The sequence below is a fragment of the Pararhodobacter aggregans genome, from assembly GCF_003075525.1.
Taxonomy (GTDB): Bacteria; Pseudomonadota; Alphaproteobacteria; order Rhodobacterales; family Rhodobacteraceae; genus Pararhodobacter; species Pararhodobacter aggregans.
The window spans coordinates 1-55,085 of record NZ_QDDR01000011.1 but is presented as its reverse complement, the minus strand read 5'-3'; the positions used below and the strand labels follow the sequence as shown (position 1 = coordinate 55,085).

Here is a 55,085-nt window from a genome sequence, read left to right as displayed (position 1 = left end):
GCCTCCCGCCGCGGAGAGGACGGCGCTTGGGGTTGGCCCCGGGGGCCTTCTGCCCCCGGACCCCCGAGGATATTTGCAGAACGAAGATGAGGGGCAAGCGCCCTCTGTTCTCCATCTTTGTTCTGCAAATATCCTCGGGAGGATTTTCAAGGAGGGTGGAAAACCCTCCTTGAAGCAGGGGGCGCGGGGGGCGGGCTCCCGGCCGCGCCACGGGCGCGGCGTTCGCGGCTGAAACGCGCCACTGGCGCGTTTCCAAGACGCCGCTCACCCCCCCGCCTCCGGTCGCCTGAGGCAGCCGCGGCAGCGGCGGGCGAGGGTGAAACCCCTCAGCCCTTCAGCGCGGCGATATCGGCGGGCGTGCCGATTGCCTTGCATTCGGCCTCGCGGTCGATGCGGCGGATCATGCCGGAGAGCGCCTTGCCCGCGCCGATCTCCCAGAATTCGCGCACGCCCTGCTCGCCCATCCAGGCCACCGACTCGCGCCAGCGGACCGAGCCCGTGACCTGCTCGACCAGCAACTGGCGGATCGCCTCCGGGTCGCTGACCGCCTGGGCGCGGACATTGGCCACCACCGGCACCGTCGGGGTGGCGATGCTGACGCCGGCCAGCGCCTCGGCCATGGCCTCGGCCGCGGGCTGCATCAGCGCGCAATGGAAGGGGGCGGAGACCGGCAGCATCAGCGCCCGTTTGGCGCCGCGGGCCTTGGCCAGTTCCACCGCCCGCTCGACCGCCGCCTTGTGGCCCGAGACCACCACCTGCGCCGGGTCGTTGTCGTTGGCGGCCTGGCAGACCTCGCCCTGGGCCGCTTCGGCCGCGACCTCGGCGGCGGTGGCGAAATCGAGGCCCAGAAGCGCGGCCATGGCGCCCACACCCACCGGCACCGCCGATTGCATGGCCTCGCCGCGGATCCGCAGGAGACGCGCGGTATCGGCCACGCTGAGCGAGCCCGCCGCGGCGAGGGCCGAGTATTCGCCCAGCGAATGCCCGGCGACGAAGGCCGCGTCGGTCAGGGCGAAGCCCTCGGCCTCGAGCGCGCGCAGTGCGGCGAGCGAGGTGGCCATCAGCGCCGGCTGGGCATTGGCGGTCAGCGTCAGCTCGGCGATATCGCCCTCCCAGATCAGCGAGGACAGGGTCTGGCCCAGCGCCGCGTCGACCTCGTCGAAGACGGCTTTCGCGGCCGGATAGGCCTGGGCCAGATCGCGCCCCATGCCGATGGTTTGCGCCCCTTGTCCGGGGAAGACGAATGCGCGGCTCATGCCAATCTCCTCGTAACCTCTCCTTGCCATACAAGTCCCGGCCGGCGCGTGCAATCGCCGGGGCGGGGCCGGAGGGGCGGGGCCGGAGGGGCGGCCGGGGCGCCGGCTGGCCGGGGGCACTCCCCCGAATTGGGGAATGGTGCAGGCGCCCGCGCGATGCGATTGGGAAGCAGTCGGCGAAATTTATGCGTGGCCCGAGTGACAATTGAGGTCGACGACGTCTGGTGCGCTGTCCCGATGGGATGCGGCCGCCAGCCCTGCGCCGGTTCCAACCGCCGGCGCAGGCGCTGGCGTCCGAGGGCCGATCGGTCCGGCGCATCGCCCTTCGGTCGTGAAGGACCACCGTTTTGACAGGGGGCGGTTAACCGCTTAACCTTTTTGTCCGAGGGATGGAGTCTCCGATTGATGCCGACGCTGCGCCCCGACACGATGTCTCGTCGTGGCTTGCTGACGACCGCTGTTGCGGCGGCGGCCTTGCCGCGCCCGGCGCGGGCCCGGGACCGTCCGCTTCTGACCGTGGTGTCGCCGAACGGGTCCCGCCAGCGGTATGACGAAGAGGATCTTGCCGCCCTGACCTGGCACGACATCGTGACCCACACGGTCTGGACCGACGGGCTCCAGACCTTCCGCGGCCCGTATTTGCGCGATATCCTCGTGCTGACCGGTGTCACGGCCGATGATCTGGCGCTCCGCCGGCTGACGCTGACCGCGCTGAACGATTTCCGCGTCGACGTCCCGGCCAGAGATGCCTTCGCCTTCGATCCGATCCTCGCCCGCAACGCCAATGGTCAGCCGATGCTGGTGCGCGACAAGGGCCCGCTCTGGCTGATCTATCCCCGCGACACCACCCCGGCCCTGCAGACGCCCGAGTTCGACGAGCGCTGGGTCTGGCAACTGACCCTGATCGAGATCACATGACCGTCACGCGGGGCACGTTCCTGTCGGCGGTGACCATTCTGGCCTTCCTGATCCTCGCGGCGATTTCGATGGTCTGGCTGGTCGCCGTCCAGCGCGCCCTGCAACAGGAACTTGCGGAATCGAACCTCTGGGCGGCCTCCCAGGCCGAGCGGGAAAGCCTGCGCTTCTCGCTCTTGCTGCGCTCGGCCGAGGCCGCGGCCGAGGATCGGGCACTGCAATTCGAGATCCTTTTCAGCCGCATCGACCTGCTGGCGACCAACCCCCAGCGCGCCTATTTCGCCACCATCGGGCAGGGCGCCGCGGTGGATCGCGCGATGGCCCTGCTGCGCTCCCTTGACGCGGCCCCGGTGACGGAGCCGGACCCGGACAGCGCCCGACTGGCGGCCGAGCTGGCCGAGGTGTCGCGGGGCATCGCGATTGCGACCTATCTTGCCGAGCGGCGGACCCGCTTCATGCTGCATGACCGCGAGCATCGGGCCACCAACCTGCTCACCGCCTCGGTGATCGGCGCGGTCCTGGCCGGGCTGGCGATGGCCACGCTGCTGATCCGGCGAACGCGCGGCCTCTTGCGGGTCCGAACCGAGCTTGAGGCGCATCAGCGGCAGCTGGAGCGGACGATCGCCGACCGCACCGTGAAGCTGCGCGAGGCGCTGGGGGCAGAGCGGCGCGCGAAAGAGGTCTATCGCAGTTTCGTGGTCACCGTGGCGCATCAGTTCCGCACCTCGCTGTCGATCATTCACATGACCGCCCAGCGTCAGGTCCGCCGGCCCGAGGGGCAGATCGACGCCGAAATGCGCCTGCGGTTTTCCAAGATCGTCGATGCGGCCGAGCGGCTCGAGCGGCTGATCGGCGGCTTTCTGGAAACCGCCGCCTTTCAGAAACGCGATATCGAGGGCAAGCGCAGCCGGGTCGATTTCAACGCGATCGCCTCCGTCGCGGTGGCGCAGACCCGAGCGACGCAACCCGACCGCAAGATCGACTGCGATTTCGCCGCCGATCCCCTGCTTCTGGACGGGGACGCCGTCCTTCTGGAACAGGTCGTGCTCATCCTTCTGTCGAACGCCCTGAAATACTCGGCCCCGACCGGCCCGGTGCAGGTGACGACCTGGAAGGACGGCACATTGGTCCGCTGCTCGATCACCGATGTCGGCTGCGGCATCCCCGAGGAGGCGATGGGCGCGATCTTCGAACCCTATTACCGGGCCCCGAATGCGCACCGCTTTCCCGGTGTCGGCGTCGGGCTGAGCCTGGCCGCGCAATTCGTGGACCTGCACGGGGGCCGTATCGACGTCACGTCGACGCTGGGCGAAGGGACCACCTTCTCGGTCTGCCTGCAAGGATGGGGGAGCAACCCGGCATGACGGCTTCGGACAAAGGTGCAACCATCCTGTGCGTCGAGGACGAGGCGGCGCTGCTCGAGGAACTGCGCGACGAACTGGCAGGGGCGGGACATTGCGTGCTGACGGCTGCCAGCGGCGACGAGGCCGAAGCGATCCTCGCCACCGTGACCCCTGACATCGTGCTCTGCGACGTGATCCTGCCCGGCCGGTCGGGGTTCGTGCTGCTGCAGGACCTGCGCCGGGCGGGCAAGGTCAATGCGGCGACGGCCTTCCTGTTCGTGACCGCGCTGTCGGACCGCGAGTCGCATCTGGAGGGGCTGCGCGCGGGGGCCACGGATTACATCACCAAGCCCATCGACCTCGACCAGCTGCATCTCAAGATCGCCAATCTGCTGGCGCATGCCCGCTGTCTTCGGGCCCAGACCGAGCCGAGGATCGAGCTGCCCCCGGCGCATCTGTCGCGCCGCGAACAACAGGTGCTGGGTCTGCTGGGGCGCGGCATCCGCACCGTCGAGATCGCTTTCGAGTTGCAGATATCCGAGCATACGGTGAACCAGTACATCAAGGACATCTACCGCAAGCTGGGCCTCGGCAACCGTGCCGATGCCGCCCGCGCGGCGATCGCGCTGGGCCTGCTGGACTGAGCGCCGCGCGGGGTCGGCCGGGGCAGGGCGGCCTCCCCTGAAATGGGGAATGGCCCCGGCGTGACGCAGGCGGCAATCTGCTCCTGGTTGTCCTGCCCCAGTTCGAGTGCGATCCCGTGACACAGATTGAGGAATACCGCCGTTGGCTGACAACGCAGCGCAGCTACCTGCAGGCGCTGCTGTCGGACTACCGCAACGGCACCCGCGCCGCCATCTACACCCTGCCCGACGGCAAGCGCGTCGACGAGACCGCCCAGGTGATCGCCCAGCTGGAGACCGACATCCAGCGCCTGACCCTGCCCTCTCCACCCGACGACTGACCGCCGCCGGGCGCCATCGGCAGCCCCAGCCCGGCTGGCGCCAAGCGACCCGGGCCGCGCGGCGGGCCGACTGTTGCAGCTTTCGATGTCAAACACTGCAAGTGTAGCGCGACAACAGGTCTTGCAGTGTTTGACAGGAAGAGTTGCAGCGCTCGACCAGCAGTCTTGAGGAGACGCGTCCTCGAGCATTCGGTCGACCTATGCATCGCCAACGCCTTCATCAACTATTCTGTCCAGTGACCTGGCGTAGGTCCTCTCGAGATAGCGACGAAGCCCCTGCTTTGCGACAACGCATGCGGCAGCTCGCTTGAGATGTGCGAGCACGTTAGCCTTCGAGCAGAGGATGCGCCCGTTCTAGCCCGATCTGCTGGCGCAGAGTCCGGCTGAAGGGCGGATCGGCCTTATCACCGCCAGCGGATTCCATGACACCAAAGGTTGCCGCACGCCCAGCGCTGCGCGAGTGGCCGTTGCCACCGTGCCACCATAGCACCAAGGCGAGTTGCCAGGGGCTGGAAGGGCCGCAAACTCAGCCTGCAGGCGCGAGACAATGCGTTACGTGCCAGCAAAGGCTTCACTCGCGCCCGCTGGCAGAAATGGTCCAGCTATCACCGAAGAAGTCACGGTGAGGCCAAGATGAGATGCATCAAGCTCCGCGGCGAGCGCATCATGGTCAGAGACTTCGACAGTCTGGATGCAGAGGTTCAGATCGGCATCGCATTCATGAACCGCTTCAGATCACTCGGAGCGCCCGGGACCGGCTGCATGCGTTGAAGATATCTCGGAACGAGACGAATCAAACCTCATTCCGAATAGAGCAGCAGAGCCAGTCGCATCCAAAGATCGACCGTGGAAGGGACATTGGCGCGCCGAAACATACCTCGCTGGATCACCTCAAGTTTCTAGTGTAAGCCTTAAGAAGCTCTTGCGACTTTGGGGCACCGCATAGGTTTTCGACAAGGGCAAATATGGAGGCGACCGATCCGCGCACCATAGATGAATTGAGCTGGTTGACCACCGCGCGAAGTGTTTTGGGGGCGACTGCTTCGTGAAGTTGTACGGAAATTGAAAGTCTATTGGTGCGCAAGGGGGCAGCACTGGCTCTTCTCTCCGATCCGCGATTGCTCCTTATGTCTCAACTTGGAGCTTGGTAACGAAAAGTATTCGCATGAACCTAAAGAATATTCCCCGCAATCCGGCTTCTCAAGGGGCGGAAGGTGCATTTTCGATTTCAGGGACTTGCAGGGGCGCCGCACTTAGTGTGATGACATTAATTGTACTCGCACCTGATGCCAGCGTTGCCCAGATGCTGCTTAGCGAAAATGATTGTGCATTTATTCGAAGATATGACTCCGAGAACGATTATTCCCTTGTGTCTGATTTTTCTTACATGGCTCATCACGTGGATTCTGGGCCGGATTGCAATGATTGCTTTCTGTCGCTCCTGAGGAGAGGGATGGATGTGCGCATTACGCTACATGGGATTAGCATTCTCCAGGAATTGGATTCCATGGCAGGCGCCTTGGCAATGTACTCCTATTTGATGATGAAAGAGGCTATGCTCTCCGTGGAGTTTGAGACTGCGAGTCTCGGTGAGCCATTGCTCGGTGGCTGGATCGCTATTTTCTTTATAGACAGGAGTAACGTCCATGATGCCATCGACCTCTTCGACGGTCGGCCCGGTTTCCAACGTGAACTCTCAAGGTTTGTTCGACCAGAAAACACCTGTTTCACCTCCATGCCAGAGTGGACCCGGCATCGAGAGATTTCGTTTGTTTTTATCAATACAGAGTTCAACCGTTCTCCAGACTATATCTCCTCCTGCGTCCGGCAGGAGCTCTACAATGCAAGTGGGCTGCGTGGCGATCCTCAGGGAGATATTGGCTTGTTCTCCAATGTCCGTTGGCGCGGACAAGCACTTCCCCCACCGCTCTACTACAATTACGGACTGCGCGACCAAATTATGATGCGCTTGCTCTATGATGAGGCCTTTTCAAATGGCCAAACATACCAGGAGACTTTCGTCGATGCCCAGCAAATAGTAAGCCAATGCTACGCTGACTAGGCTTTGTCGCCCTATCCATCCGACCGACAGATTCATGTTTGTAGTTCTGGGGTTTAGAAGGCCGCTGAAAAAGCCTGCAGGGAGGAGCGGTTTCCCTCTGCGCGGATGCCGGGGTGAGCTGGCTCATGGGACGGAAGCCCCGGCGGCGCTTTCCCTCGTCAGCCCGCAAGCAGTTTCGGCAGCCGCACCCGATTGCAGGCCGTCATTGTCGGAGTGAACCGGGCCCGCACGCGCTCGATGCCGCGATACATGGTCTGTGCCATGCCGCCGACGGTTTTGACCCAGTCGAAAGGTTTCTCGATTTTTCTTCCAGCATTGTTGAGATTTGGCATGGCTGAGGTGCCGGGCGGTTCTGCCGTCGATGGCGGAGTGCCGGGACTTCTGGGCGACATGCGGCGTCACAACCATATGGCGTGACTTGCCACTGGTCTTTCATCCAGCCGCGACCGGAGCCGGTCGTTGATCTACGCCTTTTGGCGCGGGGTGGGCAATCGCCCGACGCGCGGAGCATTCATCGCGTGCAGCGGGTCGGGCGATTACGGTGGTCAGGTGCAGTGCGAAGCCTGCGGGCGACTGGTAGTCGAGAGCCGAGTGGGGCCTTTCGGTGTTGTAGTCGGTAACCCAGGTGGCGATCAGGTCGCGGGCATGCCCTGTAGTTGACCGGCCTGCGGCAGCTGTTGCAGCGCATGTCGATAATCATGCTGTGCCGGGGACAATCTCGGATCGATCGGTTGCTGAAGCGGTTGCTGGCTGGGACTGCTGGCATGGGCGATTCTCCGTCGCGCCATGAGAACACATGGGGAACGAATGTTCAAACTGCGCCGCGGTGTGGATCACGCCTGGCAGCGGGGCCGTGAGTAGCTTTGAGCCCAAAACGGACCCAAGGCCCCAGATGCGGAGTTGTGCTAGCAGACCTTCACCACGAAGGTCGCGAACTCACACAATGCGAGACAAAACTATCATTTGGATCGGTGACGCCAATGGCTGCTTCCCGTGAGATCACCAGCCAGCGGTCGCCATCCGAGAATTTAAGGAAAAGAGTGTCACATTACGGACGTCCGGGTCGAAAATCGCCAGAACACGGCGTCAACAACTTTTCCGGTATTGCTCCAAAACTACTCCGCTCGCTTCAAATGCTAGCTCATTAGAAACCGGTACAGCGTGATGCAAGTTTGCGGACAACATGTGTTCACCAGCCAAGGAGTCTTTCAGCTAAACCGGCCAAGTCTGACTCCCTTGTCGATCTAAGTTCATCAACAGCGTCTCCTACAAATGAAAAATCATCTAATATTTCGCCCGTTACAAAGGCACGGTTAATACTGAGTAGGGGGCCAGAAAGATTCTCTTGGATGGAACTCTGGACTTCTTCGAGTGCTTTAAATAAATCTATCGATGATAGTACCGCTTGACCGCCCGCGACGCCAGTCTTCTCTGAGCCTTGGTTTATATCCGCCGCATAGTAGAAGCTGCATTGGCGAATGTATGCCTTTCTAGCCTGATGGACTGCATAGTCTCTGCTCAACATACTATCAAAATTTCCTTCACCGTCGACAATGCCCTCGGAAAATTTCGCCAAATCCTGATCAATAAATGTAAGCATCCTAGTGAACAGATGTGCTGTATAACAAGATGTCAGGACTCGCTGCAAAACACTCTGACCGAACAAGTGCGGAACTGTAGTTGCGCAGAAATTCAACGCAAGCCTGTCGCAGCACAGTTCGCGAATTAGCTCCTCATCAATATCCAATTCAAAGCCTAACGCAACACTCATAACGGCATGAAAGTCGCGATCAACTTGGCTGCTCATACTTGATAAATTTTCTTCATTGGGTGTCCGTAGTCTACCTTCCAAGAACTCCTTTGCATGATCTCTTGAATCTCTACTCAAGCCATTGCTCCGCTTGAGGAGAGAGTGATATATTTCATGAGCCATCAGATAAAGCTCTTGAACGAAAATCGACAGACCGCGCTCCTCTGTCGGACTTGCGTTCGAGAAATATGTGGAGTTCCTTTTTAGATTGCTATGGATAATTGCCAAGATGAGAGCGTTGCGCTCGTCGCCAAGCTGCAACAGCCGCTCTGCCGCATACTTCATAAAGTATATCACGCGCGCTTCGGTATTACCGTCATCAAATGCCAGTCTGTTAAAGACGTTAAATGTTTGCCCCATGTATTGGTCATAAATCAGATATTCCTGACCTTCGAACTCAACGCATTCGACGCGACGTGAGTACGAATAAGTGACAATCGGGATAAGGGGGCAAAATTTCAGACCGGACGCTGCCGAAGGAATATCTAACAGCGGGAAAATTTCGTCTCTATAAACTGAGTTGGTTGCTCGTTTCGGGAAATTTTTCCGCGTGGCATGGATATAACTGTCAATACTCATATCAAGAGCTAATTATCCAGCTTCTCTGCGCGCTCCAGTATCTTCAAGAGGGCGGCTTCCGATACACCTTTAATTTCGATTCCACGATGCTTCAATTTTATATGTTTTTCCGATCTCTTTCTAATGCCATACAAAGTGGCAACTAGGCCGGCAGTGACTGGAGAAAGCTCTACAATCAATGTAACAATTGAAGAGGCATCGAATCCATTCGATCGAACTACATCGACCTTTATATTTCTATTATTGAATTCGCTCCTCAATTCGTCAATATCCCGCTCGGTCACTTCTATTGCTATGTGTTGCATTTTTCCTTCCTGAGAAGCGAGAGTCTTGTGTGAAAGCTATCTGAAAGCGACTACTACGGTTTGTATTGTGGGTCTATAATTCTCACGATGCAAGTGGTAATTCAGAGACTACCTTGAAATGCGAAAGGAGCCATTCGTCCACGCTGCAGCATCTATCAAAGAAGGCTATCTGTCGTCGGTCGCCGAAGTCTGCACGAAGGTCCGCTGTCGGGAAGCGCGCCAAACTTTGCAAGGTTCACTATCTGCGCACTTCTGCCACTCGTGACTTTCGCAGCAGATGGCAGCTCCCTGCCCATTCCTGCCGCTTTTACGAGAGCTTTTGGGCAACTGTGCCTCGCTCAGAGGGTTGGTGCATGTGGTGTCCAGGTGTGCTGCGCGCTTCGCAGCAGATCGCATGTTGCCGGGCCTTCTGTCTCGGCCGCTCCAGATCCGGCGAAAATCAGTTGAAGGTTCGGTTGGATCAATCTTGAAGCAGGTCTCTTCCTTTTCCTCGTTTTTTCATAAACTTAACCGGAACTTTCTACTGAAGGCGCGAACTTTCCGCCCAGTTGAAGGTTCCGAGCGTGCCAGGTCAGTCCACGCGCCCTTGAAAACCCTTTAAAAACAGCCTTCAAGGCAACATCTTAGGCCTTCTCGGTCAGCCCCTGTCGAGGCGCCGGGTGCCCATTTTCGCGCGGTTTCTGCAACTTTGCCGGAGGCCCCGCGGGCTCGCCCAGCCGCCTGCCAAAGCTCTGTAATCCCTAGTGTTTCCTGCCTGCTAGCGGCCCTTCCCATGTGGCGCGCCAGCAATTCTTGCAGAGTCTGACACGGTTTGTTGCACCAGGCTAAGCCCGCAGTGGGGGCGCCCGGCGGTCTTTGTGCCGCAAGTCATCGCCTATCAAACGGTTTGGCCGGGCGGCAAGCGATCAATACAATTGCTGCGCCACCCTCATTGCGTACAGCTGTGGATAGCATTCGATGCTGATACCGAAAAGTGTGTCTGTCGCGTTGATGCATGTCTTGGGAGCCCTTCTATCTCATTAGATTCCGGCAGCAACGGCGCGAGGTCGCGTGGAAGCATAGCGTTGGCCGCTAGGCGGGTGTTCTTCGGACTGGCGACCCAAAGGCGGTTCTGGGGCGGCAGCGCCACCCCAGATGGTTTGTCAACGGTGCTTAGCAGCGGCGACGAAAGGTCACGCAACGGATAGGGTCGCGAATGATGTTGGCAATGGTGCCGTTACCGTTGCCAAGAATCTGCTCGCGAAAGCGCGGGATCAGGGCATCGGGGCCGCCGAGTGGGTAGCCGCCCATTATCTCCGATATATCGACGTACGCCATGTTGTTTGGGAAGAGCGCCGACAGGCCGCCGGAGATAACCAACACAGATGCGTCGATGATGTCCTGAGGCGCTGCAGTGCTGTTGGTGCAATCGTCGCGGGCTGCGGCTGCTTCAGCCAGTGCATTTGCGCGAGTTGCTTCGATGACCTCCAGCATCGCAACCGTGAGGTTGCGGGGCAGGCCGGCATCTTCGATGCCCGCGGCCCATTGGTTCATATGCTGGTTGGTCTGTGCCACAGCATTGCTGTGCGCTCGGTTGCACACTCCGGAGGACGCGGCCTGCGCCGCGCCAGTCACCGAAATGACGAGAGCAAGTGCCGAGGTTGCGGACGCAACTCTGCTGCTGAAGTTCATTTCCATACTCCATGTTATGGGTTTGCGCTGCCGGCTTCTTCGTTCCCGACACGAGAAGTTTGACGCATCTGCGCAAACCCAGCGCTCACGGACTTATGGTTGGGAATAAAGTCTTTACTATCCGTTGGTTGTGCGCGATCCGTGCATCCGTCGGATTGAAGCGTCTTGCGACCGATAACTTATGTAACAGTATGTTTTTGCTTGCTTTGATCTCTTGCGCGGCTGAAGCGATCATTCTTGCCTCGTCTCTGGCGGAAGATGGTAGCGACGGGACGATTCGAACGTCCGACCTTAGCCTGGGCCACACGGCTGATCAGGGCTGCGCTCTAACCAACTGAGCTACGCCGCCAGCTTCCAGCATGAATGCTCAGCGTTCGAAATGCAAGCGGCTCGTCACCGTGGATAAGACGTGCCTTGTTACCCTCAACGAAGTACCTTGAGGCGAAGATTTTGTCGTCTAAAAATTTGATAATTTCTATAAGATTCTTAGATTCTCCTTGGAGCTCCAAAATGGGGCGCCCTATTTCCTTAAAAAGTCGAGCTCTAGCAAGTTCCTCGGTAATCTCCTCCCCCTCTATTTGCTTTCCAATACTAGGGTCTGGCCCGTAGATGACAATCGCATTGGGGAGGTGGCCGGCGATATTCGCTGGCTCGAGCAAGACCATTTTGTGCCCTTTTTGCTCGCGTCCTGGAATGTCGACCATCTCCATCATGATCCCAGATACTTTGCCAATTTTTATGTATCCGTCGTGGTCCTTTCGAAATAGGCTCAGCTTATTAGATATAATCTGTCTAGATATATTTGTAATCTCCGACAGATTTCCGACACTTTGAATTGGAAGGGCGTTGCGATAAAAAAACCTTGCGGTCCTCCATATCGCAGGAATTGTCACAATCATCGCTTGCGCAAGCGCTGCGTCGTCTGGCCGTGTGTCGCGGTTGTAGGTTCGCAAGATCCCTTCTTGGTGATGTATCAGCGTCCTGTTGACCGCTTGCCGAAGTTTTCGTGCTGCCATGAGTTTTTTCTGTTTGTCCAGTACCTTCCGGGTCTCAAACTTCTCGCGTTCATTGAAGCGATAAATTAGATCCGAAAAAGCATATCTGAGTGACAGCGAGCAGAGATCCACTCGATTCAGGTGCTTGATTTGCAATGGTTCTGGATCGTTCTGCGTCATTCCCACAACTTCGTCTTCAAACGGCAAACGATTTGGTTCGGTAGCCGTTTCGTTCCCACGCGGACTTAGCTCTTTATTTTTTGCATGTTTTTATAAGTCTGCCAAGCAGAGTCGTAGTGCGAAAATGATCGCTGTGAACCGCGCCGAGTTTGCCAGAGGCTCCAACTTCTGAGCAGAATGGACGAGACGCAGCCCGTGGGGGCACGGTTACTCTTTTCCTCAGCTACAGCTACAGCTACAGCTACAGCTACCGCTACAGCTTCAGCCGCGCCAGCGACGAATGTCCCAAGCACTAGCCCTGATCGTGGTTGGCGACCGTGCAGTTGTCTTGGTCGCGCGCTTCTTTGTCGGTCGAGTTCGAGCGCGGCCAGATCCGGCGCGCGGGGAAGGGATCTACGCCGCCTCAAACGTAGCGGTGCCAGGACTAGAGTTGGTGCATCAACATCCGCCACGCCCTCGCCGCAGCCATTGGGACCACCCCGTTACCGGCCGCAGCGGGTCGGTCCAGCCCGAAGGCCATCCCATCATCCAGTCGGTGAAGGCAGGGTTGAAGATAAGGGCGCGTTCGGAGTGTTTTTCCCCACTGAGCAAGATCACCCGGCATCGGGGGGAAGAGACCGGGTTCTGGGGTGTTCAGCCCGCGGCCATCAGCAAGGTCCACATCAGCGTCCAGGAGCTCGCCGCGTTTTTCAGTCCGACCTGGCTCCCGGTCTGGTTCATGTCGGTCTGAAACACCACCCCCCGCTCCGGCGTCAACATGATGCAGGCCCGATTGCCTGCGCTCTTGAAGGTCGGCGTGGGCCAGAATGAACATCCGCTCGCGGATGTGCGACGCACCGACTTCCGCCGCTGATACGACGCACGCAGCAGCCCGGTAGCCCATGTCCTGAAGGTCTGCGGCGACACGGTCGAAACCAAGGGACAGACCCGCGCGTCCAGATAGCGGCGCATGGTCCGCTCGGGGGCAGGCGTCCAGCCCTTGTCCTTCGCCACCCGTTCGGCGCGGCGATAGCAGGATGAGAAGCTTGGCCCGGCAAGGCGCAGGTAATCAGCCTTCAGCCAGTCGAAGAACTCCTCGTCGAACTCGGCCCGCTGCATCTTGCGCACCACCGCACGGTGCTTCGGGGCCAGATGCGGAAGCCGGTCGTCAGGGCGCACGCCCTCGACCAGAGCCAGCCAGTTCCACAGGGTGCGCGGGCTCACGCCGCGCATCGCCGCCACCTCGCGCGCGGCCAGATCGCGGCCCAGCCGTCCCTCCAGCGCTTCGACCGATTGCACGGCGGCCAGGCGCTCGCGCGCCTTTGCCTGGACGTCCTCGGGCAGACCCTCGAACCAGTCCCAGGCTTGGCCCCGCGTCACGGCATTGGCCCGCACTGGTTCCGCCGCGCCCGCCAGCAGCATGCGCCGGGCGGCGAGGGGCAGGGCACTCCAATGATACTCCCAGCCGCCCCCGCGGCCCGTGCGACGGCGCGCGAGGCCGGGATTGGCCCGAAGGTTCACGCGGGCGATCCAGCGCTCAACATTCTGGCGCGTCGTCGGCAGATCGGGCAGGGCCGCATCTGCGAGCTCCTGCGCCGTCCACCAATGCTTTGCGGGGGCGAGTTCGGTCATTCCGGCGACCCCTCGAAGAGAAGGGCAGAGATCTCGTCGCCATGGTCGCGGCAGAACCGGCGACGGGCCTCTTTCGGGGCGCGGGACCAGGCGGTCTTGAGGGCCTTCAAACCCGCTTCAACAGGGTCTTCAACGGGGGCAGCACTGCCCTCGCTCGCGGCGATTGCCCGGCGCGCCTCGGCGGCGGATTTTGCGCGCCCCTCGGCCAGCGCCTCGACCACCTCATAACGGTCGGTCGGCTGGCTGATCTTGGCGATCTCGGCCAGGTCCTTGAGCGTGATGGGCCGCGGCGCCTTGCGCAGCAGGGCCACATCGCGGGCATCAAGGCGGGTTCCGGCGGCGATCAGGCGGAAGATATGGCGCTGCGAAAGGCCGAACTTCTCAGCCGTCGCGTCGGCGAAAGATGCAACTGACATCGTGTCAGTTGCATCCCAACGTGCTGCCGCGCCCGCGACCCCCCGCTTTGCTTCCGGGTGCAGCTTCTCATAGACCCGCTTGCGCTCGGCCAGGAACAGCGCGGTGTCGAGCGGGTTCAGCTCGGCCCCGGCGATATTGTCGTCGATCTCCATCAGCCGCGACCAGTCGTCGGTCACGTCCGTCCAGACCTTGGCCTCGATCTCGGCCCAGCCCAGCCGCTTCGCCGCCTCCAGCCGGTGCCCGCCCGCGATCAGCGCCAGCGTGCCGTTCTTCTTCTGGCGGACATGGATCGCGTCCTTCATCACGCCGGTCTCGTCGATCGAGGCCATGAGCGCCGCAACGCCTGCCTCGGACACCGGGCGCAGCCGCCCCTTGGTGTCGATCTCCTCGACCTTCACCCGGTCGATTGTCATCAGCCTCGGTGTCATGTCAGAACCCCGAGCCCCGGCGCGCCTTGCGGCCGCCTTCGCCACCCGCATAGCCGTAACGGTCGAGCGGATCCGCCCGGCCGCGGCAGGGATTGCACATCCGGTTGTGGATGCCGTCGCTGAGGAATTCCCGCCCGCAGCACAGGCAGGGGCGGGGGCCGCGCTTGGCGGCGGTGTCCGCCTCCTTCTGCAGGGCTTCGGCGCGGTTCAGGGCGATGGCGCGGTTCTGTTCGCGGCCGACCACCCGCCCGGTCGGATCGATGATCTCGAAACCGCGGCCGGTCGCGTACTCGGCGCGAAACCGGGCGTGCACGGGTTTGGGCTGGTTGTGCATCCTGGTCGAGACGGTCATTGCATCACCGCCCCGGCCATCAGGCCCAGCCAGAGCGCGGCGAAGAGGCATAGCGCCCCGATCAGGTCGCCCAGCCAATGATCCTCGAGCGCACGCAGCGCCCGGATGAAGCGCATCATGCTGCCTTCTCCTTCTTGCTTTTGGGGGGACGGGGAATGTCGCGCGGCCATTCCAGGTCGGCGGGCCAGAGCTCCGAAAAGGACCTCAGGGCCGTGTTGTAGGTGTCCACACGGCAGCCTTTCCCCTCGCTCAACCGGGCGAACAGACGCTTGTGGACGCCGCACCAGCCAGCGACGGTCGTTTCCGACCGGCCCTTATGGGCGGCGAGGATGGCGGCGAGGGTGATGAGGTGGTTCGTTTCCATAAGGCCATTATGGAAATTTTATACCGATGGTCAATGGAAATTTTGCACCGCTTAGAAACGGACTATTTCCATAGGGGCGGACTTGTGCAAAATGCGCATTGGTGTAATTTTCCACCATGCTCAGTGCCGCCGCCATCTATGATCTGATTGAGTCGAGGCGGCGCGAGCTGGGCCTCAGCCAGACTGATGTTGGCATGAGGGCGTTCGGAAAGGCCGACAACACAGCGATCCAGAGTATCAAGAAGGGTTCAGCGCCCTCTGTTGAGAGGATGGCGGCTATCGCTGAGGCGCTCGATCTTGAGCTCTATCTCGGGAAGCGGCGTGACAATCCGGGAGCGCAGCCAGCGCTCGAAGTTGATGGCGACGATTTCGCGCCGATCCTCCGCCTCGCCGTCGAGGCCAGCGCCGGAACCGGCGCGCTGAACCACGATACGCCCGAAGTGGCAGGCAGGCTCGCCTTTCGCCGAGACTGGTTGCGGAAGATTGGGGTGAAGCCGGATCGAGCGACGCTGATCACCGTCACCGGCGACAGCATGGCGCCAGAGCTGCGCCCTGGCGATCTGGCTCTGATCGATCAGGACCGCGCGACCTGGGAACACAACAAGGTCTTCGCCCTTGTCGATCTAGATGGAGGGGTGAGGATCAAGCGCATCCTCCTGGACAAGGGCCGTGCGCTCGTCCTCATGTCGGACAATCCGGCGCATCTGCCAGAAGCCCGCACGGGGTCAGACGCTGCACGCGTGCGCTGCCTGGGGAGAGTCGTTTGGAGCGGGCATAGTTGGGAATGAGTTAATGAGAGTAGCGATGCGATCTGCTTTGGTGTGTGCCATGACGTTTGCCCTGGGTGCTTCGACCAGCGCTCTAGCGCAGGAGCTCGTCGCGCTTTCTGGGGATCAGGACGCGGCGATCCATTCGGTGGTGTCCAGCCGTCTGCGGGAGCCTGAAAGCGCTCAGTTTCGCGACGTCATCGCAGCAACAGATCCGTCGCTTGAGGGGATGATCTGGGTTTGCGGTATGGTTGCAGGCCGGAATGGCTTTGGCGGGATCTCAGATTTCGCGCCCTTCATGGGGTCCCTGGTGACAGAGAATTCGGGCCAGGAGCAGTTTGTCCTGATCTCACTGGCGGGTCAGCAACCTGACGAGCAGGAACGTGTTCTGAACACCTGCTTGGCCAGAATGCCGCGCCGCTGACTACTGGATTTGGCACCCGGTCGCCCTGGTGAGGCGCCTCGGCGCGGATCAAGTCGCGCCATCACCCAACGCAAGTGACCCGTCCGGCAGTGGCCGCTGGAACTCGGCCGCGGGGGCGCCCTGCAGCCACGCCTGCCAGTCGTCTGGCTCAATCAGGATAACCGGCATTGCCTTGGGATGGATCGGGGCCACCTCGGCATTGGGCTCGCAGGTGAGGAATGCGAAGAGGTCGTCAGTCGTCTCGCCATCTTTCACCTTGCGCAGGCTGGTCCAGCCCCTGACCTCGATCCCGGCAAACATCATCGGCCGACCGTCAGTGGAGGCGAACCACTGGTTGCCCTTCCCCTTGCCGCGAGGCTCGGCGAAGCTGGTCAGCGGCACCAGGCAACGATGCTCGGCACCCAGCCAGCGACGCCAGTGCGGCGAAGACAGGTTGCGAACGTTGGTCACGCCCGGGTCGCGTTCGGTCTTCAAAGCGAACTGGGGCGACGGCATGCCCCACCGCGCCTTGACCAGTTCCAGGCCATCGCTGGAATGGCGGATGATCGCGCCGAGCTGGTCGGGATAGACCTCGCCAGGCGTGAGGTTGCCAGCCCTGTCGGTCATCCCTTCGACCAGTCGGAGCATGGCCTCTTGCGTGGTGGTGTTGCTGTAGAGATTGCACATCAGATCCGCTCGTCCTTCCAGATCCACTTTGTGACCTTGCGGACCGGCCTGCGCACCGTCAATCCCTTGGACAACTCCAGGGCCGAGGGCACGCGCCAGCGCATGACCATGTATTCGCTGGTGCGGCATTTGGCGCAGCCCCAGGGCGGGATGTGCGCTTCGTGGAAGGGATCCTCGATGACCTGGGCAAGGTCGGATGCCCAGTAGTTGACCTGCCTACGGCAGTGGTTGCAGCGCATGACGATGATCATGCCGTCGCGAGCGCAGTCTCGGATCGATCGGTTGCTGAAACGGTTGCTGGCTGGGACTGCTGGCATGGGCGATTCTCCGTCGCGCCATGAGAACACATGGGGAACGAATGTTCAAACCGAGCCGTTCCGTCGGTCTTGGCCTAAGGGCGGTTTGCGGCCCATTGCGGACGTTCGCAACAGGCGCAGCATGCCGCCGCTGCCAGCCCACGCGGACGTTCGCCGTCGAAAATGCGTCACCAAAAGGGAAATAGCATCACTCGAACGTGGAAGCGCAGAAGTCCTTGCGTTGCACCTCGGGCTGTAGAACATTGCGCTTGAATAGCTATCATTGCAGAGGGGCTGCGGGTATGCCTGGATTGACTTTGGCGGAGCAATTAACTCTCACTACGACACGCATTTCGGCATTTCGAGGCGGTGCTCAAGTGGGATTCGGAACTGGATTCTTCTTTAACTTTAAGGTTTCAGATGATCTATTCATCCCGGCCGTCATCACAAATAAGCATGTCGTTGCGGGGTGCGATCAAGTCACTATAGTTTGCCACACCGCAGAAGGGCCCAAACCTTCAGGGAGTTTCATACCTTGCCACTTAGATGCACGTCCTGGCGCTATAATTTCTCATCCGGATCCGGACGTTGACCTCTGCGCAGTGCCATTTGGACCCATCTTGAATCAAGCTGAGGCCAATGGAACCCCTCTGTTCTATACTGGCCTAGATTTCGGACTCGTGCCGGAAGATGACGATTGGCAATACTTTGATGCCTTTGAAGAGGTCATCATGATAGGATGCCCCAGAGGCATATTTGACGACTTTAACAACCTACCGATAACGCGGCGAGGAAACACAGCTTCATCACTGACTAAGCTATATGGCGGAAAACAAGAATTCATGGTGGATATGGCCTGCTTTCCAGGGTCGTCTGGCTCGCCAATCTTTGTATATGACCGCAACGGATATCTCGACCGAAAGACCAATAGTTTTAAAATTGGCGTAAGCAGAGTCAGGTTCGTCGGAGTACTTTACAGCGGCCCATTAATTACCAACGATGGGAAAATTGTATTGCAACAGCAGCCGAAAGTTGAAGTCTCTGCCATGATGCACTTAGGAAATGCCATTCGATCATCGCAATTGCACGGCATTGAGGAACTGATTAAGGCTCGCTTTTCCGCTGAAATTCCCAAGAATGCGGATGTGGGTGATGTCAGGTTCGATACCTGACTAATAAGTCCCACGGCTTGTCCAAGCTCCTCGGCGACGAACTTCGCAATGTCCGATCCTTGCTGCACCGTAGGTTCGCTTCCTGCGCCAATGCGGTCGTTCGCGAGATGCACAGCGAAGGTCGGCTTTCCGCCCAGACTTGTCGAACACACTCCTGCTTGGCCACCAAGCAGCGTGGAGCGATCGAATCGAGTTATGCTGAGCGCGGCGGTCGGCTGCGCAGCATGCGGTCAGCGTGTCGTAGACTGCGGGTCGGGGCGCAACGCCCACGTGACGAAAGGAAATCGCGTGTAGGTTCGTAGGACTGGTCGGGAGGATCGTATGGTCGGGATATCCCATAATTTCAGCATGTTATGGCGAACTTACACGCCAGAGCCGGAACTTACCGCCCACGTGTAGGTTCCAATTCCGCTCAGAGGTCACTGTGCGTCCGAAAAAGCCTTTAGAAACAGCCTTCAAGGCCCTGTTCAACGGCCTTGTCGCGAGCTCCTGGCACCGTCCCGAACACGCCTTTTCGCGCGGTTTCTGCAACTTTGTCGGAGGCCCCGCGGGTTCGCTCAGGCTCGTGCCAAAGCCCTGTAATCCCTAGTGTTTCCCGCCTGCTACCGGCTCTTCCCACGTGATCCCGCCTTACTGCAGGAATATCTGTCAACGCACACACAACCAAAAAAATCTCCACCTCTCTCTTGAACCCCGGCTTGCCATCCCCACCTATGTGAATGTAAATAACATTTACACCGCAACCGAAGGAGACCTCACAATGACCGCCATCGCCGCCTGGCCGCGCAGTGCCGAAACGTGGCTCGACGAACGGGGCAAGGGGGCGTGGATCGCCGCCATGGTGCTCGGCTTCATCGTCTTCTGGCCCATCGGGCTGGCCATTCTTGCCTATATGATCTGGGGAAAGCGCATGTTCAACAAATCCTGCAACCGCTCGCACCGCCACAACCAAAGCCATGCCTGGGCGATGCACCGCCCCTCGGGCAACGCCGCCTTCGACGCCTACAAGACCGAAACGCTGAAGCGGCTCGAAGAAGAGCAGGAGGCCTTCTCGGACTTCCTGCGCCGGCTGCGCGAGGCCAAGGACAAGGCCGAGTTCGACCAGTTCATGGATGACCGCGCCCGCCGCCGTGCCGACGAGGCCCGCAGCGTCCAGCCGGTCGACAACTGATCCGGGCTTCCTGCCCGAGACGATCCCGAAACGAACCCAAGACCGACACCGGAAGGGGCCCACGGGCCCCTTCTTCCTATTCCCACCAACGGTCTATCGTGGCGATGTCCTCGTCCGACCAGCCCAGGTGATGGGCCAGTTCGTGGACATAGACATGGGTGACCAGCGCATCCAGCGCCACATCCCCGCGCGCGCACCATTCGTCCAGGATCGCGGCGCGAAAGAGCCAGATCATGTCGGGCTGCTGCGCCACATCCATCAGGGATTTCTGGGTCAGCGGCACCCCGTCATAAAGCCCCGTCAGTTCAAGCGGATCGTCGATGCCCAATTCGTCCAGGATGTCGTCGGGCGCTATTTCCTCGACCTGCACGGCCACGCCCCGGGCGGCGGTGGCGAAGGGCTCGGGCAGGGCGGCAACCGCGGCCTCGGCCAGCGCCAGCACCTCGTCCAGCGAGGGCGCGAAACGTCCTTCCCAGCTCATGCGCCGCGCCTCCAGCCGCCGGGCGCCACGCCATAGGCGGCCCGGAAGGCGCGCGAAAAGGGCGCCGGGTCGCCATAGCCCACGGCGAGCGCGATCTCGGCCACCGGGCGATGCGCCTCGGCCGGGTCGCGCAGCATCCGCGCCGCCAGCGCCAGCCGCTCGCGGCTGAGCGCCGCGGTGAAACCATCGTCTTCGCCCGCGAGCAGTCGCTGCACCTGCCGGGGGGACAGCCCAAGCTCGGCGGCGCAATCGCCCAGGCTCCAGCCGGGCCGGGCGGCATTGGCGCGGATCAGCGCGCGGAGCCGCAGGAGCGGCCCGGCCTCGCCCGCCTCCGCCCCCGCCGCCAGCCCGACCAGCGTGCGCAGCACGTCATGCAGCCCGGCAACCGGCGCCCCGCGTGCGGCCCCGGCGACAAGCGCCTCGGCGGCCTCGGTCAGCAGGCGCCCATAGAGCGGGTGATCGGACAGCCGGTGCGGCCCCGGGGCGAAGTCGGCCGCGACCAGCCGCTTGGGCAGCAGCAGCGAGGCGACCCTGAGGCCCGGGCGCCGCGAATGATCCAGCGTGAAGATCCGGTCGCTGTCGAACAGCCCGACCTCGCCCGGATGCAGATCCAGCCGCCGCCCGGCCTGTTCGATACCGCAGATGCCGTCGAATTGCAGGTTCACGTACCAGCAGGGTTCGGGCGAGGCGGCGATCCCGGCCGGGGTGCGCCGCACCTCATGGGCGCGGGCCGAGACATGGTTCAGCGCCCCCTCCGGCATGGGATGGGAGCGCACGACAGAGCGGAACCCGGCCCGCGCCGCCGGCGGCAGCTCGGGGGCGAGCGGGGTGAAGGCGGCGCAGATCCCCTCGCGGTAGAAATCGAACGCCTCTTCGGCGCGGACGTCGCGTGTGTCCCAGATGCGGGGCGGGGCGGCGGTTTGGGTCATCGCGGCGGCGGGTTGGGTCATGGCCGGATGATGGACCCTCTGCCAGCATGGCGTCCAGTCAAAGCTGAGGGAGGAGCCGATGACCACCTATGTACTCGTCCATGGTGCCTGGCACACGGGCGCCGAATTCGAACCCGTCGCCGCGGCGATCCGCGCCGAAGGTCACACCGTCCATTGCCCGACCGTCGCCGGCAACCGCCCGGGCGACAGCAAGCGGGTCGGGCTTGAGGAGGCCATCGCCTCGATCGTCGACTACCTGGCCGGGAACGGGCTGGAGGATGTCGTGCTGCTGGGTCATTCCTATGGCGGCATGGTCATCACCGGCGTGGCCGACCGGGTGCCCGAACGGATCCGGCGCCTGGTCTACTGGAACGCTTTCGTGCCGAACGACGGCGAGGCGCTGAACGATCTGGTGCCGCCCCATTACGTCGCGCTCTTCGATGCGGTGTCGCAGGCGAGCCCGGACAATTCCGTGGTGCTGCCCTTCCCGATCTGGCGCGAGGCTTTCATCAACGATGCCGATCTGGCGACAGCGCAGGCCGCCTATGACGTGCTGAACCCGCATCCCTATGCCACCTTCACCGACAAGATCCGCCTGTCGAAGAACCCGGCCGAGATGGAGCTGCCGAAGTCCTACCTCTATTGCACCGAGGATTGCGCGCTGCCGCAGAGCCTTGGCTGGCACCCTCGGCTGTCGGAAAAGCTGGGGCTCTTCCGGCTGATCGCCATCCCGGGCAGTCACGAGCTGTGCTTCACCGACCCCGGGGCGCTCGCCGGGGGCATCATGAAGGCCGGGCGCGACTGAAGCCCCAAGGCTGAGTGAACCCAAGGGGCGGGACGGGCGACGATATGGACAAATCGCGGCCGCTGGTTCAAGACAGCGGCCAACAGGAGTTCGCCATGACCGTCACCCGTTTCGCCCCGTCCCCCACCGGCTACCTGCATATCGGCAACCTGCGCACGGCGCTGTTCAACTACCTGATCGCGAAAAAGACCGGGGGGCAGTTCATCCTGCGCCTCGACGATACCGATCAGGAGCGGTCGAAACAGGAATATGTGGACGGCATCCTGACCGACCTTGACTGGCTGGGCCTGCATTGGGACCGGATCGAGCGGCAGTCGGAACGGCTGGACCGCTACGCCGAGGTGGCCGGGCAGCTGCGCGCCGCGGGCAAGTTCTACGAATGCTTCGAAAGCCCGACCGAGCTGGACCTCAAGCGCAAGAAGCAGCTGAACATGGGCAAGCCCCCGGTCTATGACCGCGCGGCGCTGGCCCTGAGCGAGGCCGACAAGGCCAAGTACCGGGCCGAGGGGCGCGAGGGGTATTGGCGCTTCGAGCTGGTGCAGGAACGCATCGAATGGACCGACGGCATCCTCGGCCCGATTTCCATCGACGCGGCCTCGGTTTCCGACCCGGTGCTGATCCGGGCGGACGGGCAGGTGCTCTATACCTTCGCCTCCTCGGTCGATGACACCGACATGGGGGTCACGCATATCGTGCGCGGCGCCGACCACGTGACCAATACCGCGACGCAGATCCAGATCATCGAGGCCATCGGCGGCACGCCGCCCTCGTTTGCCCACCATTCGCTGCTGACCGGCGCGCAAGGCGAGGCTCTGTCCAAGCGCCTTGGCACCCTCTCGCTGCGCGACCTGCGCGCGCAGGGGGTGGAGCGGATGGCGCTGCTGAGCCTGATGGCCCGCCTCGGCTCGTCGCAGCCGGTCGAGCTGCGCGCCAATCTCGACGAGATCGCCGAGGGTTTCGACCTGTCGCAATTCGGCGCCGCGCCCACCAAGTTCGACGCCGAGGATCTGTGGCCCCTGACCCGCGCCCATGTGCAGGCGCTGCCCTATGAGGCGGTGGCCGAGCGGCTGGCCGCCCTTGGCGTTCCGGCTGAAATCGCGCCCGATTTCTGGGCCGTGGCGAAAGAGAACGTGACCAGGTTGGCCGATGTGGACGGCTGGTGGACCCTCTGCCGCGATGGCGCCGAGCCGCTGGTCGCGCCCGAGGATGCCGAGTTCATCGCCGAGGCCATGAAGCTGCTGCCGCCGCCGCCCTACAGCGCGACCAGCTGGTCGGACTGGACCAATGCGGTGAAGGCCGCGACCGGCCGCAAGGGCAAGGGCCTGTTCATGCCGCTGCGCAAGGCCGTCACCGGGATGGAGCACGGGCCGGACATGGCCTCGCTCATGCCGCTTCTGCAAAAGGTGCCGGGCCGGGGCTGACCCCGCCTTGCAGGCCAGACCGACGCCGCCCCGCAACGGGTGGCGTTTTTCTTGAGGAAAGCCAATGCCCGACGCCCTCTGCCACGCGCTGGCCCGCGCCCTGATCGGCGATCCGTTCTATCGCGCGGTGACCGACCGGGCGGGGGACGAGGGCGCGCGGCTGGATTTGCTGGCCCGCTACCTCGACGCCTCGCGCACCGAGGCGCGGGTGATCGGCATGGTCGAGGAGGAGGGCGCGCAGGCGGGGGCCTTCTGGCATCTGCCGGGCATCGCGGCCGAGGTCGCCGACGCCGCGACCAAGGCCAAGAAGGCCGCGTTCCTTGGGTCCATCGGGGCCGAGGGGCTGGCCGCCTATGAAACCCTCTGCGCGGCGATGGCGGCGCAGACGCCCCGGGCGCTGACCTCGGCCTGGTATCTCTCGATCCTTGGCACCGATCCCGCCGCGCAGGGGCAGGGGCTGGCCTCGCGTCTGCTGTCCCGGACCCTGACCAGGGCCGACGCGGCGCGGGCGGTGAGTTATCTGGAGACGTTCAATCGGGCGAGCCTGCCATTCTACGCCCGCCACGGCTTCACCGAGGCAAAGGCGCTGGACGATCCGGGGACCGGCCAGCCCTATTGGCTGCTGGTCCGGCCCGCGCGGTAAGGGCCGCCCGGCCCGGGCAGCCCCCCCGGGCCTCAGCCCGCGCGCCAGAAGCGGTGCAGCCCCTCGACATCGCCGCTGGTCAGAAGCGGCATCGCGGCTTTCAGCCGCTCCTCCGGCCAGTCCCACCAGCGCATCGCCTGCAAGAGGGCGATCCGCTCGGGCGTGAACCGCGCCCGGATCGGCCGGGCCGGATTGCCGCCGACGATGCTGTAGGGCGCCACGTCCTTCGTCACCAGCGCCCGCGTGCCGATCACCGCCCCGTCGCCCACCGTGACGCCCGGCAGGATCACCGCCTCGGCCCCGATCCAGACATCGTTGCCGATCACCGTGTCGCCCGCGGGCAGGTAGCCGTTCGCCGCGCCCGCGAAGGCCGCGACCTCGGGCATCCAGAAGAAGGGGAAGGTGCTGATCCACTCGGCCCGATGGCCCTGATTGCCGGCCATGATGAAGGCCGCCCCCGTGCCGATCGAGCAGAAGCTGCCGATCACCAGCCGGTCGGCGCCCGGTTCGGGCGACAGATAGCGCGCGCAATCGTCGAAGCCATGGCCGTGATACCAGCCTGAATAATAGCTGTAGCGGCCGACCTCGATGTTGGGATTGGTGACCAGACGGTCAAGGGTGATCCCCCGGAAGGGGCTGTCGAATACCTGGGTCATGAGAGACTCCGTTCTGAAGAGCCTGCGCAGCGCAAGCGAAAACCCGGCACGGACCCAAGGGTCCGGCCGCCTCGCCCCACCCGCAGGCGGGGCCGTCTTCAGTGGGTTCGTCGGGTCGCTTTCATGATCCCTTCCGCCCATCGGGGCGGTCCTGTCCCCCTAATCTGGGGCAGGGCAGGGGCGGCGTCAATCCGGGGACAGACGCCGCCCGCGCGCTCACTTGCCGGGCGCCGCCGGAGCCGCGGAGGCCGGGGGCGGCACGATCCCCGGCACCACGGTGATCGCCCGCCGCGCCAGAATCTGGCGGTTGCCGCGCATGTCCTCGGCCACGAAGCGCAGCTCGTAATCGCCATTCTCGGCCGGAGCCCAGAGCATCACCCGCGACGAGCCCGGCGCGAGGTAATCATAGGTCAGCTCGCCCGAGAATTCCGCATTGCCGACCGGGCTGAGGTCGATCCAGCTGCGGCCATTGGCGGGGCCGGTGAAGTCGATGGCGAATTCGGTGCCCGGGCCGACCCGCTCGGGCGCGCTGAGCGTCGCCTGCGGCGCGGTCACCGTCAGCGGCCGGGTCAGCGCCACGACGCGGCCCTCGGACCCTTCGACGATATAGCGGATGTCATAGAGACCGGGCGCCAGCGGCAGGATCAGGGGCAGGGGATTGCCCTCGTTCACATAGGCATCCGAGGCCGCGGCATTGGTGCGCTCGGCGCCCGCCTCGATGATGTCGATGTAGTCGCGCTCACCGGCGGGGCCGACCCAATCAACGCTGAGCATGCCGCCGCCCTGGGCGCTGTCCGGCGCCATGAGCGCATAGGTCAGCTCTGTCACCTCCAGCGGCTGCGAGGCCAGGATCCGGGGCGGCTGGCCCTCGACCTCCTCGACATAGCGCAGGGTATAGCGGCCGGGCGTGGCGGGCACGGCGATCCGCACCGGCACGCCGTCACGCAGATAGGCATAGCTCGGCACGGCGTTGAGGCGGTTGCCACCCTCCTCGATGATATCGAGGTAATCGAGCGGGTTGAGCGGGCCGCCCACCTCGACGGTGAGCGTGCTGAGGGCGGGCGCGCTCAGCGGTGCCGAGAGGCTCGCATCCGGCAGCGGCCGCTCGAAGGGCCGGGTCAGCTGCGGCACCTCGGGGTTGGTCCCGGCGGCAAAGCCCGCGTCGAAGGAATAATCGAGTTCGGCATCGGCGCCGTAGAGGTGGCAGCGCGCCTCGGCGACGAACAGCGACCCGGGCGGCTCGTATTGCCAGGCGGTGCAGAGGGCGTCCGAGGCGCAGGCGGTCTGGCACATCTCGGCCGTACCCTCGGCGGGGAAGCTGATCTCGGCCGGCATCGGCGCGCCGGTCTCGCGGCTGCGGCCGGTCGGCTGCAATTGCAGCCCGTTGGTGAAGCCGGGGCCTTGATACCAGGGGCCGGGCTGGACGGCGGGTTCGACCGGCAGCGGCTCGGGCCGGGGTTCGGGGGTGGGCTCCGGGGCGGGGGCGGCCAGCGTCTGGGTCAGCGCCTCGGTCAGCGCCGCCGCGTCATCGGCCTGGAAATAGCGCCCGCCAGTTTCCTCGGCCAGACAGGCCACCTGCGCGCCTTCCTCGGCGCTGAGGCCGAAGCCCACCACATGCGCGGTGAAATTCACGCCCGAGGCTTCGAGTTCGCGCCCCAGGGCGCAGGGATCGGCCTCGCAGGTCTCGATCCCGTCGGTGACCAGCACCACCGTCGCCGGATCCTCGGACGAGCGCAGCACCTCGGCCGCGCGGCGCACCGCCTCGGTCAGCGGCGTCCGCCCCTGAAACCGCATCGTGTTGACCCGCTCGGCAATGGCCGAGGCGCTGCCCGGCGCGGGCTCGACCATCACCTCGATATCCGAGCAATCGCCCCGGCGGCGGTGGCCATAGGCGATCAGGCCCAGCGTGGCGCTGGGTTCCATCCCGGCCAGCACATCGGCCACCACGTTGCGGGCGATCTCCAGCTTCGGCACGCCGTCGATCTGGCCCCACATGGAGCCCGATCCGTCCATGACGATCATCGTGCGGGGGGTGACGGGGGTGGTCTGCGCCAGAACGGGCAGGGCGGTCGGTACGGCAAGGGCCAAAAGCAGCGGCCGGAAGGATGAAGGCATTGGGTCAATCCCGGTAGTTGAAAACCGGGAAGTATTCTCGCGCCTTGGCCCTCAAGGCAAGAGGGCGTCACGGGCTTGTCAGCCGCTCGCCGCGCGGATCAGGCGATCCGGCGGAACATCGATTCGGGGCCCGAATTGTCGAAGAAGGGCACGGAGTCCTGCGGCCCCTCGCGCAGCACCGCCTCGGCCTCGGCCAGCACCACTTCGGTGATGAAGGGCAGATCCAGCGCCCGGGCCTCGGCCAGGCCGATCCAGTGCAGGTGGCTCAGCTCATCCGTCGCGCGCGAGAAATCGTCGGGATCATTCGCCAGATCCTCGGCCCGGGCCAGGAAGAAGCGCGCATCGAAGCGGCGCGGGCGGCCGGTGGGCGTCACGGCGCGGAACACGAAGCGCAGGCAATCGCCCGCGGGCAGCATCCCGGCGCTGGCGAAATCGGCCCAGTCGGCGGGCGCCTCGCCCGGCCAGGGGCCGGGACGGCCCAGCATCAGACCGGCCTCTTCCCACAGCTCGCGCACGGCGGCGGCGGCCATGGCCTCGGGCGAGGGGGCGGTCTTGGTCACCGGCAATTGCACCAGCCGCCGACGCTCGGCCTCGGGCAGCGGCGCGGCGGGAGTGACGCTGCGGTCGCCCGGATCGACGGCGCCGCCCGGAAAGACGTATTTCGACGGCATGAAGACCGCACCGGCCCCGCGCTGGCCCATCAGCACGCGGGCACGGTCGGTGCCGCCGTCACGCACGAGGACAATCGTCGCGGCATCGCGGATCGGCGGCGGGGCGGGGGCCTCGTCCTTCATCGCGCGCTCAATCCTCGCCGCCGAAGCCGTGCATCCGGCGCGACCATTGCAGGGCGACAAGCGCCCCCTTGAAGCGCGGCAGCAGCCACAGCGCCATGACCAGCGCCAGCGTCCAGCACAGCGTGATCATCACCCAGGGCTCGGGGCGGAAGGCGAGGAAGACGGCCAGATACAGCGCCATGATGGATTTGCCGACCACCAGGATGGTCAGATAGGCCGGGCCGTCATCGGCGCGGTGATGATGCAGGTCCTCGCCGCAATCGGGGCAGGCATCGGCCACCTTCAGATAGCCCGTCATCATCCGCCCGGTGCCGCAATTCGGACAGCGGCGCGCCCAGCCGCGGCGCAGGGCCGGGCCCAGCGGGCGGTCGTCGACGGGTTCGGTCGAGGTGACGGTCAGGGTCATGAGGTGCCTTTCGTCGCGGACCGGCCAAGCGGGGTGCCGGGTTTCAGTGGCGCGCCGGCCTGTCGGGTTGGCATGTCGGGGTCGGCCAGAAGATGGTCCAAGCAAAGGGACAGGTCAAGTTCGCCTTTTGCCGAAACCCTGCGACGGAATGACCGGCGTGGCCCGTTAGACAGGCATCAACGCGCCGGCACAGGCTTCGGCGCCGGATAGGAGAGAGAGAGAATGAACGCCAAGACCCTGACCGCCGTCGCCCTGCTGATGGCTGCCCTGCCGGCCGCGTCCTTCGCCCAGAGCGCCCCGGTCCGTCCGGCTCCGCCGACGCTGGATTTCGCGGCGGCCGATACCGACGGCTCGGGCGGTATCTCGGCCGAGGAATGGACCGCCTATTCGGCGACGCTGCACAGCGAGATGCGGGCCCAGCGGATCGCCACCCGCGCCGATGCGCTGATCGCGGCGGGCGATGCAAATGGCGATACCGCGCTGGACCGTGACGAGTTGATCGCGGCGATGACCGCCCAGGCCGACGAGCGCCGTGAGGCACGCGGCGAGGGTCGCGGCCGCATGCGGGCGATGATGGCCCGTCACCACGGCGGCGACGATCACGGCCGCTGGGGCCGGGACGGCGAGCGCCGTGAAATGCGCGGTGAGCGTGGCGGTGAGCGCGGCGGGATGCATGGCGACCGCGGTGGCGACCGCGGCGGGGACCGCGCCGGAATGCGCGACGGCATGCGCGGCGGGCCTGGCGGCCACGGCTTCGCCCGGATCGACGCCAATGGCGACGGTCAGATCGACGCCGAGGAACTGGCCCACGCGCAGGAGATGATCAACTGGATGGCGCAGCGTCCGGTCCGCAACTGACCCGGGCGACCGCGTAACGGTTGCACGATGACCTCCCGGGCGCTAGGCCGAAGCCTCGGCGCCCGGGTTCCCGAACCCCGGCGACCTACCGGAAAGTCATGCCAAGGGATACCACCGACCGAATGACCGCCCCCGAGAGCGAGAGCCTCAGCGACGACGCGCTGCTCGGTCGCTATGCGGCGGGCGATGCCTCGGCCGCGCGGGTGCTGGTCGACCGGCTGGCCCCCCGCATCCTGCGGCTGGCCACAAGGCTGTTGCAGGACCGGGCCGAGGCCGAGGACGTGACGCAGGAGGCGCTGCTCCGGCTCTGGCAGATCGCGCCGCGCTGGGAAGCGGGCGGCGCCCAGCCCTCGACCTGGCTGCACCGGGTGGCGGTGAATCTGGCGACCGACCGGCTCCGGCGGCGGCGGGGCGTGGATTTCGACAGTATCGACGAGCCGGACGATCCCGCCCCGGCGGCGGTCGAGACGATGATCGAGGACGACCGCCGCCGGGCGCTGGATCAGGCGCTGGCGGCGCTGCCCGAACGGCAGCGCGTGGCGGTGGTGCTGCGCCATCTGGAGGGATTGACCAATCCCGAGATCGGTGCGGCGATGGGGATCGGGGTCGAGGCGGTGGAAAGCCTGACCGCGCGGGGAAAACGGCGTCTGGCCCAGCTGCTTGAGGGCCGGCGCGATGAACTGGGGTATGACCGATGACGACGGATCGCAGGACGGATGACGCGGGCGGCTTCGACGAGAGCCTGCTCGACGCGCTCTTCGCCGAGGCCCGGGACGAGGCCCCGGCGCCGCTTGCGCAGGCATTCGAGGCAAGGCTGGTGGCGGCGGCGCTGGCCGCCCGGCCGGGGGCCATGGCCCCGCGGCCCGGCTGGCTGGCGCGGTTCCGGGCGATGCTGGCCGATGTCGGCGGCGCGCCCTCGCTCGCCGGGATGGGCGTGGCCGGGCTGGCGGGCGTCTGGATCGGCTTTGCCGCGCCGGGCTCGACCTCGGATCTGGTGACGACTTTCTGGCAGGGGGCGGCCAGTGTCTCGCCCTCGGTCTCCGACTGGGCGCCCGCCACCTCCGGCGAGACGCTGGCGCTGGGCGACCTCTTGACCCTGATCGGCGACGAGACGCAATGAGGCGGATATGACCGAGCCTGTGACCCCTTCCCCCGCTTCCCCCCCCGCGCCCGGGGCCCGCAAGCCCGGCCGCGGCCTGCGCGTGGCGCTGGTGCTGTCGGTGATGCTGAACCTTCTCGTGGTCGGCGTTCTGGCGGGCGGCGCCCTGCGCGGTCCGCATTTCGCGCCGCCCGGCATGCCCGGCCAGCCCGATATCCGCGCCCTCTGGCGGGCACTGCCCGCCGAGGCGCGCGCCGATCTGCGGGCCATGGGCCGCGAGCGGGGCCTGCCGGGCGAGCCAGGTCCGCGCCCCGGCCGCGAGGAGCGCCGCGCCAGGACCGAGGCGCTGAACGCCCGGATCCTCGACGCGCTCAGGGCCGAGCCGTTTGACGCGCCCGGCTTCTCGCGGCTGATCGACGGCGACCGCGAGGCGCTGGCAAGGCGCCTCGATGCCGCGCGCGAGGCCTTCGCGACCGAGGTTGCGGACCTGAGCCCGACCGAGCGTCAGGCCATGGCCGACCGCCTGCAGGAATACTGGTCCGAACACGCCCGGGATTGAGCGACCCGCGAGGCGGCGACAGGATTTTCTCCTCGGGCGGAGGGCGCCAGGGGACAGGGTGGTTCCGGCAGCGGCACGGCCGCCTCCGCTTTCCGGTCTTGCCAGACCGCCGTAACCCGCGCTTCGCCGGTCAATCCGGCAATCAAGACGTCATGACCTCCCGGGCAACCCTCAAGCTTTTCCCCAAGGCGCCGACGATCGGCCGCCAGTCCCGGCCTGCGCGTCCATGGCCGCCACGATTCTCGCTGGACGCCTGAGGTCGCGCCTTTGTGACGGGCCTTCGCCGACACCCGGCACCGCCTCAACACCATGGCTTCCGCATTCCGGGCCTGACGACGCATCCCCGGCGCCTCGTCCGGGCGGCCCTCTCGCCCGAGGCGCGATGACGCGCTGGGAAATCGGCGTAACGCTCTCTTAACCTTGATCTTTGTTCTGGAAATATCCTCGGGGGTTCCCAAAGGGGGTGGAAAACCCCCTTTGGCGGGGGGTGCGGGGGGCTGGCCCCCCGCTTCCTGCCCGGATGAGACGCCGGTGAGGGGCCTGCCCCGGGGCCGAGGCGCGCCCAGGGTTCTTGCGCTGGGTCAAGGCGGGCGCGGCGCAGGCGGTTAGAACAGGCGCATGGATGAGGCACAAACCACAGGGACGGTGTTCCGGGTCTCGGGGCTGACGCGGGTCTACCGGACCGGCGCGGTCGAGGTGCAGGCGCTCAGGGGCGTCGATCTGGCCCTGGCCGAGGGCGAGCTGGTGGTGCTGCTCGGCGCCTCGGGCTCGGGCAAGTCGACGCTTCTCAATATCCTCGGCGGGCTCGACCGGCCCAGCGGCGGGCGGGTGTTCTTCCGCCAGACCGAGCTCACGCGCGCCTCGGACCGGGCGCTGACCGCCTTCCGCCGCGACCATGTCGGCTTTGTCTTCCAGTTCTACAATCTGGTTCCCAGCCTGACCGCGCGCGAGAACGTGGCGCTGGTGACCGAGATCGCCCGCCACCCGATGCGCCCCGAGGAGGCGCTGGAGCGCGTGGGGCTCGGCGCGCGGATGGACCATTTCCCGGCCGAACTCTCGGGCGGCGAGCAGCAGCGGGTGGCCATCGCCCGGGCCATCGCCAAGCGCCCCGACGTCCTCCTCTGCGACGAGCCGACCGGGGCGCTCGACAGCGCGACCGGGGTGCAGGTGCTGGAGGCGCTGACCGCGGTCAATGCCGATCTCGGCACCGCCACGGTCATGGTCACGCATAACGCGGCGATCCGGCAGATCGCCCATCGCGTGGTCCGCATGGGCGACGGGCAGATCAAGGCCGACGAGCGCAACGAGACCCGCCTTGAGCCCCGCGAGGTCAGCTGGTGAGGGCGCTCGACCGCAAGATGCTGCGCGATCTGCGGCGGGTCTGGGCCCAGGCTTTGGCCATCGCCGCGGTGCTGGCCTGCGGCATCCTGATGATGGTCGGCATGTCGATGACCCGGGCCACGCTCGGCGGCACGCAGGCCGCCTATTACGAACGTGCCCGCTTCGCCGATGTCTTCGCCTCGCTGACAAGGGCCCCCGCCTCGCTGGTGGCCGGGGCGCAGGCGCTCGACGGCGTGGCGCAGGCCGAAGGGCGGATCGGTTTTCAGGCGGTGCTGGATCTGGCGGGGCAGGAGGCCCCGGCTTCGGCGCGGATCGTCTCGCTGCCGGCGACGGGGGCCGTGCTGAACCTGCCGGTGCTGCGCCGGGGACGCCTGCCCGATCCGCTGCAGCCCGACGAGGTGGCGATCAACGAACCCTTCGGCGAGGCCAATGGCCTGCAGCCCGGCACCCGTTTCCGCGCCGTGCTGAACGGGCGGCTGAGGGAGCTGATTGTCACCGGCTGGGTTCTGTCGCCCGAATTCGTCTACACGATCGCGCCGGGTGCCATGATGCCCGACGACCGGCGCTATGGCGTGGTCTGGATGGGGCAGGCGGCGGCCGAGGCGTCGATGGACATGGGCGGCGCGGTCAACGAGATCGCCCTGCGCCTGACCCGGGGCGCCGATGAACGCGCGGTGATCGCGGCGCTGGACCGGCTGATCGACCCTTACGGCGGGACCGGCGCCTATGGCCGTGACCGGCAGATGAGCCACGCCTTTCTGGAGGGCGAGATGAGCCAGCTCACGGTCATGGCCACCACCATCCCGCCGATCTTCCTGCTGGTCGCGGCCTTTCTGGTCAACATGGTGCTGGGGCGGCTTATCAAGATGGAGCGCACCCAGATCGGCCTTCTTAAGGCCATCGGCTATGGCTCGGCCGGGATCGCCTGGCATTACCTGAAGCTGGCGCTGCTGATCGGGGTCACCGGGGTCGGGCTGGGGGTGCTGGCCGGGCAATGGATCGGCAGCGGGCTGATCGCCCAGTACCAGCAGTATTTCCGCTTCCCGGTCTATCTGCGCGACCCGGCCACCGGCGCGATGCTGCTGGCGGGCGGGCTGGGGCTGGCCACGGCGGCGCTGGGCGGGTTGCAGGCGGTCCGGGCCTCGGTCCGGCTGCCCCCGGCCGAGGCGATGTCGCCCCCCGCGCCGCCTGCCTTCTCGCGCGGATGGCTCGACCGGGCGGTCAGCGCGCTCAGGGTGCGGCAGACCAGCATGATGATCCTGCGCTCGATCCTGCGCTGGCCGGGACGGGCGGCGATCACGCTCTTCGGCGTCATGACCTCGGTCGCGCTGCTGGTCGCGAGTTATTTCATGATCGATTCCGTGCAGATCATGGCCGATACGCTGTTCACCCAGTCGAACCGCCAGCAGGTCACGCTGGTCCTGTCGCGGGCCCAGCCCGAGCGCGCGGTGCTGGACGCGCTCGGCCTGCCCGGCGTGCGGCAGGCCGAGGGCGCCTTTTCGATGCCGGTGCGGCTGGTGCATGGCCATCGCGAACGGCTGACCGCGGTCTCGGCCCATGTCGAGGGCGAGACGCTGGCACGGCTTCTGGACGACAGCGGGCAGGACGTGCCGCTGCCCGCCGAGGGGCTGGTGCTGCCCGAGCGGCTGGCGGCGGCGCTGGATGTGGCGGTGGGCGACAGCCTGCGGCTGGAGATGCTGGCGGCGCCGCGCGCGGTGCTGGACCTGCCGGTCGCCCGGATCATCGCCCAGGGCATGGGGCAGGAGGCGCATATCGCCGCCGCCCCCCTCTTTGCGGCGATGGGCGTGGCGCCGCAGGTCAACCGCATCCATCTGCTGGCCGACCCCGAGGCGTTGCCCGCCCTCACCTCGGCGATCAAGTCGGTGCCCGCGGTCGCAGGGCTGACCGACTGGCACGAGGTGCGCCGCCAGTTCGACGCCACCCTGCAGACCAGCATGGTGACCATGCTGACCCTGCAGACCATCATCGGGCTGATGACGGCGGTGGGTGTGGTCTATAACGCCGCACGCATCCAGGTCTCGGAACGCAGCCACGAGCTGGCCTCGCTCAGGGTGCTGGGCTTCACCCGCGGGGAGGTGGGCTTCGTGCTGGTGGGCGAGATCATGCTGCTGACGCTGCTGGCGATCCCGCTGGGCTGGGCGCTGGGCTACGGGCTGGCGGCGGGGCTGGTCGGGGCGATGTCGAGCGATCTGATCTCGATCCCCTTCGTCATCACCCGGCGCACCTATGCGATGGCGGCGCTGGCGGTCTTCGCGGCCTCGCTGGGGGCGGTGCTGCTGGTCCGGCGGCGGCTCGACCGGGTGGATCTGGCAATGGCGCTGAAGGCGCGGGAATGAGGAGAGGCGGATGAGCTGGACACGGCGGATCGCGGTCGCGGGCGGCGCCCTGGTGCTGGCGGGCGGGCTAGGCTGGGCGCTCTGGCCCATGCCCGCGGCGGTGGATTTCGCGACCGTGACGCGGGGCGATCTGCGCGTCACCGTCTCGGCCGAGGGGATCACCCGGGTGCGCGAACCCTATTCGGTCACCGCGCCCATCGCCGGGATCGTCGAGCGCTCGCCGGTGGCGGTGGGCGATGCGGTGGTGCGGGGCGAGACGGTGCTGGCGGTGATCCGCCCGGCGGCGCCCGCGCTGATGGACGCCCGCAGCCGCGCCCAGGCCGAGGCGGCGGTGCGCGAGGCGGAAGCCGCGCTGGCGCTGGCCGAAACCAATCTGCGCGGCGCACTCAGCGCGGTCAGCCGGGCGCAGGGCGAGTTGCAGCGGGCGCGGGCGCTGCGCGCCTCGGGCACGATCTCGCAACACGCGCTCGAGGAGGTGGAGACCGCCTTCACCGAGGCGTCGCAGGCGCTGGCGGCGGCGCGGCAGGAACGGGACCTGCAACAGGCGGTGCTGGGCCGGACCCGGGTGCAGCTGATGGAACCGGGGGGCGACGAGGGCGTGACCTCGGCGGTGCGGCTCTTCGCGCCGATCTCGGGGACGGTGCTCTCGGTCGAGGACCCCTCGTCGCGGCTGGTCGCCGCCGGCGCGCCGCTGCTGGCGCTGGGCGATCTGGGGGATCTGGATCTGGAGACGGACCTGCTGTCCACCGACGCCGTGCGGGTGGCCGAGGGCGCGCCGGCACTGATCGAACGCTGGGGCGGCGCGGGTCAGCTCGACGCCGTGGTGCGCCGGATCGAGCCCGCCGCCTTCACCCGCGTCTCGGCCCTGGGGATCGAGGAACAGCGCGTGCGGCTCAGGCTCGATTTCACCACCCCGCCCGAGGCGCGCCCGGGGCTGGGCGACCGCTACCGGGTCTTCGTGCGGGTGGTGGTCTGGGAGGGCGCGGACCTGCTGCTGGTGCCGCAGGCCGCGCTCTTCCGGGTCGAGGGCGGCTGGGCGGTGTTCCGGGCGCTGGACGGCCGCGCGGTGCAAACCCCGGTCGCGATCGGCCAGCAGGCCGAAGGCATGGCCGAGGTTCTGGGCGGGCTCGACGAGGGCGAGGCGGTGATCCTCTACCCCGCCGCGACGCTTCGCGACGGGGCGGCGGTGGGAGCGCGCGCTGACTAGGCTCTGCCCCCGTCGTGGGCAGCCGGGGGGCCAGCCCCCCGGACCCCCCGGGATATTTGCAGAACAAAGATGGGGCTTAAGCCCTTATTAACCTTGATCTTTGTTCCTCAAATATCCTGCGGGAGGGTCCGGGAGGGTGCAAAACCCTCCCGGGGTCGCGGCGGGCGTCGCGGTCAGAGGATGAAGCGGAAGGTCCGGTCCAGCGGCAGTTCCCGCGCCCGCGTCCCGGTCAGGGCGAAGAGGGCATTGGCCAGCGCCGGGGCGGCGGGCGGGGTGCCGGGTTCGCCGACGCCGCCGATATGGGGATTGTCCTGCAGGATCCGCGTCTCGATCCGCGGCGCGCCGGGCATGCGCAGCCCGTCGGTGTCGGGGAAGTTGCGCTGTTCCACCATCCCGTCGGCGAAGGTGATCTGTCCGTGCACCGCCGCCGAGAGCCCGTAGATCAGCCCGCCCTCCATCTGCGCCCGCAGGTTCTGCGGGTCGATGGCGATGCCCGCGTCGCAGGCGATCCAGGCGCGGGCGATGCGGATGCCCGCGTCCTCCTGCACCAGTTCGATCACCTGCGCCACCGGCGTGCCGAAGGACCAGACCATGGCCACGCCCAGCGCCGTGCCGGGCGCGCGGGGCGCGTCCCAGTCCGACATCGCGCGCACCGCCTCCAGCACGCCCGCCGCCACCGGGCTTTCCGGGCGCGCCAGGTCCAGCCGGAAGTCCAGCGGGTCGCGGCCTGCCTCATGGGCCAGCTCGTCGATGAAACTCTCCATCACGAAGCCGTTGTGGCTGGAGCCGACCGAGCGCCAGGGGCCGATCGGCAGCGGCAGGTCGGCCGTGTAGCCGCGGATGCGGTAGCGCGGGATGGCATAGGGCTGATCGAAGAGCCCCTCGACCAGCGCCCGGTCCGGCCCCATCGCCGAGAAGCCGAAATAGCGCGGCAGCAGCTGGCCCATCACCCCTTGCCCGGCGATCTGGCCGTCCAGAAGCGTGGCCCGGCCGCCGTCGACCTTGCCGCGCATCCGGGCGATCACCGCCGGGCGGAAGAAGTCATGCGTCATGTCCTCTTCCCGCGACCAGGTGACTTGCACGGGCGTGCCGGGCATTTCCCGCGCGACCCGCGCCGCCAAGACCGAGAAGTCATACTCCCCGCGCCGACCGAAGCCGCCGCCCATGGCGGTGGTGTTGACGGTCACCGCCTCGCGCTCGATCCCCAGCGCCTCGGCCACGCGGCGCTCCTGCAGCAGGGGCGACTGGTTCGGCGACCAGAGGGTCAGCCGGTCCCCGTCCCAGAGGGCGGTGGCGTTCTGCGGTTCCATCGGCGCATGGGCCAGATAGGGCAGGCGGTACTCGGCGCTGATCTCGGTGCCGGGCTGATCCTCGTCGCCGTCGTCGCGCATGGTGGAATTGGGGCTGTCGTCGAAGGCGGCCTCGATGGTGGCCATGATCGCCGCCTGATCGGCGGGGTAGGGGGCCTCGGACCAGTCGGGCGCCAGCGCCTCGGCGCCCTGGAACGCCGCCCAGGTGTTGCGGGCGATCACCGCCACGCCGGTGCCGAGGTCGATGACCCGCTCGACCCCCGGCACGGCCAGCGCCGGGGCGGTATCGACGCTGCGCATTGTGCCACCGAGGCGCGGGGTCATGCGGATCGTGGCGAATTTCATCCCCGGCAGGCGGGTGTCGATGCCATAGGCCTGGGTGCCGGTGACCTTGGCCGGCATGTCGGCGCGCGGCACCTCGGTGCCGATCAGCCGCCACTCGGCGCGCGGCCGGGGATCAACCTGCGGCGGTTCGATCCGCGCGGCGGCCTCGGCCAGCTCGGCATAGGCGAGCCGCGTGCCGTCCGGGGCGACCACGGCGCCCGCTTCGGTCCTGAGCCGGGCCACGGGAACATCGAGCCGGGCGCTGGCGGCCAGTTTCAGCGCCTCGCGGGCCGAGGCCCCGGCGTGGCGCATCTTCTCGTAGCCGTCGCGGATCGAGGTCGAGCCGCCGGTGATCTGCGTGCCGAGCAGCTTGCCGACCTCGCCCACCGCGCCGCCGAGGCTGCGCATCCAGTCGGACATGGCGTAATCGGGCACCGGGAACAGCGATTCCCCCATCGCCGCGTTGTAATAGGCGGCCGAGGCCGGGCCATGGGCCACGCGGACCTCCTGCCAGTCGACGTCCAGTTCCTCGGCCACCAGCATGGCCAGCGAGGATTGCGCCCCTTGGCCCATGTCGGCGCGGCCCGAGACCACGGTGATGCCGTCCTGGTCGATCACCAGATAGGCGTTCATCGCCGCGCCCTGGCCGGGGTCCAGCGGGTTGGGGATGGGCTGGCGGACCTTCCAGACGCCGAAGGCCACGCCCCCGGTGATGGCGGCGGCGCCGACCAGAAAGCTGCGGCGGGTGATGGTGCCAAGGCGGCTCATATCGCGTCCTCCCGCATCTGGGTTGCGGCGTCGTGGATGGCGGCGCGGATCCGGTTGTAGGTGCCGCAGCGGCAGAGGTTGCCCGCCATCGCCTCGTCAATATCGGCGTCGGTCGGATCGGGGTTGCGGGCCAGAAGATCGGCGGCCTGCATGATCTGCCCGGACTGGCAATAGCCGCATTGCGCCACCTGATGGCGCAGCCAGGCGGCCTGCACCGCGTGCATCGCCGCCGGGTTGCCCAGCCCCTCGATGGTGGTGACCTCGCCCCAGACATCGCCCAGCGCCACCTGGCAGCTGCGCATCGCCTCGCCGTCGATATGCACGGTGCAGGCGCCGCAGGCCCCCACGCCGCAGCCGAACTTGGTGCCGGTCATGCCCAGTTCGTCGCGCAACACCCACAGCAGGGGGGTGTCGTCGGGTGCGTCGATCACCTGGTCGGTGCCGTTGATGGTCAGGGTCGTTGGCATGGGAACCTCCCGAATCGGCCGTCCGCTTACGTTCTGACACTATTGCGCAAAAATGTCAGTGTGTAAATTGACAAACTGGACGGAAAGTGTCATCGCTTCACCATGGCCAGCCAGACCTTGCCGATTGATGAAGATGATCCCCGCCGCGCCGCGATCTTGGCTGCGGCGGTCGAGGTTTTTGCGCGCTATGGTTTCAAGCGCACGGCGATGGAGGATATCGCCCGTGCCGCCGGGGTCTCGCGCGCGGCGCTCTATCTGCATTACCGCAACAAGCAGGACATCTTCCGCTCGCTGGTGCAGGGGTATTTCGAACTGACCGAGGCGCGGATGCAGGCGGCGCTGGTGCCCGGCCTCGACCCCGAAACGGCGCTGCGCGGGGCCTTCGAGGCCAAGCTCGGCCCCGAGATGATGCCGCTCATCGAATCGCCGCATGGCGAAGAGCTGATCGACGCCAATTTCGCCACCGCCGCCGATCTGGTCGAGGCGGCCGAGGCCCGGCTGGCGGGGATGATCGCCGACTGGCTGCGGGCCGAGGCCGGGGCCGGGCGCGTGACGCTGGCGGCCTTCGACGGCGAGGCCGCCGCGCTGGCCGAGGCGATTGTCGCGGCATTGCACGGCCTCAAGCATCAGGTGCGCAGCTATGCCGCGCTCAGGGTGGCGATGGCGCGGCTGGCGCGGCTTTTCGCCCGCGGCCTCGGGGTCTAAAGCACCGACACCCGCGTGCCGGGGCCGACCCGTTCGGCCAGGTCGATGACATCGTGATTAATCATGCGGAAACAGCCCGACGAGGCGGCGCGGCCGATGGAGCGCCAGCTGGGCGTGCCATGGATGCGGATGCCCTCGTCATGGCCACTCGCCACCGTCCGCAAATAGAGCGCGCGGGCGCCCAGCGGGTTGCGGGGACCGCCCGGCTGGCCCTCGGCCCATTGTTCCAGCGCGGGGTCGCGTTCGATCATCGAGGGCGTCGGGGTCCAGCTCGGCCAGCGGGCGGTGCGATAGATCTCGGCCTCGCCGCGCCACAGCAACCCCTCGCGACCGACCGAGACGCCGTAGCGCAGGGCGTAGCCGTTCTCCAACACCAGATGCAGCGCGCGCTGGTCGGGCAGGATGACGATCTGGCCCGGTGCCTGCTCCCCCTCCCAGGGCACGACCTGACGGCGCAGGCCCTCGGGGACCTCGTCGATCGGCACGGCGGGGACGGTGAAGCGGCCATCGGCGCGGGTGGCGTAGTCGAGGACGGGAAGCTCGGGCGGCGGCGGCGCGACCAAGACGCAGCCGGCGACGGGGAGCGTGGCGAGACCGGCGAGCAGCGCGCGGCGGGACAGCAGGGGCATGGAACTCTCTCTGGCAGACTTCTCTGCAGGGTTAGACGGGCGAGAGCGGCCGAGGGTTCCAATTTTCTCCGGAGAGACGGGGCCGGGGGCGGGAAGTGAGGCGGGAAGGACACACCGGCCCCGGCCGGGAAGGCCATGAAAAAGGGTGCGGAATCTCGCGAATCCGCACCCGGTCACTCGTTACACTGGTGTGTTTTTCTGTGCGCCCGGTCTCGCGCCGCCGGGCCGAACCCTCAGGCGGCGTGGCGCTTTTGCACCGGCCGACCCATGAAGGTCTTGTTGCCGACCTTGACCACGACCAGCCCCGATGGCGTCGTGCGCACGAACTGCCCCTGGATGCTCAGGTAGCGGCCGATCATGATCGTTTTCAGCATGGTTAGTCCCTCGTTCACCGTGCCCCATTTCTGCCACATTCCCGGCAGGTCCGCCAGAAAAACGTCACATTTATCGTTTGGCATCAGGAACTTGATTGTTCCATTGGCGTCCGATTGGCGACAGTATGGACATAATCGCCCGATTGTTTCGCAAGCCTCTACAGCCAGTCGCGCAGGATCGGGATCAGCGGGATATCGGCCGGCGGCATCGGATAGTCGGTGAGGTCGCGCGCCCGTACCCAGGCCAGAGTCTGCCCCTCGCGCGGGGTGACGATTCCCTGCCAGCGGCGGCAGGCGAAGAGCGGCATCAGCAGGTGGAAATCGGGGTAGGAATGGCTGGCGAAGGTCAGGGGGGCAAGGCAGGAATGCCATGTCTCGATCCCCAGCTCCTCGTGCAGCTCGCGGATCAGGGCGGCTTCCGGCGTCTCGCCGGCCTCCACCTTGCCGCCGGGGAATTCCCAGAGCCCGGCCATGGTTTTGCCCGGCGGGCGCTGGGCGAGGAGGACGCGGCCGTCGGCGTCGATCAGGGCCACGGCAGAGACGAGGAGGGTCTTCATCAGCAGAGCTTTCGCAGGCGGCAGGCGCCGGGGGGCCTTCTGCCCCCCGGACCCCCCGAGGATATTTGAGGAACAAAGAAGGGGCGGGTTAAGGCCCTGTTAACCCTGCCTCTCAGGAGCGGTAATCGGCGTTGATGTCGATGTAGCGATGCGTGAGATCGCAGGTCCAGACCTTGGCGCGGCCCTTGCCGAGGCCGAGGTCGACGCCGATTTCCAGCTCTTCCTGTTTCATGTAGGCGGCGCCGTCCTCTTCCTTGTAGGCGGGGTCGACAAGGCCGTCCGTCGCCACCTGGATCTTGCCGAAGCTGATGGCGAGCTTGTCGCGGTCGGCGGCGGCGCCGGATTTGCCCACCGCCATGACGATGCGGCCCCAGTTCGGATCCTCACCGGCGATGGCGGTCTTGACCAGCGGCGAATTGGCGATCGAGAGGGCGCAGCGTTTGGCATCCGCGTCCGAGGCGGCGCCGGTCACGGTGATGCCGACGAATTTGGTCGCCCCCTCGCCGTCGCGCACCACCTGATGCGCGAGGTCCAGCATCACCGCGCCCAGCGCCTTCTCGAAGGCGCGGGCGCTGGCCGAGCGGCCGTTGCCCACCGCAGGGCCCTGGCCGGTGGCAGCGACCAAGAGCGTGTCCGAGGTCGAGGTGTCGCTGTCCACGGTGATGGCGTTGAAGCTGCGGTCGGTGTGGCGGCTGACCATGGTCTGCAGCGCCTTCTGGCTGATCGCCGCATCGGTGAAGACATAGACCAGCATCGTCGCCATGTCGGGCGCGATCATGCCCGAGCCCTTGGCGATGCCGGCGATGGTGATCGGGCCGGCCTCGGTCTCGACCAGGGCCATGGCGCCCTTGGGATAGGTGTCCGTCGTCATGATGGCGCGGGCGGCGTCGGTGATGCCGCCGGGCGCGAGGCCCGCGACCAGCCCGTCGAGCGCGGCCTCGATCTTGTCATGCGGCAGCGGCTCGCCGATCACCCCGGTCGAGGAGGTGAAGACCCGGGTTTCCGGCAGGCCCAGCTTTTCCGCCACCGCGGCCGAAAGCGCATTGACCGAGGCCCAGCCGCGGGCGCCGGTGAAAGCGTTGGAATTGCCCGAGTTCACCAGGATCGCGGCGCCGGTCTCGGCCGGGGCGGGCAGGCCGATCTTGGCCTGGCAATCGAGGACCGCCGCCGAGCGGGTGGCCGAGCGGGTGAAGGTCCCGGCGACGACCGAGCCGGGCGCGAGGCGGGCCAGCATGACATCGGTGCGGTTCTTGTAGCGCACGCCCGCCTGGGCGGTGGCGAACTCGACGCCCGCGATGGCGGGCAGGGCCGGGAAGCCGTCCTTGGGGGCGAGCGGCGAGACGAGGGTGACCTTGGCCTTGGGCGCCGGGGCCGGGGTGGCAGCGACCTGCCCCTCCAGCGCCTTGGCGCGGGCCTTCCACTTCTTCGCTTTCTCTTTGTACGTCTTGGCCATAGCCAGCGGGCTCCTCAGGCATGAGAAAGGCCCGCACCCCCGGGAGGGTACGGGCCGGTTGCGGGGCGGAGGATAGACGCCCGGCCCTTACTCGTCCAGCAGGGTCGTCTGGCTCAGGAGCGTGGGGTCCATGCCTTCCGAGAGGTTCTCGGCGGTGCTGGCCGCGCGCAGCTCCTCGATATAGGCGCGGGTCGCCTCGCGCTGGATCTGGGTGACCAGATCCTCGCGCACCTGATCCAGCGTCGGCGCGGTGGCGTTGCGGGTCTCCAGCAGTTTCACCACATGCCATCCGAAGCGGGTCTGCACCGGCTCGGACACCTGGCCGGGTTCCAGCGCCTCGACCGCGGCCTGGAACTCGGGGATCATCACGCCCGCCGCGAACCAGCCCAGATCGCCGCCCTGCTGGGCCGAGCCATCGGCCGAGAACTCCTGCGCCACCTCGGCGAAATCGCGGCCTTCGGCCAGCGCGGCGACCACCTGGTCGCGCTCTTCCTCGCTGCGCACGAGGATATGCGCGGCGTGGTATTCGGTCACCGGCTCGCCCTGGGCGTAATCGGCGACGAAGGCGTCATAGGCGGCCTGCACGCTTTCGTCGGTGACGGCGGCGGTGGCGACCTCGACCAGCGCGGCATTGGCCAGGAAGTTGCGCGTCTCGTTTTGCAGCATCAGCTGGTTGCGCAGCGTCAGGTCACCGGCTTGCGCCTGTGCCAGAAGTTCCTGTTCGATGAGCTGTTCGACCAGCGCCGGGAACAGGGTTTCGTCGGGCACCTGGGCGAATTGCTGCGGCAGCTGGGCGCGGAGCGCGATGGCCTGACCAAGGGTGATCTCGGTCTCGCCGACGCGGGCGATGACCGTTGCGGCAGTCGGGGCGTCCTGCGCCAAGGCCGGCGCGGCGAGCACCGACAGCAGCACGGCTGCGGCCGCATATCGAGCGTTTTTGAACATGCAAGGCTCCTGAATCGCGTCCCTTCGGGCCGCTGTGATTGACACTCAGATGGCCGCCCCTTACATGCCAGAACGGATTTTTCACGGGCTGGCCAGCCGCGCCCTGTTTAAGAAAGCAGCCGCCGACCGGCAAGACCGCCGGTGCAGCCAGCCGGTCACACAAAGGCGAGCGGAGATCAGATGTTGGGGCTTGGAACGATCAGCCGGAAGATTTTCGGCACGGCGAACGACCGCAAGGTCAAGGCAGTCCGCCCGCTCGTCGCAAAGATCAACGCGCTCGAGGATGAGATCGCCGCACTCGACGACGCGGGGCTGATCGCCCGGACCGACGCGCTGAAGGCGCGGGTCGCGGGCGGCGAGAGCCTCGACTCCGTGCTGCCCGAGGCCTTCGCCAATTGCCGCGAGGCGGCGAAGCGGGCGCTGGGTCTGCGCGCCTTCGACGTGCAGCTGATCGGCGGCATCTTCCTGCATCAGGGCAATATCGCCGAGATGAAGACCGGCGAGGGCAAGACGCTGGTCGCCACCTTCCCGGCCTATCTGAACGCGCTTTCGGGCAAGGGCGTGCATATCGTCACGGTCAACGACTACCTCGCCCGCCGCGACGCGGGCTGGATGAGCAAGGTCTTCGCCAAGCTGGGCCTGACCACCGGCGTGGTCGTCCCGCACCAGCCGGACGAGGAAAAGCGCGCGGCCTATCAGGCCGACATCACCTATGCCACCAACAACGAACTCGGCTTCGATTACCTGCGCGACAACATGAAGACCGACCTCGGTCAGATGATGCAGCGCGGGCATAACTTCGCCATCGTCGACGAGGTCGACTCGATCCTGATCGACGAGGCGCGGACGCCGCTCATCATCTCGGGCCCGATGGCGGATCGCGGCAACCTCTATGTCCGGGTCAACGAGCTGATCCCGCAGCTGGTGGACGAGGATTTCACCCTCGACGAGAAGCAGCGCACCGTCAGCTATACCGAGGACGGCAACGAGCATATCGAGCAATTGCTCTATGCCGCGGGGCTGCTGCCGGAGGGTCAGACGCTCTATGACCCGGAATCGACGACGCTGGTGCATCACGTCAACCAGGGCCTGCGCGCGCACAAGATGCTGCACAAGGACCAGCATTACATCGTCCGCGACGGCAAGATCGTGCTGATCGACGAATTCACCGGCCGGATGATGCTGGGCCGTCAGCTGTCGGAAGGCCTGCATCAGGCGGTCGAGGCCAAGGAAGGGCTGCAGATCCAGCCCGAGACGGTGACGATGGCCTCGATCACCTTCCAGAACTACTTCCGCATGTACAAGAAGCTGGGCGGCATGACCGGCACCGCCTCGACCGAGGCCGAGGAATTCCAGGAGATCTACAACCTGGGCGTGGTCGAGATCCCGACCAACCGGCCGATTGCCCGTCTGGACGAACACGATCAGGTTTACAAATCCGCGCGGGAGAAATTCCTGGGCATCGTCGCCGAGATCAAGGAAGCCAATGCCAAGGGGCAGCCGATCCTGGTCGGCACCACCTCGATCGAGAAATCCGAGGAGCTGAGCCAGCTTCTGACCTCGGAAGGGATCGTCCACAACGTCCTGAACGCCCGCCAGCACGAGCGCGAGGCGCATATCGTGGCCGAAGCGGGCCGGGTGGGCGCCGTCACCATCGCCACCAACATGGCCGGCCGCGGCACCGACATCCAGCTGGGCGGCAACGTCGACATGCAGGTGATGGACGCGCTGGCCGCCGATCCGCAGACCGATCCGGTGGCGCTGCGCGCCCGGATCGAGGCCGAGGTGGCCGAGGAGAAGCAGAAGGTTCTGGACGCGGGCGGCCTGTTCGTGCTGGCCACCGAACGCCATGAATCGCGCCGCATCGACAACCAGCTGCGCGGCCGCTCGGGCCGTCAGGGCGACCCGGGCCGCTCGGTCTTCTTCCTGTCGCTGGAAGACGACCTGATGCGGATCTTCGGCTCGGAACGGCTGGAGAAGGTGCTGTCGACGCTGGGGATGAAGGAAGGCGAGGCCATCGTTCACCCCTGGGTCAACAAATCGCTGGAAAAGGCCCAGGCCAAGGTCGAGGCCCGCAACTTCGACATCCGCAAGACGCTGCTGAAGTTCGACAACGTGATGAACGACCAGCGCAAGGTGATCTTCGGCCAGCGGCTGGAGATCCTGGAAGCCGAGGATCTGAGCGAGATCACCACCGACATGCGCCACGCCGTCATCGACGAGATGGTGACCAAGCACATGCCGCAGGGCTCCTATGCCGATCAATGGGATGTCGAGGGGCTGACCGAGGCGGTGAAGGACAAGCTGTTCCTGGAACTGCCGGTCACCGACTGGGCGGGCGAGGACGGCGTCGATCAGGAGCAGGTGCGCGAGCGCATCACCGAGGCCTCGGACAAGCTGATGGCCGACAAGGAAGCCGCTTTCTCGTCCGACACGATGCGGATGATCGAGAAGCAGCTCCTGCTGCAGGTGATCGACGGCAAGTGGCGCGACCATATCGTCACGCTGGACCACCTGCGCTCGGCGGTGAACTTCCGCGGTCTGGCGCAGCGCGACCCGCTGAACGAATACAAATCCGAGGCCTTTGTGCTCTTCGAGCACATGCTGGGCGCGCTGCGCGAGGATGTGACCCGCCAGCTGTCGCGCATCCGGCCGCTCACCGCCGAGGAGCAGGCGGTGATGCAGCAGCAGATGGCCATGCAGCAGGCGGCCGAGCGTGCGGCGATGAACCCCGAGGGCAAGCTGGACCAGCCGGTGGACCTGCCGCGTCTGGGCGGGGCGGCGCCGGTCGCGGCCGCGCCGACCGGCACCCCGCGCGAGGGTTTCGACGAGACGGACCCGGCAACCTGGGGCAACCCCAGCCGCAACGATCCCTGCCCCTGCGGCTCGGGCAAGAAGTTCAAGCAATGCCACGGCGCGCTGGCCTGAGGCGTTGCAGCGGGGGGCCGTCTGCCCCCCGCACCCCCCGAGGATATTTGGGGAACAAAGATAGACAATTTGATTAAAATTGTCCGCTTTCCGGCAGCCTGATCCCCGCGGAGAGGGCAGGGGAGCCGGTTCCCGCGGTCGATAGTTAACGTGCGAAGCGGGCTTGCCTTCCGGTCGGGCGGCGGCCTATGCATCCTCTGGCGTGCCAAACGCCCGGAGGAGGACGCCATGACCCAGACACAATCCCAGCCGCTGAAGGCGGCGCTGTGGATGTGCGGCGCCATCGTTTCCTTCGTGCTGATGGCGGTGGCCGGGCGGGCGGTGCAGGTCGAGCTTAACACCTTCGAGCTGATGTTCTGGCGCTCGTTCATGGGCTTCGTGCTGGTCGCGGCGATCATCCGTGTCCGGCGCGGCGATTTCGCCATCGTGCGCACGCAGCACTGGGGCCTGCATCTGGTGCGCAACACCTTCCATTTCGCTGGCCAGAACCTGTGGTTCTACGGGCTGATGATGATCCCCTTGTCGCAGCTGGTGGCGCTGGAATTCACCGGGCCGATCTGGGTGGTGCTGCTGGCGCCGGTGTTTCTGGGCGAGCGGCTGACCGGGGTGAAGCTGGCCATCACCCTCGTGGGGTTCATCGGCGTGCTGGTGGTGGCGCAACCGGGCGTCCAGCCCCTGAACCTGGGCCATCTGGCGGGGGTTCTGGCGGCGGTCGGCTTTGCCATGAACCTGATCTTCACCCGCAAGATCATGCTGCATGACCATGTGCTGACGGTGCTGTTCTGGATGACGCTCAGCCAGACGGGAATGGCGCTGGTGCTGGCGCTGGCCGGCGGCTTCACCTGGCCCAGCCTGCATCTGCTGCCCTGGCTCGGCATCATCGCCCTGACCGGGCTCAGCGCCCATTACTCGCTGACCTCGGCCCTGGGGCTGGCGCCTGCGACGCTGGTGGCGCCGATGGAATTCGCCCGGCTGCCGATCGTCGCGCTGGTCGGCGTCTGGCTCTATGCCGAGGCGCTGGACCCGATGGTCTTCCTGGGCGCGGCCATCATCTTTTCGGCAAACTTCCTGAATCTGCGCCTGAATTCCCGCCGGACCGCGCGGGCCTGACCCGCCGTCGGCCGCGAAAACACTGGACGCCTCCGGCGTCTGCGCTAGGATGCGCAGGGCCTGCGGATTCTAGCGCTAACGTTTGCGGAATTCGGGTTCTAACGGCGAAAATGCCGTGTATATACCGCGATATTGGTCAGCCGAAATGACCAAAAGAAACTCTGGGAGGAATACTCATGGATCGTCGTTCATTCCTGCGCACCTCGACCTTTGGCGGGGCTGCGGCCGCGGCCTCGACGCTGGCCGCCCCGGCCGTCGCGCAGGGCCGGACCACCTGGCGCATGGTCACCACCTGGCCGCGCAACTTTCCCGGCCTCGGCGTCGGCGCGCAGCGCCTGGCCGACCGTATCACCGCCGCCTCGGACGGCCAGCTGACCGTCGAGGTCTTCTCGGCCGGTGAGATGGTGCCCGCGCTGCAATCGCTCGACGCGGTCATCGACGGCACCGCCGAGATGAGCCACGGCGCCGCCTACTACTGGCAGAACAAGTCGGTCGCGCTGTCGTTTTTCACCGGCGTGCCCTTCGGCCTGACCGCGGCCGAGCATTCGGCCTGGATGCGCTTCCTGGGCGGCCAGGAGATGTGGGACGAGGTCTATGACCAGTTCGGCGTTCAGGGCTTCCTGTCGGGCAACACCGGCACCCAGACCGGCGGCTGGTTCCGCAATGAGCTGACCAGCCTCGCCGACCTGCAGGGTCTGCGCTTCCGCACCCCGGGTCTGGGCGGTCAGGTCTGGCAGCGCCTCGGCGCCTCGGTCACCAACATGGCCGGCGGCGAGATCTTCCAGGCGCTGCAATCGGGCACGCTGGATGCGGCCGAATTCGTCGGCCCCTACAACGATCTGGCGCTGGGCTTCTATCAGGTCTGCAAGCACTACTACACCTCGTCCTTCGTCGAGCCGGGCCTTGCGACCGAACTCGTCGTCGACAAGGCGAAATTCATGGAGCTGCCCTCGAACCTGCAGGCCATCGTCCGCGACGCCTGCCAGGCGGAATACGAGAACGTCTATTCGGACTTCGTGGCCAATGACCCGCGCGCGCTGGCGACCATCGTCAACGACCACGGCGTGACCGCGCATGCGTCCTTCCCGGACGACATCCTGGAAGCGGGCGCCCGCGAATCGAAGGCGATGATCCAGGAACTGCTGGCCTCGAGCGACGACCTGACGGCGCGCACCGCCCGCAGCTTCGTCGACGCACTGAAGCTGATGCGCACCCGGACCGAGGGCACCGACCAGGTGTTCACCACGGCCCGCCAGCGCTTCTTCGACACGTCGGACCTCTGATCCGACAGCCCCGCGCCCGGTAGACCCGAGCGCGGGGTTTTTCCCATCCCGAGCGCCGGATGCCCGACCCCGTTGCGACGGCCGGCGCCTTGTTATCCCCGTGCGGATCCAGGAGGTCCCCTTGAACGGTCTTTCCGCCATCATGCGCGCCATCAACGGCGTGAACCGGCTGATCGGCAATGTCTTTTCATGGCTTGCGCTCGCCATCGTTCTGGTCTGTTTCTGGGTCGTCGTCGAACGCTACCTGTTCTCGACCACGCGGCTGTGGATGCAGGACCTGTATCCCTGGCTGAACGGGGTGATGTTCACCTCTGTCGCGGCCTATGCGCTTTACACCAACGATCACGTGCGGGTGGACATCTTCTACCGCCCCGCCACCAACCTGAAGAAGGCCTGGCTCGATCTGATCGGCGTGATCCTGTTCCTTTTGCCCTTCACCTGGGTCGTCTGGACCTATTGCTATGTCTTCGTCGCCCGATCGTGGCGCCTGCAGGAGGGGTCGGCGAACCCCGGCGGCGCGCCCGGCCTCTATCTGGTCAAGGGCTTCATCCTGGTCTTTGCCGTGACGCTGGCGTTGCAGGGCCTGTCGATGCTGATCCGGTCGATCCTTATCATCCGCGGGCGCGAGGATCTCGTGCCGAAATCCTACCGCTACGAAGCCGTCCCGGAGTAACCGCCCATGGATCTTGTACTTGTCGGAGAGATCCTCTCGGGGCTGATGTTCCTGGGCGTGATCGGCTTCCTGATGCTGGGCTTCCCGGTGGCCTTCACCCTGGCCGGGACCTCGATCCTGTTTGCGCTGATCGGCCTGTCGCTCGGTGTGTTCGACATGTCGAACCTCAGCGCCCTGGCCGGGCGCTACACGGGCTACATGACCAACGAGGTGCTGGTCGCGGTGCCCTTGTTCATCTTCATGGGGGTGATGCTGGAACGCTCCAACATCGCCGAGCAGCTTCTGTCCACCATGGGCAAGCTCTTCGGTTCGATGCGCGGCGGGCTGGGGATTTCCGTCGTGGTGGTGGGGGCGCTGCTAGCGGCCTCGACCGGCGTGGTCGGCGCCACCGTGGTGACGATGGGCCTGATCTCGCTGCCGGCGATGCTGCGCGCGGGCTACGACCCGAAACTCGCCACCGGCACGATCTGCGCTTCGGGCACGCTGGGGCAGATCATCCCGCCCTCGACCGTGCTGATCTTCATGGGCGACATGATCGCCGGCATGCATGCGCAGGCGCAGATGAGCCTGGGCAATTTCGCGCCGAGCGCGGTCTCGGTCGGTGACCTCTTTGCCGGGGCCTTCATCCCCGGGATGCTGCTGGTCGCCGTCTACATCGCCTATATCCTGTTCAAGGCCGTGACCGACCCGTCCAGCTGCCCGGCAATGCCGATGAGCGCCGAAGAGCGCCGCGGCCTGCCGCGCGAGATCGTCGTGGCGCTGGTGCCGCCGCTGATGCTGATCATCGCCGTGCTGGGCTCGATCCTGGGCGGCATCGCCACCCCGACCGAAGCCGCCTCCGTGGGGGCCGTGGGGGCCACGCTGCTGGCGGCGCTGCGCGGGCGGCTGCGGGCCTCGATCGTTCTCGATACAGTGCGCTCGACCGCCAAGATCACCGCCATGGTGTTCATCATCCTGTTCGGCGCCTCGGTCTTTTCGGTGGTGTTCCGCCAGATGGGCGGCGACGATCTGGTGCATGAGTTCCTGACCGGGATCCCGGGCGGGGCCATGGGGGCGATGATCGCCGTCATGGTGGTGATGTTCGTGCTGGGCTTCATCCTGGACACGTTCGAGATCATCTTCATCGTGCTGCCGATTACCGCGCCGACCCTGCTGCTGTTGGGCGTCGATCCGATCTGGCTGGGGGTGATGGTCGGCGTGAACCTGCAGACCTCGTTCCTGACGCCGCCCTTCGGCTTTGCGCTTTTCTACCTGCGGGGGGTGGCGCCGGGCTCGGTCTCGACCGGGACGATCTATCGCGGGGCGATCCCCTTCGTGCTGCTGCAGATCGTCGCCATCGTCATCCTGTTCCTCTTCCCCGGATTGGTGACCTGGTTGCCAAGCGTGGTTTACTGACCCCTCTTCGGCCCGCCCCGATGTGGCGGGCCGTTTCATTTCCGACAGGCCCGATGCTCACCGTCTTCCTCCAGACCCTGCCGTTCTTCGCCGTCATCGTCCTGGGCTATGGCGCGGGAAAGACCGGGTTCTTCCCGCCCGAGGCGACGGCCTGGCTGACCCGCTTCGTCTTCTATTTCGCGCTCTCGGCCATGCTGTTCGGCTTCTCGGCCAGCATGTCGCTGGGCGACATCTTCGAGCCGCGGGCGGCCGCCGCCTATCTCCTCGGCTGCGCCGTCGTCTATCTGGTCGCGCTGGCCGTGGCCTTTGCCCGCCGCCGCCCGCTGCCCGAGGCGGTGATGGAGGCGCATACGGCGATCATCGGCAACACCGGCTTTCTGGGCGTGCCGATGCTGGTGCTGCTGCTGGGGCCGCAGGCGGCGGGGACCGTGCTCCTGGTGCTGGCCATCGACCTGATCGTCTTTTCCAGCCTCCTGACCATCATCATCACCCTGGCGCGCGAGGGGCGGATCTCGCCCGATCTGCCGCGGGTGATCGCCATTGGCCTCGCGAAGAACCCGATGGTGGTGGCGATGGCGGCGGGGCTGCTTTGGTCCGCGACCGGCCTGCCGCTGCCGGGCTTCGTTGCCGCGACGACAACCCTGCTGGGTGCCGCCGCCACGCCCGGCGCGCTTTTCGCCATCGGCGCCAGCCTGTCGGGCAACCGGGCCGAGCGGCTGACCGTTGCGGGCTGGCTGAGCGCCGCGAAACTGGTGCTCCATCCGCTGGCCGTCGGCGCCGCCGCCTTCTGGATCTTCGACGTCGACCCCTTCGCCGCGGGGGTGCTGATCTGCGCCGCGGCGCTGCCGGTGGCGGGCAATGTCTATATCCTCGCCCAGCATTACGGGGTCTGCGTCGCCCGCGTCTCGGCCGCGATCCTGCTTTCCACGGCGGCCAGCGTGCTGACACTGCCGGTCATCATCGCCCGCTTTGCCGGGTGATGTGACATTCTTGCCATTTTGGCCCTGTCCAGCCGCTTGCAGCCCCTCTGACCCCTCCCTATATAGCCCTCGAAGCCGGGAGAGCGCCCTGAGGGGGATCCCGGTTCTGGGATCGGGGAGGCGAAGCCTGACGGGATCGCCGCCTCACAACATCGCCGAAGGAAAGAGGATTTCATCATGGCCAAAGTCATCGGGATCGACCTCGGTACGACCAACAGCTGCGTCGCGATCATGGAAGGCTCGCAGCCCCGGGTGATCGAGAACGCCGAAGGGGCGCGTACCACGCCCTCGATCGTCGGTTTCACCGAGTCCGAACGTCTCGTCGGTCAGCCCGCCAAGCGGCAGGCCGTCACCAACCCCACCAACACCGTCTTCGCGGTGAAGCGCCTGATCGGCCGCCGTCTGGGCGATGCCGAGGTGGAGAAGGACAAGAAGCTCGTCCCCTACAAGATTGCCGACGGCGGCAATGGCGACGCCTGGGTCGAAGTGCGCGGCGAGAAATACAGCCCCAGCCAGATCTCGGCCTTCATCCTGCAGAAGATGAAGGAAACCGCGGAATCGTATCTGGGTGAGACGGTCACGCAGGCGGTCATCACCGTCCCCGCCTATTTCAACGACGCCCAGCGTCAGGCGACCAAGGACGCGGGCAAGATCGCCGGCCTTGAGGTGCTGCGCATCATCAACGAGCCGACCGCGGCCGCGCTGGCTTATGGCCTCGACAAGAAAGAGACCAAGACCATCGCCGTCTATGACCTCGGCGGCGGCACCTTCGACATCACCATTCTTGAGATCGACGACGGCCTCTTCGAAGTGAAATCGACCAACGGGGACACGTTCCTCGGCGGCGAGGACTTCGACATGCGCATCGTCACCTACCTGGTGGACGAGTTCAAGAAAGAGCACGGCGTCGACCTGAGCCTCGACAAGATGGCCCTTCAGCGTCTGAAGGAAGCCTCCGAAAAGGCCAAGATCGAGCTGTCGTCGAGCCAGCAGACCGAGATCAACCAGCCGTTCATCTCGATGGACAAGAACACCGGGCAGCCGCTGCACCTGGTGATGAAGCTGACCCGCGCCAAGCTGGAAAGCCTGGTGGGCGATCTGATCGTGAAATCCATGAAGCCCTGCGCGCAGGCGCTGAAGGATGCCGGTCTCTCGAAAGGCGACATCGACGAGGTCGTGCTGGTCGGCGGGATGACCCGCATGCCGCGCGTCGTCGAAGAGGTGACCAAGTTCTTCGGGAAAGAGCCCCACAAGGGCGTGAACCCCGATGAAGTCGTGGCGCTGGGCGCGGCCATTCAGGCCGGCGTGCTGCAAGGCGACGTCAAGGACGTGGTGCTGCTGGACGTGACCCCGCTGTCCTTGGGCATCGAGACGCTGGGCGGTGTCTTCACCCGCCTGATCGACCGCAACACGACGATCCCGACCAAGAAGAGCCAGGTCTTTTCGACCGCCGAGGACAACCAGAACGCGGTGACCATCCGCGTGTTCCAGGGCGAGCGCGAGATGGCGCAGGACAACAAGATGCTGGGCCAGTTCAACCTGGAAGGCATCCCGCCCGCGCCGCGCGGCATGCCGCAGATCGAGGTGACCTTCGACATCGACGCCAACGGCATCGTCAATGTCTCGGCCCGCGACAAGGCCACCAACAAGGAGCAGCGGATCACCATCCAGGCTTCGGGCGGTCTGTCGGACGCGGATATCGAGAAGATGGTCAAGGACGCCGAGGCGAATGCCGACGCCGACAAGGCCCGTCGCGAGCTGGTCGAGGCGAAGAACCAGGCCGAAAGCCTGATCCATTCGACCGAGAAGTCGCTCGTCGAGTACAAGGACAAGGTCGACCCGACCACCGTCGAGGCCATCGAGCTGGCGATCGCCGCGCTCAAGGACAACCTCGATGGCGACAATGTCGAGAAGATCAAGTCGGGCATCAACAATGTCCGCGATGCCTCGATGAAGCTGGGCGAGGCCATCTACAAGGCGCAGCAGGAGGCCGGTGAAACGGCCGAGAGCGAAGACGAACCGCGCTCGGTGGATGACGACATCGTCGATGCCGATTTCGAGGATCTCGACAACAACAAGCGTCGCGGCTGACGTGTGATCTAACGCGGGGCCCCGGCCGGAGAGATACCGAGCCGGGGCCTTGTCTATGAAAGTGAGGTCCACGAAATGGCCAAGCGCGATTATTACGACGTTCTGGGTGTTGCGCGGGGCGCCTCGGCCGAGGAGCTGAAGAAAGCCTATCGCGGCAAGGCCAAGGAGCTGCACCCCGACCGCAACAAGGACAACCCCGAGGCCGAGTCCCAGTTCAAGGAAGTGAACGAGGCCTACGAGGTCCTGAAGGATGCCGACAAGAAGGCCGCCTATGACCGCTTCGGCCATGCGGCCTTTGACGGCGGCATGGGTGGCGGTCCGCGGCCGGGCGGCGGCCGTCCGGGCGGGGCCGATTTCGGCGCCTCCTTCTCGGATGTGTTCGAGGATCTGTTCGGCGATTTCATGGGCGGGCGCGGTGGCGGTGCCGGTGGCGCGCGGGCCCGCGCCAGCCGGGGCAGCGATCTGCGCTACAACCTGCGGGTCACGCTGGAAGAGGCCTACAAGGGCGTCCAGAAGTCGATCCGCGTGCCGACGCTCGCCGCCTGTGACGCCTGCAACGGCTCGGGCGCCGAGGGCGGCGCCGAGCCCGTGACCTGTCCGACCTGTTCGGGCATGGGCAAGGTGCGGGCGCAGCAGGGCTTCTTCACCGTCGAGCGCACCTGTCCGACCTGTGGCGGGCTGGGGCAGATCGTCAAGAACCCCTGCACCAGCTGCAAGGGCGCCGGCCGCGTCGAGAAGGAGCGCCAGCTGTCGGTCAACATCCCGGCCGGGGTCGAGACGGGCACCCGCATCCGTCTGTCCGGCGAGGGCGAGGCGGGGCTCAGGGGCGGTCCGGCGGGCGACCTCTATATCTTCATCGAGGTGCGCGAGCATCCGATCTTCCAGCGTGACGGGCTGGATCTGCATTGTCTGGTGCCGGTCAGCTTCACCACCGCCGCTTTGGGCGGCGAGGTGGAAGTGCCGACCATCGACGGCGGCCGCAGCCGGGTGAAGGTCCCGGCGGGCGCGCAATCGGGCAAGCAGATGCGGCTGCGCGGCAAGGGGATGCCGGCGCTGCGCGGTGGCGGCTTTGGTGACATGCTGATCGAGCTGGGCGTCGAGACGCCGGTGAACCTGACCACGCGGCAGAAGGAATTGCTGCGCGAATTCGAGGGGTTGTCGGCGGATAACCACCCGGAGGGGAATTCCTTCTTCTCCAAGGTCAAAAGCTTCTGGGATGGGATGAAGGGTTAGCGGCGGCTTCGGCTGCTCCGCAGCCGAGGCGAAAAGGGTCCAGTGGACCCTTTTCAGCCGCGTACGACCGAGCCGACCGGCGAGGGCGGCCGCAACCTCAGGTCCTCCCCCTTCCAACGGCGCCCCATGGGGCGCCGTTCCGCATTAACGCTTCCTTCACCAATCACGGCCGAAGCTGGGGAATGCCCCGTCCCGCCCCCCGCCCTGAGTCGCTTGCCGAACGGCCGCTGCCGCTCTTCGCCGCTGATGAGGCGAGCGCGGTGGCGGTGATCCCCCCCGGCACGCTGCCCTCCTACCTCAGGGACCACAGAAAGGTAAGCATTCGCGGAGGGCCGTCTGGCTGTTGAGCGGGCAGAACGTTTATCGAGTGTCCTTATGGACGCACACGAAGACACTCGCCGTATTCAAGTTTTGTCGGTCTCTGATACCGGCCGTCGTCGG

Annotated in this window: 53 protein-coding genes, 1 tRNA gene and 3 pseudogenes; 29 read left to right on the top strand and 28 right to left on the bottom strand. The window is 65.8% G+C overall.

Annotation, left to right across the window (positions count from 1 at the left end; all coding sequences use genetic code 11):
- Positions 1-326: 326 nt before the first annotated feature.
- Entirely contained in the window at positions 327-1,256 is a 930-nt protein-coding gene (gene fabD, locus DDE23_RS18810; RefSeq protein ID WP_107754851.1) for an ACP S-malonyltransferase, read from the bottom strand.
- A gap of 405 nt (positions 1,257-1,661) precedes the next feature.
- Between fabD and DDE23_RS18805 the strand changes: the two genes are divergently transcribed.
- From DDE23_RS18805 to DDE23_RS18785, 6 genes and pseudogenes are all read left to right on the top strand, one after another.
- Positions 1,662-2,174, top strand: coding sequence for a putative pterin-binding protein (locus tag DDE23_RS18805; protein ID WP_238150055.1), 513 nt, complete (start codon positions 1,662-1,664; stop codon positions 2,172-2,174).
- On the top strand, positions 2,171-3,535 hold the full coding sequence (locus DDE23_RS18800; protein WP_107754850.1) for a sensor histidine kinase: 1,365 nt from the start codon (positions 2,171-2,173) through the stop codon (positions 3,533-3,535). Before DDE23_RS18805 ends, DDE23_RS18800 begins: the two co-directional genes overlap by 4 nt.
- The gene (locus DDE23_RS18795; RefSeq protein ID WP_107754849.1) at positions 3,532-4,158 is read left to right on the top strand and encodes a response regulator transcription factor; all 627 of its coding nucleotides are present in this window, start codon (positions 3,532-3,534) and stop codon (positions 4,156-4,158) included. The genes DDE23_RS18800 and DDE23_RS18795 overlap by 4 nt, the downstream gene beginning before the upstream one ends.
- Positions 4,159-4,274: 116 nt before the next feature.
- A complete protein-coding gene (locus DDE23_RS18790) occupies positions 4,275-4,478 on the top strand; it encodes a hypothetical protein (protein WP_107754848.1) in 204 nt (67 codons plus the stop codon).
- A 318-nt stretch (positions 4,479-4,796) separates the two neighbouring features.
- Positions 4,797-5,249 (top strand): annotated as a pseudogene (locus DDE23_RS25620) (transposase); the annotation flags it as partial.
- Between the two features lie 394 nt (positions 5,250-5,643).
- On the top strand, positions 5,644-6,540 hold the full coding sequence (locus tag DDE23_RS18785) for a hypothetical protein (protein WP_133239593.1): 897 nt from the start codon (positions 5,644-5,646) through the stop codon (positions 6,538-6,540).
- 158 nt (positions 6,541-6,698) lie between these two features.
- Here DDE23_RS18785 and DDE23_RS18780 read toward each other — a convergent pair.
- The 12 genes and pseudogenes from DDE23_RS18780 to DDE23_RS18745 form a co-directional block, all read right to left on the bottom strand.
- A pseudogene (locus DDE23_RS18780) lies at positions 6,699-6,954 on the bottom strand (IS5/IS1182 family transposase); the annotation flags it as partial.
- A gap of 18 nt (positions 6,955-6,972) precedes the next feature.
- Positions 6,973-7,191, bottom strand: a pseudogene (locus DDE23_RS18775) (integrase core domain-containing protein); the annotation flags it as partial.
- A gap of 538 nt (positions 7,192-7,729) precedes the next feature.
- The gene (locus DDE23_RS24950; RefSeq protein ID WP_133239592.1) at positions 7,730-8,929 is read right to left on the bottom strand and encodes a hypothetical protein; all 1,200 of its coding nucleotides are present in this window, start codon (positions 8,927-8,929) and stop codon (positions 7,730-7,732) included.
- An 8-nt stretch (positions 8,930-8,937) separates the two neighbouring features.
- The gene (locus DDE23_RS24945; RefSeq protein WP_133239591.1) at positions 8,938-9,234 is read right to left on the bottom strand and encodes a hypothetical protein; all 297 of its coding nucleotides are present in this window, start codon (positions 9,232-9,234) and stop codon (positions 8,938-8,940) included.
- 1,152 nt (positions 9,235-10,386) lie between these two features.
- Complete coding sequence (locus tag DDE23_RS18770; protein WP_133239590.1) at positions 10,387-10,905, bottom strand: hypothetical protein; 519 nt, start codon at positions 10,903-10,905, stop codon at positions 10,387-10,389.
- A 259-nt stretch (positions 10,906-11,164) separates the two neighbouring features.
- Positions 11,165-11,254 (bottom strand) — tRNA-OTHER (locus DDE23_RS18765).
- Positions 11,232-12,080: a hypothetical protein gene (locus DDE23_RS24940; RefSeq protein WP_133239589.1), complete on the bottom strand. Its 849-nt coding sequence runs from the start codon at positions 12,078-12,080 to the stop codon at positions 11,232-11,234. Before DDE23_RS24940 ends, DDE23_RS18765 begins: the two co-directional genes overlap by 23 nt.
- A 633-nt stretch (positions 12,081-12,713) precedes the next feature.
- Positions 12,714-13,691, bottom strand: a complete 978-nt coding sequence (locus DDE23_RS18760; RefSeq protein ID WP_107754845.1) for a DNA-binding domain-containing protein — start codon at positions 13,689-13,691, stop codon at positions 12,714-12,716.
- Entirely contained in the window at positions 13,688-14,536 is an 849-nt protein-coding gene (locus tag DDE23_RS18755) for a ParB/RepB/Spo0J family partition protein (protein WP_107754844.1), read from the bottom strand. Before DDE23_RS18755 ends, DDE23_RS18760 begins: the two co-directional genes overlap by 4 nt.
- A 1-nt stretch (position 14,537) precedes the next feature.
- Positions 14,538-14,888: a hypothetical protein gene (locus DDE23_RS18750; protein ID WP_107754843.1), complete on the bottom strand. Its 351-nt coding sequence runs from the start codon at positions 14,886-14,888 to the stop codon at positions 14,538-14,540.
- Positions 14,885-15,007, bottom strand: a complete 123-nt coding sequence (locus DDE23_RS25755) for a hypothetical protein (protein ID WP_272947889.1) — start codon at positions 15,005-15,007, stop codon at positions 14,885-14,887. The genes DDE23_RS18750 and DDE23_RS25755 overlap by 4 nt, the downstream gene beginning before the upstream one ends.
- Entirely contained in the window at positions 15,004-15,252 is a 249-nt protein-coding gene (locus DDE23_RS18745) for a hypothetical protein (protein ID WP_107754842.1), read from the bottom strand. The genes DDE23_RS25755 and DDE23_RS18745 overlap by 4 nt, the downstream gene beginning before the upstream one ends.
- Positions 15,253-15,368: 116 nt before the next feature.
- Here DDE23_RS18745 and DDE23_RS18740 point away from each other — a divergent pair, with 116 nt between their 5' ends.
- Both DDE23_RS18740 and DDE23_RS18735 read left to right on the top strand, forming a co-directional pair.
- Positions 15,369-16,040 carry a S24 family peptidase gene (locus DDE23_RS18740; RefSeq protein ID WP_107754841.1) on the top strand — a complete coding sequence of 224 codons (672 nt, stop codon included), beginning with the start codon at positions 15,369-15,371 and terminating at the stop codon, positions 16,038-16,040.
- Between the two features lie 40 nt (positions 16,041-16,080).
- The gene (locus DDE23_RS18735; protein WP_133239588.1) at positions 16,081-16,443 is read left to right on the top strand and encodes a hypothetical protein; all 363 of its coding nucleotides are present in this window, start codon (positions 16,081-16,083) and stop codon (positions 16,441-16,443) included.
- 48 nt (positions 16,444-16,491) lie between these two features.
- On the opposite strand, the gene DDE23_RS18730 is transcribed toward DDE23_RS18735, so the two are convergent.
- Together DDE23_RS18730 and DDE23_RS18725 are read right to left on the bottom strand one after the other, a co-directional pair.
- Positions 16,492-17,109 (bottom strand): SOS response-associated peptidase, encoded by a 618-nt coding sequence (locus DDE23_RS18730; protein WP_107754839.1) that lies wholly within the window; start codon positions 17,107-17,109, stop codon positions 16,492-16,494.
- A complete protein-coding gene (locus tag DDE23_RS18725; protein ID WP_238150054.1) occupies positions 17,109-17,348 on the bottom strand; it encodes a hypothetical protein in 240 nt (79 codons plus the stop codon). The genes DDE23_RS18730 and DDE23_RS18725 overlap by 1 nt, the downstream gene beginning before the upstream one ends.
- A gap of 326 nt (positions 17,349-17,674) precedes the next feature.
- On the opposite strand from DDE23_RS18725, the gene DDE23_RS18720 reads away from it, so the two are divergent.
- Both DDE23_RS18720 and DDE23_RS18715 read left to right on the top strand, forming a co-directional pair.
- Entirely contained in the window at positions 17,675-18,577 is a 903-nt protein-coding gene (locus tag DDE23_RS18720) for a S1 family peptidase (RefSeq protein WP_202863287.1), read from the top strand.
- A 760-nt stretch (positions 18,578-19,337) separates the two neighbouring features.
- A complete protein-coding gene (locus tag DDE23_RS18715; protein ID WP_107754836.1) occupies positions 19,338-19,748 on the top strand; it encodes a DUF2852 domain-containing protein in 411 nt (136 codons plus the stop codon).
- Positions 19,749-19,824: 76 nt separating this feature from the next.
- On the opposite strand, the gene DDE23_RS18710 is transcribed toward DDE23_RS18715, so the two are convergent.
- Positions 19,825-20,229 carry a metallopeptidase family protein gene (locus DDE23_RS18710; protein ID WP_107754835.1) on the bottom strand — a complete coding sequence of 135 codons (405 nt, stop codon included), beginning with the start codon at positions 20,227-20,229 and terminating at the stop codon, positions 19,825-19,827.
- Positions 20,226-21,179 carry a helix-turn-helix domain-containing protein gene (locus tag DDE23_RS18705; protein ID WP_107754834.1) on the bottom strand — a complete coding sequence of 318 codons (954 nt, stop codon included), beginning with the start codon at positions 21,177-21,179 and terminating at the stop codon, positions 20,226-20,228. The genes DDE23_RS18710 and DDE23_RS18705 overlap by 4 nt, the downstream gene beginning before the upstream one ends.
- A gap of 58 nt (positions 21,180-21,237) precedes the next feature.
- Between DDE23_RS18705 and DDE23_RS18700 the strand changes: the two genes are divergently transcribed.
- The 3 genes from DDE23_RS18700 to DDE23_RS18690 all read left to right on the top strand — a co-directional run bounded on the left by DDE23_RS18700 (position 21,238) and on the right by DDE23_RS18690 (position 24,027).
- Positions 21,238-21,963, top strand: coding sequence for an alpha/beta fold hydrolase (locus tag DDE23_RS18700; RefSeq protein ID WP_107754833.1), 726 nt, complete (start codon positions 21,238-21,240; stop codon positions 21,961-21,963).
- Between the two features lie 95 nt (positions 21,964-22,058).
- On the top strand, positions 22,059-23,384 hold the full coding sequence (gene gltX, locus DDE23_RS18695) for a glutamate--tRNA ligase (protein ID WP_107754886.1): 1,326 nt from the start codon (positions 22,059-22,061) through the stop codon (positions 23,382-23,384).
- 64 nt (positions 23,385-23,448) lie between these two features.
- Positions 23,449-24,027, top strand: coding sequence for a GNAT family N-acetyltransferase (locus tag DDE23_RS18690; protein WP_107754832.1), 579 nt, complete (start codon positions 23,449-23,451; stop codon positions 24,025-24,027).
- A gap of 32 nt (positions 24,028-24,059) precedes the next feature.
- On the opposite strand, the gene catB is transcribed toward DDE23_RS18690, so the two are convergent.
- The 4 genes from catB to DDE23_RS18670 all read right to left on the bottom strand — a co-directional run bounded on the left by catB (position 24,060) and on the right by DDE23_RS18670 (position 27,998).
- The gene (gene catB, locus DDE23_RS18685; RefSeq protein ID WP_107754831.1) at positions 24,060-24,683 is read right to left on the bottom strand and encodes a type B chloramphenicol O-acetyltransferase; all 624 of its coding nucleotides are present in this window, start codon (positions 24,681-24,683) and stop codon (positions 24,060-24,062) included.
- A gap of 216 nt (positions 24,684-24,899) precedes the next feature.
- The gene (locus DDE23_RS18680) at positions 24,900-26,798 is read right to left on the bottom strand and encodes a VWA domain-containing protein (RefSeq protein WP_107754830.1); all 1,899 of its coding nucleotides are present in this window, start codon (positions 26,796-26,798) and stop codon (positions 24,900-24,902) included.
- Positions 26,799-26,896: 98 nt separating this feature from the next.
- Positions 26,897-27,592 (bottom strand): NUDIX hydrolase, encoded by a 696-nt coding sequence (locus DDE23_RS18675; RefSeq protein ID WP_107754829.1) that lies wholly within the window; start codon positions 27,590-27,592, stop codon positions 26,897-26,899.
- A 7-nt stretch (positions 27,593-27,599) separates the two neighbouring features.
- A complete protein-coding gene (locus DDE23_RS18670; protein ID WP_107754828.1) occupies positions 27,600-27,998 on the bottom strand; it encodes a DUF983 domain-containing protein in 399 nt (132 codons plus the stop codon).
- A 222-nt stretch (positions 27,999-28,220) separates the two neighbouring features.
- Between DDE23_RS18670 and DDE23_RS18665 the strand changes: the two genes are divergently transcribed.
- The 7 genes from DDE23_RS18665 to DDE23_RS18635 all read left to right on the top strand — a co-directional run bounded on the left by DDE23_RS18665 (position 28,221) and on the right by DDE23_RS18635 (position 35,419).
- A complete protein-coding gene (locus DDE23_RS18665; protein WP_107754827.1) occupies positions 28,221-28,856 on the top strand; it encodes a hypothetical protein in 636 nt (211 codons plus the stop codon).
- Positions 28,857-28,954: 98 nt separating this feature from the next.
- Positions 28,955-29,554, top strand: a complete 600-nt coding sequence (locus DDE23_RS18660; protein ID WP_107754826.1) for an RNA polymerase sigma factor — start codon at positions 28,955-28,957, stop codon at positions 29,552-29,554.
- A complete protein-coding gene (locus DDE23_RS18655; protein ID WP_107754825.1) occupies positions 29,551-29,976 on the top strand; it encodes a hypothetical protein in 426 nt (141 codons plus the stop codon). The genes DDE23_RS18660 and DDE23_RS18655 overlap by 4 nt, the downstream gene beginning before the upstream one ends.
- 7 nt (positions 29,977-29,983) lie before the next feature.
- The gene (locus tag DDE23_RS18650; protein ID WP_107754824.1) at positions 29,984-30,514 is read left to right on the top strand and encodes a periplasmic heavy metal sensor; all 531 of its coding nucleotides are present in this window, start codon (positions 29,984-29,986) and stop codon (positions 30,512-30,514) included.
- Between the two features lie 618 nt (positions 30,515-31,132).
- Complete coding sequence (locus DDE23_RS18645; protein ID WP_107754823.1) at positions 31,133-31,855, top strand: ABC transporter ATP-binding protein; 723 nt, start codon at positions 31,133-31,135, stop codon at positions 31,853-31,855.
- Positions 31,852-34,212, top strand: a complete 2,361-nt coding sequence (locus tag DDE23_RS18640) for an ABC transporter permease (protein ID WP_238150053.1) — start codon at positions 31,852-31,854, stop codon at positions 34,210-34,212. Before DDE23_RS18645 ends, DDE23_RS18640 begins: the two co-directional genes overlap by 4 nt.
- 10 nt (positions 34,213-34,222) lie before the next feature.
- Complete coding sequence (locus DDE23_RS18635; protein ID WP_107754821.1) at positions 34,223-35,419, top strand: efflux RND transporter periplasmic adaptor subunit; 1,197 nt, start codon at positions 34,223-34,225, stop codon at positions 35,417-35,419.
- Positions 35,420-35,592: 173 nt separating this feature from the next.
- On the opposite strand, the gene DDE23_RS18630 is transcribed toward DDE23_RS18635, so the two are convergent.
- Positions 35,593-37,821: a xanthine dehydrogenase family protein molybdopterin-binding subunit gene (locus tag DDE23_RS18630; RefSeq protein WP_107754820.1), complete on the bottom strand. Its 2,229-nt coding sequence runs from the start codon at positions 37,819-37,821 to the stop codon at positions 35,593-35,595.
- The gene (locus DDE23_RS18625; RefSeq protein WP_107754819.1) at positions 37,818-38,288 is read right to left on the bottom strand and encodes a (2Fe-2S)-binding protein; all 471 of its coding nucleotides are present in this window, start codon (positions 38,286-38,288) and stop codon (positions 37,818-37,820) included. Before DDE23_RS18625 ends, DDE23_RS18630 begins: the two co-directional genes overlap by 4 nt.
- Positions 38,289-38,390: 102 nt before the next feature.
- Here DDE23_RS18625 and DDE23_RS18620 point away from each other — a divergent pair, with 102 nt between their 5' ends.
- Entirely contained in the window at positions 38,391-38,993 is a 603-nt protein-coding gene (locus DDE23_RS18620) for a TetR/AcrR family transcriptional regulator (protein ID WP_107754818.1), read from the top strand.
- On the opposite strand, the gene DDE23_RS18615 is transcribed toward DDE23_RS18620, so the two are convergent.
- The 5 genes from DDE23_RS18615 to DDE23_RS18595 form a co-directional block, all read right to left on the bottom strand.
- Entirely contained in the window at positions 38,990-39,622 is a 633-nt protein-coding gene (locus DDE23_RS18615; protein WP_107754817.1) for a L,D-transpeptidase, read from the bottom strand. The two genes, DDE23_RS18620 and DDE23_RS18615, sit on opposite strands and share 4 nt — an antisense overlap.
- A 233-nt stretch (positions 39,623-39,855) precedes the next feature.
- Positions 39,856-39,996: a hypothetical protein gene (locus tag DDE23_RS25355; protein ID WP_170121903.1), complete on the bottom strand. Its 141-nt coding sequence runs from the start codon at positions 39,994-39,996 to the stop codon at positions 39,856-39,858.
- Between the two features lie 158 nt (positions 39,997-40,154).
- Positions 40,155-40,553 carry an 8-oxo-dGTP diphosphatase MutT gene (gene mutT / locus DDE23_RS18605; RefSeq protein ID WP_107754816.1) on the bottom strand — a complete coding sequence of 133 codons (399 nt, stop codon included), beginning with the start codon at positions 40,551-40,553 and terminating at the stop codon, positions 40,155-40,157.
- Positions 40,554-40,665: 112 nt separating this feature from the next.
- On the bottom strand, positions 40,666-42,006 hold the full coding sequence (gene argJ / locus DDE23_RS18600; protein WP_107754815.1) for a bifunctional glutamate N-acetyltransferase/amino-acid acetyltransferase ArgJ: 1,341 nt from the start codon (positions 42,004-42,006) through the stop codon (positions 40,666-40,668).
- Positions 42,007-42,093: 87 nt separating this feature from the next.
- On the bottom strand, positions 42,094-42,951 hold the full coding sequence (locus DDE23_RS18595; RefSeq protein ID WP_107754814.1) for a peptidylprolyl isomerase: 858 nt from the start codon (positions 42,949-42,951) through the stop codon (positions 42,094-42,096).
- A 180-nt stretch (positions 42,952-43,131) separates the two neighbouring features.
- Here DDE23_RS18595 and secA point away from each other — a divergent pair, with 180 nt between their 5' ends.
- The 8 genes from secA to dnaJ all read left to right on the top strand — a co-directional run bounded on the left by secA (position 43,132) and on the right by dnaJ (position 54,644).
- Complete coding sequence (gene secA, locus DDE23_RS18590; RefSeq protein WP_107754813.1) at positions 43,132-45,879, top strand: preprotein translocase subunit SecA; 2,748 nt, start codon at positions 43,132-43,134, stop codon at positions 45,877-45,879.
- A gap of 228 nt (positions 45,880-46,107) precedes the next feature.
- Complete coding sequence (locus DDE23_RS18585) at positions 46,108-46,989, top strand: DMT family transporter (protein ID WP_107754812.1); 882 nt, start codon at positions 46,108-46,110, stop codon at positions 46,987-46,989.
- 176 nt (positions 46,990-47,165) lie between these two features.
- Positions 47,166-48,272 (top strand): TRAP transporter substrate-binding protein, encoded by a 1,107-nt coding sequence (locus DDE23_RS18580; protein ID WP_107754811.1) that lies wholly within the window; start codon positions 47,166-47,168, stop codon positions 48,270-48,272.
- A gap of 121 nt (positions 48,273-48,393) precedes the next feature.
- On the top strand, positions 48,394-48,945 hold the full coding sequence (locus DDE23_RS18575) for a TRAP transporter small permease subunit (protein WP_107754810.1): 552 nt from the start codon (positions 48,394-48,396) through the stop codon (positions 48,943-48,945).
- 6 nt (positions 48,946-48,951) lie between these two features.
- Positions 48,952-50,340, top strand: a complete 1,389-nt coding sequence (locus DDE23_RS18570; RefSeq protein ID WP_107754809.1) for a TRAP transporter large permease — start codon at positions 48,952-48,954, stop codon at positions 50,338-50,340.
- Between the two features lie 53 nt (positions 50,341-50,393).
- A complete protein-coding gene (locus tag DDE23_RS18565; RefSeq protein WP_107754808.1) occupies positions 50,394-51,320 on the top strand; it encodes an AEC family transporter in 927 nt (308 codons plus the stop codon).
- A gap of 177 nt (positions 51,321-51,497) precedes the next feature.
- On the top strand, positions 51,498-53,411 hold the full coding sequence (gene dnaK / locus DDE23_RS18560; RefSeq protein ID WP_107754807.1) for a molecular chaperone DnaK: 1,914 nt from the start codon (positions 51,498-51,500) through the stop codon (positions 53,409-53,411).
- A 75-nt stretch (positions 53,412-53,486) separates the two neighbouring features.
- Positions 53,487-54,644 carry a molecular chaperone DnaJ gene (dnaJ, locus tag DDE23_RS18555; RefSeq protein WP_107754806.1) on the top strand — a complete coding sequence of 386 codons (1,158 nt, stop codon included), beginning with the start codon at positions 53,487-53,489 and terminating at the stop codon, positions 54,642-54,644.
- Positions 54,645-55,085 lie beyond the last annotated feature (441 nt).

What these genes read in the sequence shown, in the direction of transcription:
- fabD (WP_107754851.1), bottom strand. Translation starts at nt 1,256, where the DNA reads ATGAGCCGCGCATTCGTCTTCCCCGGACAAGGGGCGCAAACCATCGGC.
- DDE23_RS18805 (WP_238150055.1), top strand. Translation starts at nt 1,662, where the DNA reads ATGCCGACGCTGCGCCCCGACACGATGTCTCGTCGTGGCTTGCTGACG.
- DDE23_RS18800 (WP_107754850.1), top strand. Translation starts at nt 2,171, where the DNA reads ATGACCGTCACGCGGGGCACGTTCCTGTCGGCGGTGACCATTCTGGCC.
- DDE23_RS18795 (WP_107754849.1), top strand. Translation starts at nt 3,532, where the DNA reads ATGACGGCTTCGGACAAAGGTGCAACCATCCTGTGCGTCGAGGACGAG.
- DDE23_RS18785 (WP_133239593.1), top strand. Translation starts at nt 5,644, where the DNA reads ATGAACCTAAAGAATATTCCCCGCAATCCGGCTTCTCAAGGGGCGGAA.
- DDE23_RS24950 (WP_133239592.1), bottom strand. Translation starts at nt 8,929, where the DNA reads ATGAGTATTGACAGTTATATCCATGCCACGCGGAAAAATTTCCCGAAA.
- DDE23_RS24945 (WP_133239591.1), bottom strand. Translation starts at nt 9,234, where the DNA reads ATGCAACACATAGCAATAGAAGTGACCGAGCGGGATATTGACGAATTG.
- DDE23_RS18770 (WP_133239590.1), bottom strand. Translation starts at nt 10,905, where the DNA reads ATGAACTTCAGCAGCAGAGTTGCGTCCGCAACCTCGGCACTTGCTCTC.
- DDE23_RS24940 (WP_133239589.1), bottom strand. Translation starts at nt 12,080, where the DNA reads ATGACGCAGAACGATCCAGAACCATTGCAAATCAAGCACCTGAATCGA.
- DDE23_RS18760 (WP_107754845.1), bottom strand. Translation starts at nt 13,691, where the DNA reads ATGACCGAACTCGCCCCCGCAAAGCATTGGTGGACGGCGCAGGAGCTC.
- DDE23_RS18755 (WP_107754844.1), bottom strand. Translation starts at nt 14,536, where the DNA reads ATGACACCGAGGCTGATGACAATCGACCGGGTGAAGGTCGAGGAGATC.
- DDE23_RS18750 (WP_107754843.1), bottom strand. Translation starts at nt 14,888, where the DNA reads ATGACCGTCTCGACCAGGATGCACAACCAGCCCAAACCCGTGCACGCC.
- DDE23_RS25755 (WP_272947889.1), bottom strand. Translation starts at nt 15,007, where the DNA reads ATGATGCGCTTCATCCGGGCGCTGCGTGCGCTCGAGGATCATTGGCTG.
- DDE23_RS18745 (WP_107754842.1), bottom strand. Translation starts at nt 15,252, where the DNA reads ATGGAAACGAACCACCTCATCACCCTCGCCGCCATCCTCGCCGCCCAT.
- DDE23_RS18740 (WP_107754841.1), top strand. Translation starts at nt 15,369, where the DNA reads ATGCTCAGTGCCGCCGCCATCTATGATCTGATTGAGTCGAGGCGGCGC.
- DDE23_RS18735 (WP_133239588.1), top strand. Translation starts at nt 16,081, where the DNA reads ATGACGTTTGCCCTGGGTGCTTCGACCAGCGCTCTAGCGCAGGAGCTC.
- DDE23_RS18730 (WP_107754839.1), bottom strand. Translation starts at nt 17,109, where the DNA reads ATGTGCAATCTCTACAGCAACACCACCACGCAAGAGGCCATGCTCCGA.
- DDE23_RS18725 (WP_238150054.1), bottom strand. Translation starts at nt 17,348, where the DNA reads ATGCGCTGCAACCACTGCCGTAGGCAGGTCAACTACTGGGCATCCGAC.
- DDE23_RS18715 (WP_107754836.1), top strand. Translation starts at nt 19,338, where the DNA reads ATGACCGCCATCGCCGCCTGGCCGCGCAGTGCCGAAACGTGGCTCGAC.
- DDE23_RS18710 (WP_107754835.1), bottom strand. Translation starts at nt 20,229, where the DNA reads ATGAGCTGGGAAGGACGTTTCGCGCCCTCGCTGGACGAGGTGCTGGCG.
- DDE23_RS18705 (WP_107754834.1), bottom strand. Translation starts at nt 21,179, where the DNA reads ATGACCCAACCCGCCGCCGCGATGACCCAAACCGCCGCCCCGCCCCGC.
- DDE23_RS18700 (WP_107754833.1), top strand. Translation starts at nt 21,238, where the DNA reads ATGACCACCTATGTACTCGTCCATGGTGCCTGGCACACGGGCGCCGAA.
- gltX (WP_107754886.1), top strand. Translation starts at nt 22,059, where the DNA reads ATGACCGTCACCCGTTTCGCCCCGTCCCCCACCGGCTACCTGCATATC.
- DDE23_RS18690 (WP_107754832.1), top strand. Translation starts at nt 23,449, where the DNA reads ATGCCCGACGCCCTCTGCCACGCGCTGGCCCGCGCCCTGATCGGCGAT.
- catB (WP_107754831.1), bottom strand. Translation starts at nt 24,683, where the DNA reads ATGACCCAGGTATTCGACAGCCCCTTCCGGGGGATCACCCTTGACCGT.
- DDE23_RS18680 (WP_107754830.1), bottom strand. Translation starts at nt 26,798, where the DNA reads ATGCCTTCATCCTTCCGGCCGCTGCTTTTGGCCCTTGCCGTACCGACC.
- DDE23_RS18675 (WP_107754829.1), bottom strand. Translation starts at nt 27,592, where the DNA reads ATGAAGGACGAGGCCCCCGCCCCGCCGCCGATCCGCGATGCCGCGACG.
- DDE23_RS18670 (WP_107754828.1), bottom strand. Translation starts at nt 27,998, where the DNA reads ATGACCCTGACCGTCACCTCGACCGAACCCGTCGACGACCGCCCGCTG.
- DDE23_RS18665 (WP_107754827.1), top strand. Translation starts at nt 28,221, where the DNA reads ATGAACGCCAAGACCCTGACCGCCGTCGCCCTGCTGATGGCTGCCCTG.
- DDE23_RS18660 (WP_107754826.1), top strand. Translation starts at nt 28,955, where the DNA reads ATGCCAAGGGATACCACCGACCGAATGACCGCCCCCGAGAGCGAGAGC.
- DDE23_RS18655 (WP_107754825.1), top strand. Translation starts at nt 29,551, where the DNA reads ATGACGACGGATCGCAGGACGGATGACGCGGGCGGCTTCGACGAGAGC.
- DDE23_RS18650 (WP_107754824.1), top strand. Translation starts at nt 29,984, where the DNA reads ATGACCGAGCCTGTGACCCCTTCCCCCGCTTCCCCCCCCGCGCCCGGG.
- DDE23_RS18645 (WP_107754823.1), top strand. Translation starts at nt 31,133, where the DNA reads ATGGATGAGGCACAAACCACAGGGACGGTGTTCCGGGTCTCGGGGCTG.
- DDE23_RS18635 (WP_107754821.1), top strand. Translation starts at nt 34,223, where the DNA reads ATGAGCTGGACACGGCGGATCGCGGTCGCGGGCGGCGCCCTGGTGCTG.
- DDE23_RS18630 (WP_107754820.1), bottom strand. Translation starts at nt 37,821, where the DNA reads ATGAGCCGCCTTGGCACCATCACCCGCCGCAGCTTTCTGGTCGGCGCC.
- DDE23_RS18625 (WP_107754819.1), bottom strand. Translation starts at nt 38,288, where the DNA reads ATGCCAACGACCCTGACCATCAACGGCACCGACCAGGTGATCGACGCA.
- DDE23_RS18620 (WP_107754818.1), top strand. Translation starts at nt 38,391, where the DNA reads ATGGCCAGCCAGACCTTGCCGATTGATGAAGATGATCCCCGCCGCGCC.
- DDE23_RS18615 (WP_107754817.1), bottom strand. Translation starts at nt 39,622, where the DNA reads ATGCCCCTGCTGTCCCGCCGCGCGCTGCTCGCCGGTCTCGCCACGCTC.
- DDE23_RS25355 (WP_170121903.1), bottom strand. Translation starts at nt 39,996, where the DNA reads ATGCTGAAAACGATCATGATCGGCCGCTACCTGAGCATCCAGGGGCAG.
- mutT (WP_107754816.1), bottom strand. Translation starts at nt 40,553, where the DNA reads ATGAAGACCCTCCTCGTCTCTGCCGTGGCCCTGATCGACGCCGACGGC.
- argJ (WP_107754815.1), bottom strand. Translation starts at nt 42,006, where the DNA reads ATGGCCAAGACGTACAAAGAGAAAGCGAAGAAGTGGAAGGCCCGCGCC.
- DDE23_RS18595 (WP_107754814.1), bottom strand. Translation starts at nt 42,951, where the DNA reads ATGTTCAAAAACGCTCGATATGCGGCCGCAGCCGTGCTGCTGTCGGTG.
- secA (WP_107754813.1), top strand. Translation starts at nt 43,132, where the DNA reads ATGTTGGGGCTTGGAACGATCAGCCGGAAGATTTTCGGCACGGCGAAC.
- DDE23_RS18585 (WP_107754812.1), top strand. Translation starts at nt 46,108, where the DNA reads ATGACCCAGACACAATCCCAGCCGCTGAAGGCGGCGCTGTGGATGTGC.
- DDE23_RS18580 (WP_107754811.1), top strand. Translation starts at nt 47,166, where the DNA reads ATGGATCGTCGTTCATTCCTGCGCACCTCGACCTTTGGCGGGGCTGCG.
- DDE23_RS18570 (WP_107754809.1), top strand. Translation starts at nt 48,952, where the DNA reads ATGGATCTTGTACTTGTCGGAGAGATCCTCTCGGGGCTGATGTTCCTG.
- DDE23_RS18565 (WP_107754808.1), top strand. Translation starts at nt 50,394, where the DNA reads ATGCTCACCGTCTTCCTCCAGACCCTGCCGTTCTTCGCCGTCATCGTC.
- dnaK (WP_107754807.1), top strand. Translation starts at nt 51,498, where the DNA reads ATGGCCAAAGTCATCGGGATCGACCTCGGTACGACCAACAGCTGCGTC.
- dnaJ (WP_107754806.1), top strand. Translation starts at nt 53,487, where the DNA reads ATGGCCAAGCGCGATTATTACGACGTTCTGGGTGTTGCGCGGGGCGCC.